Below are 56,590 nucleotides of genomic sequence, written 5' to 3'. Positions count from 1 at the left end.
GAACCGCGCCTGTGGCTGCACCGGTGTTCCCATCATGCCTCAGTACCCACGCCTGCGATCGACCAGCCCCGGCAGCTCCTCGCCGCGGCGGTGACGGGCGATGACGTCGAGCACGAAATCGACGGCCGTGTCGGGCGTGGTCATGCTGGCATTGTGCGGCGTCAGCAGGATGCGCGGATGGCTCCAGAACGGGTGACCTGCCGGCAGCGGCTCGGGATCGGTGACGTCGAGCACCGCACCTGACAGCGCGCCGCTGTCGAGGGCCGCGAGGAAATCGGCCTCGACGAGATGCGGGCCGCGCCCGACATTGACGAGCCCTGCCCCGCGCGGCAGGCGCGCGAACAGCTCGGCATCGAGAATGCCGCGCGTCTGATCCGTCAGCGGCAGCAGGCAGACGAGAATGTCGGCCTGCGCCAGAAATTCCGGCAGTGCGTTCGCACCGGCGTAGCAGGTGACGCCTTCGATCGCGCGCGGCGAACGATTCCACCCAAGAAGCGGAAAGCCGAACGCCTTGAGCCGTTCCAGCACGGCCTGGCCGAGCTGGCCGAGCCCCATCACGCCGACACGCCGGCGCCTCGCCGCCGTGATCCGGATCTCGCGCCAAACCTGCTGCTTCTGCTGGCTGATGAAATCGAGGAGATCGCGATGCAGGGCAAGCACGGCCATGGTGACGTATTCGACCATGGTCTCGGCGATGCCGGGCTCCAGCATGCGGACCAGCGGGATGTGCGTCGGAACTTTCGAGGTATCGAACTGATCGACGCCCGCGCCGACGGAGAAGACCAGCTCGAGATTGGGAAAGGTCGTCGCGATATCGTCCGGCGGGACCCAGGCCACGAGATGGCGAATGTCGGCGGGATCGCCGATGTCGGGCCAGAGCCGGAACGGGATGTCGGGTGCACGCTCCGCGAAGAAGCGTGCCCACTCGGCACCGCGCACCATGTTGGCCTTGTAGAGAACCGTCATGCCCGCCTCAGAACGGGCTGACCGGCGCAAGCCGGCGGCCGTCGATCATGCGCTTGTGGCTGTAGGCGGCGGGATCGACCAGCGGCGTCGCGCCGGTCACGAGGTCGGCGGCGAGCTTGCCGGCGGCGGGACCGATGCCGAAGCCGTGGCCGGAGAAGCCGGTCGCGAGGAAGAAACCCGGCAGCGCATCGACCGGCGAGATGACTGGAATCGTATCGGGCGTGCAGTCGATGGTGCCGCCCCAGGCTTCGGCGATCTCGATATCCTTCAATTCCGGATTCGACTTGATCAGCGCCGCCAGCGCCGAATTGACCAGCGACATGTCGGGCGCGGGATCGCGCACGCGCTCGGCCTCGAACGGCGACGGCTTGTCGAAACCCCAGCTGGTGCCGCGCATGAGCTGATCGAAGAACGACTTGCCGAACGACAGCTTCAATCCGTTTTTGCGATGCTGATAGGTCGGCCAGAATGTGCGCGCGTAACGGAACAGGTCCGGCGACAGCTCGACCGTGCCGCGGTTGCGCAGCGCCAGCGTGAAGCCGCCGTCGAGGCGGCGGCGGATGCAGTAGAAGTCGGTGCCGAGCGCGCCGGAGGTGATCTCCGGTCCCGGCGTGGTCCGGCACGCGGTGGCGTTGACGAGGCCGATCGGCAGCTCGATGCCGTGGCGGCGGCAGAACAGCGACGACCACGCGCCGCCCGCCAGCAGCACGGATTGCGTGCGGATGGTGCCCTTCTCGGTGACGACCGCGCTGACGCGCCCGCCCGTCGCCTCCAGCCCGCGCGCGGCGCAGCCCTGATGGATGGTGACGCCGTGCTTGCGCGCGGCGGTGGCGAGCGCAGGGACAGCCATCGACGGCTCGGCGCGGCCATCGCTCGGCGTGTGCAGGCCGCCGACCCAGGTGTCGGCGTTACCGGGCATGCGCTCGGCGACCTCGGCCGGCGTCAGGACGGTGGAGTGGACCTGCATCTCGCGCGCAACCGCGGCCCAGCGCTCCCAGCTTGCGAGCTCGTCCTTGCTCCTGGTCAGGAACAACACGCCGGTGCGGCGGAAGCCGGCATCGACGCCGGCATCGTTCTGCATGTCCTCCCATAGAAGCAGCGCCTCGCGCGCGAGCGGGATCTCCTCGCGGGCGCGGCCCTGCTGGCGGCACCAGCCCCAATTGCGGCTCGACTGCTCGCCGCCGACATGGCCCTTCTCGATCAGCGCGACGGAGTGCCCCTTCTTCGCCAGATGATAGGCCGCCGACACGCCGATGACGCCGCCGCCGATGACGACGACATCCACCTGCGCCGGCAGGCGTTCATCGCTATTTATTCGGTTCAGCGGCGGGGACATGGGGCACTCCTGGAGGTCAGTTCGCGTCTTTTCGTCACGGGATGTTCATGCGCGGATCGAGCGCATCGCGCAGGCCGTCACCGAGGAAATTGAAGCTGGTCACCGCCAGGGTGATGACAATTCCGGGCGCAATCGCCAGCCACGGCGCGCTGGTGAGATAAATCTGTGCGTTGTTGAGCATATTGCCCAAGCTCGCGGCGGGTGGCTGGACCCCGTAGCCGAGATAGCTGAGATAGGATTCGAGCAGGATCGCCTTGGCGACGTTCAGGGTCGCCGCCACGACGATTGGCGCGATCGCATTGGGCACGAGCTCGCGGAACATGATCCGCAGGTTCGACGAGCCGAAGGCAAGTGCAGCAACTGCAAACTCGCGTTCCCGCAGCGAGCGCACCTGGGCCTCGACGACGCGGGCGACCCACATCCAGGCGGTCGCCGCGATCAGCACGGTAGTGGTGACGAAACCGGGCTCGGTGAGCGCGGCCAGTGCCAGCAGCAGGAAGATGGTCGGAAAGCACAGCACGGCATCGACGAGCCGCATCAGCACCGCGCCGACGACGCCGCCATAGAAGCCGGCAAAGGCGCCGACGACGATGCCGACCACCGTCGCGATCACCATCGCGACGAAGCCGATGGACAGCGAGACGCGCGCGCCCATCATCAATCGCGCCAGCACGTCGCGGCCGAGTTCGTCGGTGCCAAGGATGTGCGCGCCCGAGAGCGGCGGCGCGAACCGCTTCAGGATGTCGATATAGGTGTCGTCGAACGGCAGCAGGTAGGGGCCGAACGCCGCGCCGAGGACGAGGACCATAATGACTAGCGCGCCGGCAAGCGCCAGCCGATGCCGGCAGAAGCGTCGCCAGGCGCCTTGGCTGGGCGTGGGTTGGGCGGCGGAGAAGACTGCGGTCGCCATCGCTTCAGCCCACCCGGATGCGTGGATCGACGACGGCATAGAGCATGTCGGCGATCAGCGAGCCGATCAGCACCATGATCGCCGAGAACATCAGGATGCCCATCACCACAGGATAGTCGCGATAGCCGATCGAATCCAGGAACAGCCGGCCCATGCCGGGCCAGGTGAACACGGTTTCGGTCACCAGCGCACCGCCGAGCAATGTCGGAAATTGCAGGCCCGCGACCGTGATCATCGGCAGCAGCGCGTTGCGCAGTGCGTGCACGGTGAGGATGCGCCATTCCGGCATGCCCTTGGCGCGCGCGGTGCGGATGTAATCCTGGTTGATCACCTCGAGCATGGAGGAGCGCATGAAGCGGCCCCACATCGCCGTCTCGACCAGCGCCAGCACCATCGCCGGCGCGATCAGATGATGCAGCAGGTCGAGGAAGGAGCCGTCGCCAATGGTGTGCCGGTTGCCCGCCGGGAGCCAGCCGAGCTTGACGGAGAAGACGTAGATGGTGACGAGGCCGAACCAGAAGGTCGGGATCGACAGCGCGATCATGGCGCCGACGGTTGCGAGCGAGTCGAACAGCGAATAGCGCCGGAGCGCACCCAATATGCCGATCCAGCAGCCCAGCAGCACGGCGGTGATGGTCGCCGTCGCCATCAACTCCAGCGTGGCGCCGAGATGCGAGGAGATCACCGACAGCACCGCCTCGCCGTCGCGGTAGGACTTGCCCCAATCGCCCTTGAGCATACGGCCGAACCAATCGAGATACTGGACCGGCAACGGACGATCGAGCCCGAGCTGCCGAGTGACGCGGTCAAGATCCTCCTGCGTCATCTGCCCAGACGCCGCGAATTGCGACAGCGGACCACCGGGCGCCAGATGCAGAAGGGCGAAGCCGATCGCCGAGACGATCACGAGCAGCATGATCGCCTGCGCCAGGCGATTGACGACGTAGCGGGCCATCTCAGGCGATCCAGCGTATTGGACGCATCACGCCCAATACCATTCGCGCATGTTCCAACTGTTGATCGACATATTGATGTTGGGACGGAAGCCTTGCAGCCCTTCCTTGATGCCCTCGGCGATGAAGCCCTGGAACAGCGGCAGGATGGCGAGGTCGTTGCGGATCAGCTTTTGCAGCTCGCCATAGGTGACCTTGCGCTGCGCCAGGTCGAATTGCTTGGCGCCTTCAGACAACAGACGGTCGGCCTCCGCGCTCTGATATTGATACGTGTTGTAGCCGCGGCCGCCCTTGGCGGGAGTGGCGCCGGAGCCGAAGCGCGGCGTCACATCGGGGTCGCTCCCCAGCATGAAGTTCACACCGACGATCACCGAGTTGAACTTCGACTGCTGCCAGAAATCGCCCCAGATCACCGCAGCTGGCATGTTGTTGACGCGCATGCTCGCGCCGATCGCCCGCCAGTCCTGGATCAGGAGCTGCTGGGTCTGCTCGCGCACGGCATTGCCCGATGTGGTCGAATTGGTGAATTCGAGCTTCACGCCCCCCTTCTCGCGCACGCCACCCGAGCCGCGCACCCACCCCGCGGCATCGAGCAGCGCATTGGCTTTGGCCGGATCGTATTTGTGCTGCGGCAGGCCCTGCTGGAACGACCAGGCCTGCTGCGGCACGAAGCTCTCGGTCTGCGTCGGCAGGCCGTAATTCAGCGCATCGATGATCGCCTGCTTGTTGATGCCAAGATAGAGCGCCTCGCGCACCGCGCGGTCGGCGAAGGGGCCGAACTCCAGATTGGGCGCGATGTGCTCCACCGACGACGTCGACGAGACGAAGATCTTGCGGCCCTTCAGCGTCTTCGCCTCCTGCACGAAGTTCGGCAAAATGCCTTGCAGGCCGGTATAATCGACTTGCCCGGTGCGGAACTGGGTGTAGAGGACGGTCAGGCTGGGAATGTACTTGAAGACCACGCGTTCGAGGTAAGGTCCTTTGCCATGATAGCCGGCATAGGCGTTCAACTGAATGTGGTCGCCGGGCACGCGCTCGCCCCAGCTGAACGGCCCGGTGCCGACAGGCGCATTGTGGAACGGCGACGAATTCGGATCGGACACCTTCTCCAGGATGTGCTTCGGCACGATGAAGGTGAGCGACGCCAGGATCGACATGTAGGGCGAATAGGGCGCTTCCATCCGCCAATGGATCTCGTCGGGCGCCACGATCTTGATGTCCTTGACGAGGCTGTGGCCGACGCGGCTGCGCGCGCGGAAATCGGGATTGTTGATCAGCTCGATCGAGAACTTGACATCCTCCGCCGTGAACGGCGTGCCGTCGTGCCACTTCACGTCGCTGCGGAGCTTGATCTTCCAGGTCAGGCCGTCGGCCGACAGGCCGCCATTCTCGATGGTCGGGACTTCGCGGGCAAGGTCGGGGACGAACTTGCCGTCGGGCTCGATGAACCAGAGCGGCGAGAACACCTGCCACCAGATGCCCTGATCGACCTCGATGCCCGGCATCAAGGGATGAAAGACGGTCGGCTCCTGCGACAGCGCCGCGATCACCTGGCCGCGCGGCTTGTCGGGGGGATTGGTGGGACGTTCGGTTTGCGCGAAGGCATTCCCTGAAAGGGTCCATCCCGCCGCCGCGCCTGCGCCGAGCTGGAAGAATTGACGGCGATTCGGAATGCCGAGATGCCCTGCCCCAACGCCGAACTTGCCGGTGTCGTCCGCCATGACCCACTCTCCGTTTCCGCACGCGGCACCGTCTCCCGCGCCCCCGAGACCCCGGCAAAAGGGACAGGAGTGGGCTTTAGTGCTTCTAAATTATTGTGCCAAATTTTCATCATGGTTAAATACAGCTGTCAATCGCATTGCTAGTATGCGCAATCTTTTCACTCTGACTGAAGCTCGGACCCACGCGGTCGCGGGCAGATGATGCATTGGGAGAAGCGACATGGACGGTCGCGGCAGCACGAACGGCCCCAAGGATCTCGCGACGGCCGAGCCCGACGACGCGGTCGACCAGCGCCTGGGCGAAACCGTGCGGCTGCTGCGGCAGCGCGCCGGCCTCTCGATCCAGGACGTCGCCAACAAGACCGGCCTGTCCACCGGCATGATCAGCCAGCTCGAGCGGGCGCGCGCGATGCCGTCGATCCGCACGCTGCGCCTGCTCGGCATCGCGCTCGACGTCCCCATCTCGTATTTCTTCGAGAGCAGCGATCCCACGGATGCGCCGCGCTACATCGTGCGCAAGTCCAACCGGCGGCTATTGCGGCTCACCGCCAGCGGCGTCGTCAAGGAAGCGCTGACGCCGGAAGGCAAGGGCCAGCTCGAGCTCTACGAGCTCACGCTCAACCCCGGCGCCTCCTCCGGCACCGACTTCCTGCAGCACACCGGCGAAAAGGCCGGTTACATCCTCTCGGGCAGCCTGCGACTGTGGCTCGACAACCAGGCCCATGTGCTGGAAGCCGGCGACAGCTTTCGTTTTCCGAGCATCGTGCCGCACATGTTCGACAACCCGACCCAGCAAGTGGCGCGCGTGATCTGGGTAACGACGCTGCGCCAGACCGATACGCCGGCGGGTTGAGACGGCCCGTCCCGCACCACCGGCAATTGCCCCTCGACGCCGGAGCGCCGAGTCTGTAGCTCACATGATGCCCGAAGCTCGAGGGGCGGCCGGCGTCTTTGGTGTGAGACCATGAAACTCAGGAGGCTTCTGACCCTCGCGTTGGCCGCACAGGCCATCGTGACTGCTGCAGCCTTCCTCGCCGCCTCCCTGGCGACTGGCAGCGCGGAATTCGGCACGGCCCAGCTCCTCGCCCTCCTGGTCAGCGCCGCCGCTGCGGTGCTGCTCGCCGCTCTCTGCGCCCGCGCGATCGAGGCGTCGCGGCAAACAACCACCGCCGAGCTGCTGGCCGGCCAGGCGCAGGCCAACGCGCAGATGATGCAGGCCGTCATCAAGACCGCGCTCGATGCCTTCATCCAGATCGACGAGAACGGCACCGTACTGGAGTGGAGCTTTCAGGCGGAGGCGCTGACCGGATGGACGCGGCAGGAGGCGCTCGGTGCCGATGCGGTCGATCTTCTCGTCGCCGAGCCGCTGCGCGCCGGCTTCAGGCAACGCATGGCGCGGCTCGTTCCGGAATTGTCCGCCGCGCCGGCCGGCATGCGCTTCGAGGTCACCCTGGTTCACAGGAACGGCGACAGCATCCTGGTCGAGGCCTCCAGCGCGGTATTGCGGATCGGAGGGCGCACCATCATCAACACCTTCGTCAGGGACATCACCCAGAAGCGTGCCGCCGAGGAGCAGCTGATCCAGTCCCAGAAGATGGAGGCGGTCGGGCACCTCACCGGCGGCATCGCGCATGAATTCAACAACATGCTCACGGTGATAACGGGCACGATCGAGATCCTCGCGGACGCCGTCAAGGACAACCCGCCACTTTCGACCATCACCAAGCTGATCAGCGAGGCCGCCGATCGCGGCGCCGCACTGACGTCGAGCCTGCTCTCCTTTGCCCGCAAGCAGGCGCTGCAGCCGGCCGAGATCGACGTCAACGCGCTCATCGAGGAGCTCGCCAAGCTGCTGCTCGCAACCTTCGACAAGAAGATCGAGATCGTGACGAAGCTGGGCGGCAATGTCTGGCTGGCCTACGCCGATCGCGGGCAATTGAGCTCCGCGCTGCTCAACCTCGCCATCAATGCCCGCGATGCCATGCTGGACGGCGGCAGGCTGACGCTGACGACGCGCAACGTCGTGTTCGGCGTGCGCGAGGCCCTGGCAGTCGGTGCCGGCTATGCCGGCGACTATGTCGAGATCGAGATTGCCGACACCGGTACCGGCATTCCGCAGGCCATTCTCGATCGCATCTTCGATCCGTTCTTCTCGACCAAAGAGGTCGGCAAAGGCACGGGACTCGGGCTCAGCATGGTGTTCGGCTTCGTCAAGCAGTCCGGCGGCGGGATCAAGGTCGCCTCCGAGGAAGGGCGCGGCACCGTCTTCACGATCTACCTGCCGAAGGCGGAGGCGAGCACGCTGCGCCCGACCGGCTACGACGATCGCAAGATCGTCGGCGGGACCGAAACCATCCTCTGTGTCGAGGACGACCGCGACGTCCGCCACTACGTCACGGTCCAGCTCGAAGGGCTCGGCTACAAGGTCATCCCCGCCGCCGATGCGACCGAGGCCCTCGCCATCGCGGCCGAAGGCACCCCGTTCGACCTGCTCTTCACCGACATCGTGATGGCCGGCAGCATGAACGGACGCGAGCTCGCCGAGCAGATGGTGGCCGCGCGGCCGTCCTTGAGGGTCCTCTTCACCTCCGGCTACGCCTACGATTCGCTGCATACGCAGGGACGCGCCACGATGGGCGCGCCGCTGCTGCGCAAGCCCTATCGCAAGGCCGAGCTGGCACGCCTGCTGCGGCGCAGCCTCGACACCGCAGTCGATTCCGCCGGCGATGCGATCCCGACGCCCTACTCCGTGCAGGCCGACGTCGAGGCGTTCCTGCGCCGGCAGGCCGCGGAGGACAATGGCACGACGCGATCGCGGAAGTAGGCGGCCGCGCTAGCTCATCCTTCGCCGCAGCGTGGCCGATGGCGTCTCGCCGAATTTTTCGCGATAGGCGCCGGCCATGCGGCCGAGATGGGTGAAGCCGAGATCGAAGGCAATCTCGGTGATGGAGGCATCGGGTGCGGCCTGCGCGAGGCGCGCATTGAGGCCGGCGAGGCGCATGTCGAGCAGCATCTGCGAGATCGACACGCCGAAGTGACGGCGGAAGCCGAGCTGCAGCGCGCGGATGCCGATGCCGGATGCGCAGGCGAGCTGTGCGAGGTCGAGCGGCTCGCCGGCATTGTCGGCAAGGTGATCGCGCGCGGCGCGGAGGGCGCGCGGCAAACGCTCGGCCTGCCCCGAGAACGTTTCAATCGCATCCGACAGGCCATGCCGCTGCCCGTTGAGGAGATGATCGAGCAGCGCTTCGCGCCAATCGGCCATCGCGACCGGCGACAGCCGGCCTAATGGTCCGAGACGCTCGGCGAGCGTCATCAGTTCGGTGAGCCTCGTCTGCAGGGCGCGCCCGGACGGCGCATCCAGCGCGATCACCGGATCGAACTCGACCCTGCCTGCCGCCCTGCCCGACAAGGAAGCGGCGCGCTGCTCGACCATGCGGCGGTCGAGCAGCAGGATCGCCTGCGCGCAATCGCGCCACATCATCCGGGTCGGAATCGTCGGCGACAGCAGCGACGCCGTCCGTCCCGGGACCGCATCGAGCTCGCGATGACCGGCACGAATGCGGGCGCTCCCAGCGAGCGGCACCTGCACCAGGAAGAAGCGCTCGAGGCAGCCCGGATCGATGCCGACCGATCCGCCATAGGCGACGTAGTTGATGGAAAAGCCGTCGAAATCAGCGCAATTGTGCCGGGCCGAGAAGCCAGCCGCCCGCGCCTGCGTCGGCTTGAGATCATGCGGGCAGAAGATCCGCCCGATCTCTTCGGCCGCCTCGTCGACGTCATCCGTGGTGACGCGGGCGAAGGCCGCGAGCCGTTCGGCTGCAGAGGCTGTTGCGCTCATTTCCAGCTCGGCTGCGGACATCGTCGACCATGCTTCGCGCCCGGAATTCCTTTAAGCCTATAATAGTTCCGCGGGGGCGAAAAGGGCCGTAGCTCGCAAATTCGTCGTGCTGCATGGCAATAGGTTCATCCGGATTCGTTTAGCGGATAGACAGGCGGCCCATCCCCGGCCGATGCTCCGTCCCTGCCGGAATCCATGAGGAGCAAGCCATGACTGCACTCGAAAAAGGCATTACCGCGAACGGCACAGGCTATGGCGGCAAGAGCTGGAACATCCTTGGTCAGGTCTATTTCCCCAAGGCCGTCACCGATTCCACCTTCGCGTTCGAGACCAACAGCGATCCCGGCCAGTTCGTGCCGGTGCACGTCCATCCGACCCAGGACGAGTTCATCCTGGTGCAGGAGGGCACGCTCGATCTCAAGCTCGACGGTCAATGGGTCAAGGCCCACGCCGGCGACCTCGTTCGCATGCCGCGCGGCATTCCTCACGGATATTTCAACAAGTCCGACAAGCCGTGCCGGGCGCTGTTCTGGGTCTCGCCGATGCAGAAGTTGGAGGCGCTGTTCAACCAGCTGCACAATCTGACCGATCCGGCCGAGGTCGTGCGCATCTCGGCACTGCATGAGGTCGACTTCCTGCCGCCCGAGGCCAACGACTAGGCGGTCGCCTTTCTTCCACCTCCATTTGCTTGCAGGTCCGGACGGCCGCGCGTTGCGGCCGAACGCGGCCGCTTGCGCCAAACATCGAGCAATCCCATGGTCAGCCCAAAACATGTCTGCGTGATCGGCGCCGGCGTCTCCGGCCTTGCCGCCGCGAAAGCATTCTCCGCCCGAGGCCACCGCGTCACCATCGTCGAGCGCAGCTCGGATCTCGGCGGCGTCTGGGAGCCGGCGCGCTCCTACCCCGAGGTGCAGACCCAGAGCCCGAAAGAGCTCTACCGCTACACCGACCGCGCCATGCCGCAAGGCTATCCGGAATGGCCGACCGGGCCGCAGGTCCATGCCTATCTCGCCGACTACGCCAGGAGCTTCGGCCTCGACCGCATGCTGCGGCTCAACACCGAGGTCGCCGGCATGGCGCGCCGTGCCGACGGCAGGCCGGGATGGACGCTCGCCTTGAAGGACAAGAACGGCACGACCACGGACGAGGATTTCGATTTCGTCGCGGTCTGCACCGGGCAGTTCAACGAGCCGCGCGAGCTGCATTGCCCCGGCGAGGACGGCTTTCTGGCGCAGGGCGGCCAGATCCTGCACTCGTCGAAATACGGCGATCCGACATTGGCGAAGGGACGCCGCGTCGTCGTGCTCGGCGGCTCGAAGTCCGCAACCGACATCGCCGTGAACGCGGTGAAGTCGGGTGCACGCGAGGTCACGATCGTGATGCGCGAGCCGGTCTGGCGCATTCCCTATTTCATCGGCGGTCTCGTGAACTTCAAGCGCATCCTCTACATCCGTGCGCAGGAGGAGATGTTTCCGGGCTGGGGCATCGGTGCGATGGGACGGCTCGCGCACCGCATGGCCGCGCCGCTGGTCTGGGCCAACTGGCGCGGGCTGGAGAGCCTCTTGAAGGCACAGCTCAAGCTCGGCCGCTGCAACATGGTGCCGAAGGAGCGGATCGAGGACGGCGTCAACTGCTCGGTGCCGATCGCTACGCCGGGCTTCTATCCGATGGTCGCCGACGGCCGCATCAAGGCGGTGTTCGGCACGTTCGACCATTATGAGGGCGACAGCATCGTGATGAGCGGCGGCGAGCGCGTGGGCGCCGACGTCGCGGTGCTCGCGATCGGCTACAAGCTCGGCGTGCCGTTCCTGCCCGAGGCTTACAGGCAGAAGCTGGTTGATGCCGACGGGCAGTACCGGCTCTATCGCCTGATCGCCAACCCTGATCTGCCGGAGCTCGGCTTCGTCGGCTTCAACTCCTCGTTCTGCACCGTGCTCTGCGCCGACCTCGCCGCCAACTGGCTGGTGCGTTATGCCGACGGCCAGCTCGCCAAACAGCCGACGGCGCAGGCGATGCGCGACAACATCGAGATGATGCTGCACTTCAAGCGCGTCGAGCGGCCGGCCGCGGGCGTCTATGGCGGACTGTGCGTCGCGCCCTATCACTACCGCCATTTCGACGAGCTGATGGCCGACATCGGCGCGAAGCAGCAGAAACGCGGCGGACTCGCGGGCCGCTTCCAGCCGCCGGATGCGGATGCCTACGCCAAGTTCCTGGCGACAGCGCCGGACTACCGGGCGGCGTGAGAGGAGAATTGCGGCGGCTCGCCCCTGACGTTTACGATCTTGCTGGCCATCGAATCGACGGGAACCAGCCATAGGATCGGTCATGGGATCGGTGTTGGGATCGAGACGACTTGCCGCCGCGGCCCTCGCGGCTGTCGCCTTCTTCGTCGCGGCGCCCACGCTAGCGCAGAAGGCGGCGCCGACGCCACAGCAATCCGAGGCGCTCGCGGCTTACGAGCGCGCGCTCGGCGATTTCAAATCCATCCTTGCCGAGCGGCGGCGCCAGATCGAGGCGAAGGAGCCGCTACCGAACCTGCCGGGACAGGCGCTTTATCTCGCGCGGGTCGGTGTCATCAGCAGCTACAAGGACCTCACCGACGTCATGCCGTCGCGGATCGGCCGGCCGAACAAGTTCGAGATTCCTCCAGCCTATTTCGACGCCGAGATCGAGCCGCTGATCGACGAATATGGCAGCCTGTTCGACCTCATGGAGGCGCCGCCGGCCGGCGCGCAGAGCTCGCCGACGCCGTTCAAGGACGTCGTCGATCTTGCCGTCGCGATTGCGCGCGCCAAGGGGCTCGCCGGCGAACATGCCGAAGCTGCCGGGCGGATCAGCCTCGGGCTGTTCTTTGCAGAGACCAACGGCAAGCAGAATGTCCGCAATGCACGTTCGAACACCTATATGGGCAGCTTCCAGACCGGCCCCTCCGAAGACCGCAACGGCCGCAAGAAATGGGAGGCCATCAAGAGCGACATCGCCGCGATCGATCCGCACCTCGGCGCGCGCGACGACAAGGAGGAGGCCCGCGCCCGCGGCACCGACCACCGCTTCAACCACTGGACCAATGTGCGCAACGGCCTGATGAACGCGCACGCCGATCTGTTTCGTGAGATCCCGAAAATCGTGAAGACGCTGCCCGACCCGATCGACCAGATGAAGCTGTTCGAGCTGATCCAGATCGTTCCCACCCCGACGCGGTCGGCGCTCAAATCCGGCGATCTCCTGAACTATGGGGTTTCCAGCCCCACGATCATGAAGCACCTGCGCAACAACAGCATCTTTGCCTTCGGACGGGCCGACCGGGCGAAAACCTCGGCAAGCTACCGCGAGATCCTCGCTGCGATGTGGCTGTTCAACCGCAAGTTCGAGAAGGCGATGGCGAAATACGCGGAGATCAGGGGCCGCTGAGGAGGCGGTCGAACGCCGCGCCAAGGCTTTGCGGGCAAGCGACCCAGAGTGCCCCCGCGGACAGACTCTGGATTGCTTCGCTTCGCTCGCAATGACGGAGCGCGCGGCGCGCCCTTGCACCCCTCCGCCGTCATTGCGAGGAGCCCTTGCGACGAGGCAATCCAGGCTTCCACCGCGGAACGATTCCGGATTGCTTCGCTCCGCACCCGCCGGGACCATTACTCCGTCCGGATCGGCGAATCGTTCCGACAGATAAAAGCGATTTGTCGTAAATAAATCTGCCAAAGGGCACGCCGCCGTTTGCAGTGCAAGACCTGTGACCGCCATGGCTATGGTGTTTCGCGGCCGCGCATTTGTTGGTAGCCTGCCGCACCGACCGACAGCAATCGGGGACCACCGAATGACGCGCGCGAATCCCACCTCTCCCGCACGACGCAAAGAAGCGTGGACGCGTATCGGGCAGGTCCTTTCCGCCGCGACCGCCGTGATCATGCTCGCCGGCTGCGAGGACAAGAACACGTTCGTGGCGCCGCCGCCGCCCAAGGTGGACGTCGCGACGCCGGTGCAGCGCCCGGTGACGCGCTACGTCGAGGCCACCGGCAACACGGCGCCGATCAAGAGCGTCGATCTCGTCGCGCGCGTGCAGGGCTTTCTGCAAACGATCGACTATCAGGACGGCACGTTCGTCAAGCAGGGCACCCAGCTGTTCACGATCGAGCCTGAGACCTACAAGCTCAAGGTCGAGCAGGCGAAGGCCGCGGAGGTCGGCGCGCAAGCCACGGTCAAGCAGACCGAAGCCGATTACAAGCGGCAGGTCGAGCTCGTGCAGCGCCAGGCGGTCTCGCAGTCCACCCTCGACACCTCGACATCGACCCGTGACAACGCTCAGGCCAACCTCCAGCAGGCCCAGGTCAATACGAGGCTGGCGGAGGTCAATTACGGCTACACCAGGGTGACCGCGCCGTTCGACGGCGTCGTCAGCGCGCACATGGTCTCGGTCGGCGAACTGGTCGGCGTCTCCTCGCCGACCCAGCTCGCCACCATCGTCGCGATGGACCCGATCTATGTGAACTTCACCGTCAACGAGCAGGACGTGCTGCGCATCCGCGCCGAGGCGGCCCGCCGCGGACTGACGCCCACGGATATGAAGCAATTCCCGATTCAAGTGGGGCTGCAGACCGAGACCGGCTATCCGCATGAGGGCAAGCTCGACTACGTCTCGCCGACCCTCAATCAATCGACCGGCACGCTGGCGGTGCGCGGCCTCGTCCCCAACGACAAGCGGGTGCTGCTGCCCGGCTATTTCGTCCGCGTCCGCGTGCCCTTCGACCAGGAGAAGAGCGCGCTCCTCGTTCCCGACACCGCGCTCGGGAGCGACCAGGGCGGCCGTTATCTGCTGGTGGTCAACAGCGACAACGTCGTCGAGCAGCGCAAGGTGCAGATCGGCCCGGTCGACAACGGGCTGCGCGTGATCGAAAGCGGCCTGAAGCCGGAGGACCGCGTCGTGACCGCGGGGCTGTTGCGCGTCATCCCGGGCCAGAAGATCGATCCGCAGATGACGAAGATCGAGCAGTCGCAGGCCTCGAGCAAGTAGGGGCGGCCAGCCATGATCTCAAAGTTCTTCATCGAGCGGCCGGTCCTCTCCAACGTCATCGCGCTCCTGATGATCCTGATCGGCGGCGTCGCGCTGTTCAATCTCGCCATCGCGCAATACCCTGACGTGGTGCCGCCGACCGTGCAGGTCACCACGCGCTATCCGGGCGCCAGCGCCAAGACCGTGATCGACACCGTGGCGCTGCCGATCGAGCAGCAGGTCAACGGCGTCGAGGACATGCTGTACATGCAGTCCTACAGCGGCTCCGACGGCACCTACACGTTGACGGTCACCTTCAAGATCGGCACCGACCTCAACTTCGCGCAGGTGCTGGTGCAGAACCGCGTCTCCAGCGCATTGTCGCAATTGCCGCAAGCCGTGCAGAACCAGGGCGTCACCGTGCAGAAGCGGTCGACCTCGATCCTGTTGTTCGTGACGCTGACCTCGCCTGATGCGCGGTACGACAGCCTCTATTTGAGCAACTACGCCACCATCAACATCCGCGACGAGCTCTCGCGCCTGCCGGGCGTCGGCAACGTCACTGTGTTCGGCGCCGGCCAGTATTCGATGCGGATCTGGCTCGATCCCAACAAGCTGCAGGTACGCGGCCTGGTGCCGCAGGACGTCATCAACGCGATCCAGCAGCAGAGCCAGCAGGTCTCCGCCGGCCAGGTCGGCGCACCGCCGACGCCGCCGGGACAGGCGTTCCAGTACACGCTCAACGTCAACGGACGGCTCGACGATGCCGGCCAGTTCGAGAACATAATCGTCAAGACGGGATCGAGCGGCGACGTCACGCGGGTGCGCGACGTCGGCTGGGTCGAGCTCGGCGCGCAGACCTACAGCCAGATCTTCTCGCTCAACAAGCAGCCTGCCACCGGCATCGGCGTGTTCCAGTCGCCCGGCGCCAATGCGCTCCAGGTCGAGCAGGCCGTCGAGAAGAAGATGGCCGAGCTCGCCAAGCGCTTCCCCGAAGGCATCAAGTACGACACGCCGTTCGACACCACCAAGTTCGTCGAAGCCTCGGTGCACGAGGTCTACATGACTCTGATCGAGGCCGGCCTCCTGGTGCTGGTCGTGATCCTCGTCTTCCTGCAGGACTGGCGCGCGATGCTGGTGCCGGCGACGACCGTGCCCGTCACCATCATCGGCGCGTTCGCGGCGATGGCGGCACTCGGCTTCACCATCAACATGTCGACGCTGTTCGCAATCGTGCTCGCGATCGGCATCGTGGTCGACGACGCCATCGTCGTGGTCGAAGGCGCCGCCCACAACATCGAGCAGGGCATGAACGGCCACGACGCCGCGATCCGCGCGATGGACCAGCTGTTCGCGCCGATCGTCGGCATCACGCTGGTGCTGATCTCGGTGTTCCTGCCGGCTTCGTTCCTCGCCGGACTGACGGGGCGCATCTACTCGCAATTCGCGCTGGTGATCGCCGCGACCGCGCTGCTCTCCGCCATCAACGCGGCGACCTTGAAGCCCACGCAATGCGCGCTGTGGCTGCGGCCGGCGGTGCCGCCGGAGCAACGCAATTTCTTCTATCGCGGTTTCAACGCGGTCTACAACCGCGTCGAGCGCGGCTACACGCGGCTGATCACGTTTCTGGTGAAGCACGCCACCATCTCGGTCGCGTTCGCGCTATTGGTCATCGGTGCCAGCGGCTACGGCCTGTCGCGCGTGCCGACCGGCTTCCTGCCGATCGAGGACCAGGGCTATCTGATCGCCGCCGTGCAGCTGCCCGACGGCGCCGCGCTGGAGCGGACGCAGGCCGTGCTCGACAGAGCGAGCGGGCTGATCAAGGACACGCCCGGCGTGGCGCAGGTCATCACCATCGCCGGCATCTCCGCGCTCGACAACAGCGCCAGCCTCGCCAATGCCGGCGTCGCCTACATCATCCTGAAGGACTGGGACGCGCGCAAAGGGCCCGGCGAGGATCTGCGCTCGCTGGTCTATGGCCTCAACGACAAGCTCGCCGATATCATGGAGGCCCGCACCATCGTGCTGCCGCCGCCGCCGATCCAGGGCATCGGCAACGCCGCCGGCTTCTCGATGCAGGTCGAGCTGCGCGACGGCAACAGCGATTTCGCCAAGCTGCAGGCCATCACCGGCGCGATGGTCAGTAACGCCCAGAGCCAGAGCGCGCTGCAGCGCGTGCAATCCTCGTTCCGCTCCTCGGTGCCGCAATTCAACGTCGAGATCGACCGGATCAAGACCCAGACGCTGCACGTCACCACCGACCAGGTGTTCTCGGCGCTGTCGACCTATCTCGGCTCGTCCTATGTCAACCAGTTCAACAAGTTCGGCCGCGTGTTCCAGGTCTACACCCAGGCCGATCCCGCCTTCCGCGTCACCGAGCGCGACATCGCCAACATGCAGGTGCGCAACTCGAATGGCGACATGATCCCGATCGGCACCGTCGCCAAGATCACGCCGGCGACGGGGCCGTCGCTGATCAGCCTCTACAACCTCTATCCGTCCTCGACCGTGATCGGCCTGCCGGCGCAGGGCTATTCCTCCGGGCAGTCCTTGAAGCTGATGGAGGAGATCGCGGACAAGACGCTGCCGCCGGGCACCGGCTATGAATGGACCGCGATGTCCTACCAGGAGAAGGCGGTCTCGAACCAGATCTACTGGGTGTTCGGGCTCGCCATGCTGCTGGTCTATCTCGTGCTGGCCGGCCAGTACGAGAGCTGGTACGCGCCGATCTCGGTGATCCTCGCGGTGCCGCTGTCGCTGCTCGGACCGATGCTGATCCTCTCCGCGCTCAAGATCGACAACAACCTCTATTGCCAGATCGGCCTGATCCTCCTGATCGCGCTGTCGGCCAAGAACGCGATCCTGATCGTCGAGGTCGGGCTCGAGCTGCACGGCCGCGACGGCAAGCCGATCCTGGAGTCCGCGATCGAGGCGGCGCGCGCCCGCTTCCGCCCGATCCTGATGACCTCGTTCGCCTTCATCCTCGGCGTGGTGCCGCTGGTGCTCGCCACCGGCGCCGGCGCCAGCGCCCGCAAGTCGATCGGCATCACGGTGTTCTCAGGGATGCTGGCCTCGACCTGCCTCGCGGTGCTGTTCGTGCCCGCGTTCTTCGTCGTGGTGCAGCGCTTCGAGAACTGGCGGGCGAGCAAGAAGACGGTGAAGGCGGCGGAGGTGAAGCCTTAGCCTCGTTTCCTCCGCTCGAAACAAAAACGCGAAAACAACCCCATGCACAGTAGGATGGGGTTGAAAAAGCTGGAGAAAATTTCGGTCTTGCCGAAGCGACTTGCTCCGTCGGGCAAAACAGGGGCAGAATGGCATGATGGGCGGCAAGAGCGACGTGCTCTCCCCCCGTCATTGCGAGCGCAGCGAAGCAATCCAGACCGTCTCCGCGGAGGGACTCTGGATTGCTTCGTCGCAAGGGCTCCTCGCAATGACGGTGGAGAGAGTTCGGCTCACGCCGCCTGCGGCGTGCGGATCTCGCGGGGCAGGATCAGCGCGGCGGCGATGGCGAGCAGGCAGAGGGCGGCAAAGGCGTGCAGCATGGTGACGAAGCCGCCCTGCTCGTAGAGCCAGGCGACCAGGCCGACGGAGGCGCCGGCGGCGGTGAAGCCGACGAAATAGCGCACGGCATAGGCGCGCGAGCGCCATTCTTCCGTGGTGTATTTGCCGACCATGGCATCGTTGACAGTGACCTGCCCGAACGCGCCCATGACGATGCCGATCGAGACCAGAATCAGCGGCAGATTGTCCAGGCTGGCGGCGAGGTACAGGAACGGCGCCAGCATGAAGGACAGCGGCAGCGCCACCGTCTTCAGCGAATAGCGGTCGAGCAGCCGGCCGATCGTGTACTGCGTCATCGCGCCGAACACGTAGACGCCGGCCGCGATGACGCCGAGCAGCGCCGGGCTTTTGGTGAGATCGGCAAGGCGCTCGGCGAACAGTTTTGGCAGCGCGACGGTGACGGCGTTGAAGGTCGTTGAGATCGCGATCACCACGATCAGCAGCGCCAGGATCACGCGCCACATGTCCTGCTTGGCCACCCGCGCCTGCGCCGCCGCCTGCCTCGAGCCCTTGCGGTCCTCGTGCACGACCAGCATCGCAAAAGCGATGCCGATCAGCACCGTGACCACGCCGGGAACGATGAAGGCGAAACGCCAGCCGAGATATTGGCCGATCACGCCGGTGACCAGGGCCGACGAGGCCACGCCCAGATTGCCCCAGACGCCGTTGATGCCCATCTCGCGGCCGAGCCGGTCGGCATAGGACACGATCATGGCGGTGCCGACGGGGTGATAGATCGAGGCGAAGATGCCGATCGCGAGCAACGCGGCGCCGAGTTGCATCGGCGTCTGCGCGAAGCCGACCGCGATCATGGAGAGGCCGATGCCGACGAAGAAGATCAGCATCATGTGGCGGCGGCTCCAGCGGTCGCCCAGCCAGCCGGTGAGCAGCGAGCCGGCGCCGAAGGCAACGAAGCCCGGCGTCGCGTAAGGCAACAGTTCCGCATAGGCCATGCCGAGCGCCGGGCCCATGATGATGACAGCGGCGGCGAAGATCAGCATCGCATAATGGTCGATGAAATGGCCGGCGTTGACGAAACCGATGACCCGGCTGGGGCTGTTCATTTCCCGAATCCTCTCCTGCTCCGAAATGAGTTATATGTCGTCCCCATGACGGGATGCCGCCAATGACTGTCTTGAAAAGGCCAATCTTGGAAACGCCAAGCTTGGAAAAGCCGATCCTGCGGGAGGTCCGGAGCAACCACCGCGCGCCCGCGGGCGTGCATCTGGTCGCTCGCGATTATCCCAAGGGGATGCGGATCGATCTGCACATGCACCGCGAGGCCCAGCTGATCTACGCGGCGAAAGGCACGATGCAGGTGACGACGCCAGGGGGACGCTGGCTGGTGCCGCCGGACCGCGCGGTGTGGGTGCCCGCCGGCCTCGAGCACGCCATCGACCTGCTCGCCGACATCGAGATGCGGACTCTGTATTTCGACCTGGCCTGGCTCAAGCGCGAGAAGCGCTATGAGGGATTGACCCGGGAGTTCGTGGTGCGGGTGTCGCCGCTGCTCAATCAGGCCATCCTCGCGCTGTTCGATGGGCGCAGCACCGAGGAGCGCACCGAGCTGCTGGTCCGCCTGGTGATGCTGGAATTGCACCAGGCCGAGGATTCCGCGACCTTCGTGCCGCTGCCGCGGGAAGCGCGCTGCCGCCGCGCTGCGCTGATCGTGCTGGACGACCCCACCGGCCTCTACGACATCGACACGCTGGCGCGCGAGGTCGGAACCTCGGGGCGGACGCTGTCGCGGCTGTTCTCGAGCGAGACGCAGCTGAGCTTCAAGAGCTGGTGCCAGCGCGCGAGGATTGCGGCGGCGATCGAGCGGATCTCGACGGATCCGAGCGTGTCGGTGAAGCAGCTCGCGACCCAGCTCGGCTATGCCAGCGGGCCGGCGTTCTCGGCCGCGTTCCGCCAGGTGACGGGGCGGACGCCAACGGAGTTTGCGGGCAAGGGGTAGCGCCAACTCTCGTCATTGCGAGGAGCCCTTGCGACGAAGCAATCCAGAATCCCTCCTCAGAGGCAGTCTGGATTGCTTCGCTGCGCTCGCAATGACGGTGTGTGAGGCAGGCGCCGCGTTCTCCAAATGCCACTGCCGCTGCCCCCTCCGCCCGACATGCCGCCATTCTCCAAACGCACGGCCCAACGAAAGATGCCGCATTCCCCTAATTGATTGTGATCGGCTTGCGCCCAAATCCCGTGTAAGCTTGCCGCATCGCACAGACCTGATCCGAAAGCCCAGATGGCCAACGCCTTCTTCTCCGACCTGCTTGCCACCATCTCCGAGCGCGGCCGCACGTTGCTTCGCCGGGGGGACGCCGCCGATACCAAACGTGATGCCGATGGATTGCTCGAGCTCTGCGATGCGCTGCTATCGGGCCGGGGCGAAGCCTCGGGCACGGCGATGGCGCGGGAGGTGCTCGACGTCTACCGCGAGCTCGATGCGGCCGGACGCCGCGCCTTCTTCGACGGATTGGTGCGCGATTTCGGCCCCGACCGGGAGCGGCTGTCCAAGGCGATCGAGACATGGCGCGCCGCGCCCAGCGACGAGGACGCAAGCGCGCTGCACTTCGCCTCCGAGCCGCGGCGGCAGGAGCTGATCCGCCGCCTGAACCGCGCGCCCGGCGGCACCGGCGATCTCGTCAACATGCGCGCCGATCTGCTCGGCATGATGAACGGGCACGCCGATCTCGCCGCGCTCGACCGCGACGTCTCGCATCTTCTCTCTTCGTGGTTCAACAGGGGGTTTCTCGTGCTGCGCAGGATCGACTGGTCGACCCCGGCCAACATCCTCGAAAAGATCATCCGGTACGAAGCCGTGCACGAGATCTCCGACTGGGACGATTTGCGCCGCCGCATCGATCCGGTCGACCGCCGCTGCTACGCCTTCTTCCATCCGGCGATGGTGGACGAGCCGCTGATCTTCGTCGAGGTGGCGCTGACCGAGACGATCCCCGGCGCGATCGCGCCGCTGCTGGCCGTCGATCGCCAGCACCTTCCCATCGAGAAGGCACGCACCGCCGTGTTCTATTCGATCTCCAACACCCAGCGCGGCCTGGGCGGCATCTCCTTCGGCAGCTTCCTGATCAAGCAGGTGGTGGAAGAGCTGCGCCGCGAGCTGCCCAAGCTCGACAGCTTCGTGACGCTGTCGCCGGTGCCCGGCTTCATGGCCTGGGTGAAGCAGGACAAGGACCTGCCGCTCTCGGACGAGGATCGCGAAACGCTCAAGCGCCTCGACGATCCCAGATGGTTCGAGAGCCCCGAGACGGCGGCGCTGCTGCGCGCCGTGCTGGAGCCGCTCGCGGCGCATTATTTCCTCAAGGCGCGCACGCCGAAGGGCCGGCTGATCGATTCCGTCGCCCGCTTCCATCTCGGCAACGGCGCGCGGCTGGAGCGCATCAACTGGCTCGGCGACCTCTCGCCCAAGGGACTACGCGAGTCCGCCGGCATCATGGTCAACTACCTCTACCGCCTCGACGACATCGAGAAGAACCACGAAGCCTATGCCAATGACGGCGAGGTCGTGGCGTCGAGCGCCGTGAAGAAGCTGCTGAAGGGCGAAGGGCGGCGGCTGCTGGATATGCGGCTGTCGTAAGGAGCCCACCGTCATTGCGAGGAGCCCTTGCGACGAAGCAATCCAGACTGTCTCCGCGGAGGGATTCTGGATTGCTTCGCTGCGCTCGCAATGACGGAGTGTGGGGCGACGATCGGGCTACTCCGCCAGCGCCTTCATCTCCTTGTAGAGGTCGGACTTGCCTTCGAAGCCGATGCCGGGGAGATCGGGCATGGTGATGTGGCCGCTCTCGACGCGGACGCCGTCGGGGAAGCCGCCATAGGGCTGGAACAGGTCGGGGTAGCTCTCGTTGCCACCTAACCCAAGACCGGCGGCGATGTTCAGCGACATCTGGTGGCCGCCGTGGGGGATGCAGCGGCTCGGCGACCAGCCGTGGGTCTTCAGCACCTGAAGCGTGCGCTGGTATTCGCACAGGCCATAGGACAGCGCGCAGTCGAATTGCAGCCAGTCGCGATCGGGGCGCATGCCGCCGTAACGGATCAAATTGCGGGCGTCCTGGTGGCTGAACAGGTTCTCGCCGGTCGCCATCGGACCCGGATAGAACTCGGCGAGCGCGGCTTGCAGCGCGTAGTCGAGGGGATCGCCGGCTTCCTCATACCAGAACAAGGGATAATCGCGCAGCATCTTGGCGTAGGCGATGGCGGTCTCCAGGTCGAAGCGGCCGTTGGCGTCGACGGCGAGCTGCGCGTCCTTGCCGATCTCCTTCAGCACCGCCTCGATGCGGGTGCGGTCCTCGGCGATATCCGCGCCACCGATCTTCATCTTGACGACGTTGTAGCCGCGATCGAGATAGCCGCGCATCTCGGCGCGCAGCATCGAGAGATCCTTGCCGGGGTAATAGTAACCGCCGGCGGCGTAGACGAAGACGCGCGGATTGGCGGTGAGGCCGTGGCGTTCGGCGAGCAAGCGGAACAGCGGTAGACCTGCGATCTTCGCCACCGCGTCCCACACCGCCATGTCGATGGTGCCGACCGCGACCGAGCGCTCGCCATGGCCGCCCGGCTTCTCGTTGGTCATCATCGCGGCCCAGACCTTGTCGGGATCGAGATTGTCGCCGGATGCGTTCAGCAGCGACTTCGGATCGGCCTCCGTGATGCGCGCGGCGAAGCGCTCGCGGATCAGGCCGCCCTGCCCGTAGCGGCCGTTGGAGTTGAAGCCGTAGCCGACGACGCGCTTGCCGTCGCGCACCACGTCGGTGACGACGGCAACGAGGCTGGTCGTCATCTTCGTGAAGTCGATATAGGCGTTGCGGATCGGCGAGGAGATCGGTTTTGTAATCTCGCGGACGTCGACGATGCGGACGGACATGTGGGTGGCTTTCGGTGGTTGTCGTCGTCATTGCGAGGAGCGAAGCGACCAAGCAATCCAGACTGCCGCAGCGGAAAGATTCTGGATTGCTTCGTCGCAAGGGCTCCTCGCAAAGACGAGGAGAGAGTGTGCGCTCCTCGCAATGACGAGGAGCGACGCGCGCTCAGCTATTTCTTGTCCCTGAAATACGGCTCGACCGGACCGTGCACCTTGATGGTCAGCGGGTTGCCGTAGCGGTCCTTGGCGTTGCCTGCGGCGACGCGGACCCAGCCTTCGCTGATGCAGTACTCCTCGACATTGGTCTTCTCGATGCCCTTGAAGCGGATGCCGACGTCGCGCGACAGGATGTCCGCGTTGTAATAGGGGCTGTTCGGGTCGACCGACAGGCGGTCCGGGAATTCGTCGCTCATGATTGTCTCGCTCACAACAATGTTTCGATCTGGTTGCGCAATCCTTCGGGCCGGGCGGTCGGCGCGTAACGCGCGACCACCTTGCCGGCACGGTCCACCAGGAATTTGGTGAAATTCCATTTGATGGAAGCCCCTAGCAGGCCGGATTGCTGGTGTTTGAGGTACTCGTACAGAGGATGCGCCTTCGGCCCGTTGACGTCGATCTTCGCGAACAGGGGAAAGGTGACGTCGTAATGGGTCGAACAAAACTCCTGGATCTCGCTCGCCTGTCCCGGTTCCTGCGCGCCGAACTGGTTGCAGGGAAAGCCGAGCACCGAGAAGCCGCGTGACGAGAGGTCGCGATAGAGATCCTCGAGGCCGCGATATTGCGGCGTGAAGCCGCATTTGCTCGCAGTGTTGACGATCAAGAGCACCTGCCCCTCGAAACGCCGCAGGGCGACCTCCTCGCCGGCCAGCGAGTTGGCCTTGAAGTCGTAGATGGCGGTCATCGCTAGCCCACGGGATCGATCGGCGACGGCGGCACGCCGCCGGCCTCGATCGCCTCGCCCGCGAGCAGGCAGAGATCCTCGCGATAGCGGCCGGAGACGATGTGTACGCCGACCGGCGCCTTGCCGACGAGACCGGTGGAGACGACGAGACCCGGCAGGCCCATGAAGGGAATCGCGATCTGCGGCAGCTGCGCTTCCCAGACGCGCTTGAAGGAGTCCTCGTCCTTGCAGTCGAGATGATCGGGGAACGGCAGTTCGCCGGAGACCGGCGTCAGCAGCACGGCGTATTTTTCGAAGAACGACATCCAGTCGCGGGTCAGCGTGGCGCGTCGGGTCAGCGCCTTGGCGTAGTTGGCCTGGTCCATCGGCGTAACCCTGGCGCGGTTGCCGCGCAGGCAGGCCAGCGCGCCGGGATCGCCCTCGCGCTCGGCCATCTCCAGCTGCGCCTCATAGCCGTCGCCGAGCCAGAGCTTGATTTGCCATTCCACCGCCTCGCGCATCGGCGGCGTGTCCTCGATCACATCGACGGTCCAGCCGGCGCGCTCCAGCCGCTTGCCGGCATCGCTCACCGCCGCCTTCACCTCCGGCGCGGTGGCAAGCCCGCCCGGATTGAGGCAGAGCGCGGCGCGCTTGTCCCGTGTCGGGCCTTGCAGCGGCACCGGCACGAACCAGGGATCGCGGATGTCGCGGGCCGACATCGCTTCGAGCGAAATCCTGAGATCGTTGACGGTGCGCGCCAGCGGGCCCGACACCGCCATGATCTGCGGCCCGATCGGCCGCTCCGGCAGCGCCGGGTTGAAGGCGGGAATGCGGCCGAGCGTCGGGCGCAGGCCGTGCACGCCGCAGGCATAGGCGGGATAGCGGATCGAGCCGGCGATGTCGGTGCCGTGGGCGATGTGGCCGATACCGGCCGCGACCGCCGAGCCGGCGCCGCCGGAGGAGCCGCCCGGCGTCAGCGAGGGGTCGCGGGGGTTCTTGGTGTCGCCATGGACCAGATTGGTGGTGAACCAGCGATAGGAGAAGGCCGGGCAATTGGTGCGGCCGAGCAGGATGGCGCCCGATTTGCGGAAATTGGCGACGACCGGATTGTCCTCGCGCGCGATCAGGTCGCGCTGCAGCTTGAGGCCGTTGGTGGTGGCAAAGCCTTCCTGGTCGACATTGGCCTTGATGGTGACGGGCACGCCGGCGAGGACGCCGGGATTCTCGCCCCGGCTAATTGCGGCATCGACGGCATCGGCCTGCTTGAGCACGTCCTCGGGCCGGTGGTCGATCACCGCGTTGAGCTGGGGATTGACGGCATCGAGCCGCGCGAGGCCGGCCTTGGCGGCCTCCCTGGCGGACACCTTTTTGGACCTGACGAGGGTGGCGAGGTCGGCGGCCGACAGGCGCCAGAGATCTTGCATGGCTTGCTCCGTATGACCGGCGTCTTTTAGCGCCGGGAACGGGGCAAAGCCATGCGGATTTCGCGGGGGTGAAGGGCGGGTTTGGCGCCGGTGGTTCTCCGTCTTTGCGAGGAGCCCTTGCGACGAAGCAATCCAGACTGCCTCCGGGGAGGGATTCTGGATTGCTTCGCGGAGCCTGTCATCGGGCCGCGCTTCGCGCGGACCCGTTGGCTCGCAATGACGTGGAGAGAGTTGGGGAGGCCCCCTAATGCCTCGTCGCGGACTGGTCCGGCATGTCGAGCAGCGCCTCGGTGAAGGGAAACTCCAGCACGATCTCGCCGTCGGAATCGGTGACCTCGATGACCGCCTCCAGCAGCGCCGGCTGGGTTCCTTCCGACTTCACGACCTCGAGGATCATCTGGCGCGCGACCTCCCAGGCGCGATCGGGATTGCGCAGGTCCTCGCCGTCAGGATCCACGATCAGTTCGTCGCCAATGCGGGTGTTGAAGAAATATCTGGGCATGCCTGATCCAATGGGGTCGTCTGTCGCCGATGAGAAGCCGGTCCATACTCACAACTGGTTTATCCCGACAGGGATCACGACCTATCGGCAATTTTGCGTATCTGATCCGCTCATCTTTGCGGCCGCAATACGCCATCTTTGCAGTGCAACAATTCCCGCAGCCTACTACCTAGGTCGGGAAAATTTCACTGGCGAAGTTCTCCGCCCGCACTAATTTATCTGCGGGCGGATACGTCCGAATTTTCGAAGAATGGAGAGCCAAATGGCCTGGAAAGCCCCGAAGATCGTCGAAGTGCCCTGCGGCATGGAAATCAACATGTATGTGAGCGCCACCCGCAAGTAAGCGGCTGGCGGAAACGCGTTCTGCGCAGGTGGTTCTTGGTCACGATACGTTTCGGGCAGACAGAAGCCTTGTCTGAAACTTGTCTCGGCCTGAGATCCACCTCGCCAATTCGCCTCCAGGAGACGGATCATGCTTCGCGTCGTCGTCCTGGGCGCCGGGGCCGGCGGCGGAGTTCCGCAGTGGAATTGCGGCTGCGAAGGCTGCCGCGCGGCTCGTGCGAATGGACATGAGCTCTTTCGAACTCAGGCCTCGGTCGCCTTCAGCGGCGACGGCGAGCACTGGTTCCTGATCAACGCCTCCCCCGATCTTCGCCAGCAATTGAATGCTACGCCGCAGCTGCACCCCAAGGCGGGCGCGCTGCGCCACACGCCGGTTGCGGGCGTGATCCTGACCAACAGCGAAGTCGATGCCGTCGCGGGCCTGCTGTCGATGCGCGAAGGCTCGCCGTTTACGGTCTATGCGCACGAGAAGGTGCTGGCGATCCTCAGCACCAACAGCATCTTCGATGTTCTGAACGAGAAGAACGTGCGGCGCCAGCCGATCGCGATCCGCGAGCCGTTCGAGCCGCGGCTGCCCGACGGCACCCGCTCCGGCCTGGAGGTGCTGCCCTTTGCCGTGCCGGGCAAGTCGGCCTGGTATCTCGAAGGCAAGGTGCATCCCGGCGGCGAGAGCGGCGACGGCGACACGCTGGGCCTGAAGATCACCGACAAGGCCACGGGCAAGTTCTTCTATTTCATCGCGGCCTGCGCCGAGGTGACCGATACGCTGAAGGCCGAGATCGACGGCGCGTCGCTGGTGTTCTTCGACGGCACGGTCTGGCGCGACGACGAGATGATCAGGGCCGGGCTCGGCCACAAGACCGGCAAGAGCATGGGCCATGTCGCGATGTCCGGCGAGGACGGCGCCATCGCGCGGCTGGCCGACCTCAATATCGACAGGAAGCTGTTTCTGCATATCAATAATTCGAATCCGGCGCTTCTGCCCGGCTCGCCCGAGCGCAAGATCACTGAGGAGGCGGGCTGGCAGATCCCCGCGGACGGAACGGAGATCGTGCTGTGACGACCGCATCACTGACTGGAATGACCGCACTCTCGATCGGCAAGGATTTGAGGCTCAACTCGGCCGAGGAGCTGGAGGCGACGCTGCGCCACATCGGCGCCACGCGCTATCACAGCCTGCATCCGTTCCATAAGCTGCTGCATGGCGGCAAGCTGAACAAGGGCCAGGTGCAGGCCTGGGCGCTGAACCGCTACTATTACCAGAGCACGATCCCGATCAAGGATGCGGTGGTGATCTCGCGCTTCCGCGACCGCGCCACGCGCCTGGAATGGCGCCATCGCATCGAAGACCATGATGGCGACGTCGGCAGCGAGGGCGGCATCGAGCGCTGGATCAAGCTGACCGAAGGCCTCGGCCTCGACACCGCTTACGTCGAATCCACCGAAGGCATTTTGCCGGCGACGCGCTTCGCGGTGGAAGCCTACGTCCATTACTGCCGTGAGAAGAGCCCGCTGGAGGCGATCGCCTCCTCGCTCACCGAGCTGTTCGCGCCGAGCATCCATGAAGAGCGCATCGCCGGCATGTTGCAGCATTACGACTTCGTCAACCCCGACACCATGAGCTACTTCAAGCGCCGCCTGACCCAGGCGCCGCGCGATGCGAATTTCGCGCTGGACTATGTCAAGAGGCACGCCACGACGCCGGAGCAGCGCGCGCAGGTCTGCAATGCGCTGATCTTCAAGACCAACGTGTTATGGGTGCAGCTGGATGCGCTCCAGCACGCCTATGTCGAGGGTCACATTCCGCCGGGCGCGTTCGTGCCCAAAGCGAGTTAAGAGGAAGATCGATGGCCGGGCCGCGGAATATCAGCGTCAGCGAGGCAAGCCGCCCCGTGCTGCCGCGGCATGCCAAGCTCAGATATGACGAAACGCGAAAAGTCTGGGTGATCCTGGCGCCGGAGCGCGTGCTGGCGCCGGACGAGATCGCGGTCGAGGTCTTGCAGCTCTGCAACGGCGAGCGCAATGTCGGCGACGTCGCCGATCAGCTTGCCGCAAAGTACGCCGCGCCGCGCGAGGCGATCCTGGCCGACGTCATCGCCATGCTGCAGGATCTCGCCGACAAGGGCTTTCTCACCGAGATCAGGGAGAAGACGTCATGAGCGACGTGACCATCCCGCCCAGCGACAGCCTCGCGGTGCTGGAGAAGCAGCGCTCGACGGCGGAGACGTTCGGCATCCCGCTCGCGGTGCTGCTCGAGATCACCCATCGCTGCCCGCTGCAATGCCCCTATTGCTCCAATCCGGTCGAGCTCGACCGTTCGGCTAAGGAACTGACCACGGACGAGTGGAAGAAGGTGCTGAGCGAGCTCGCCGAGATCGGCGTGCTCCAGGTGCATTTCTCCGGCGGCGAGCCGACCGCGCGCAAGGACCTCGTCGAGCTGGTCAAGCATGCGAGCGACACCGGGCTCTATACCAACCTGATCACCTCGGCCGTGCTGCTGACGCGCGAGAAGCTCAGCGATCTCGCGGATGCCGGGCTCTGCCATGTGCAGATCTCGTTCCAGGGCATCGAGGAAGGGCTCGCCGATCGCGTTGCCGGCTACAAGGGCGGCCACCGCAAGAAGCTCGAAGTGGCGAAATGGACGCGCGAGCTCGACCTGCCGCTCACCGTGAACGCAGTGATGCACCGGCAGAACCTGCACCAGCTGCCCGACATCATCCAGATGGCGCTCGATCTCGATGCCGACCGGCTCGAGGTCGCCAATGTCCAGTATTACGGCTGGGCCCTGAAGAACCGCGCGGCGCTGATGCCGACCGTGGCGCAGCTCGACGAATGCACCCGCCTTGTCGAGGAGGCGCGCGAGCGGCTGAAGGGCCGGCTGACGATCGACTATGTCGTGCCTGATTATTACGCGCTGCGGCCGAAGAAATGCATGGGCGGCTGGGGCCGGCAGTTCTTCAACATCTCGCCCGCCGGCAGGGTGCTGCCCTGCCATGCGGCCGAGAGCATCACCGGGCTCGACTTCTTGTCGGTGCGCTCCAACCATTCGATCGCCTGGATCTGGCAGAATTCGGAGGCCTTCAACCGCTATCGCGGCACCGGCTGGATGAAGGAGCCGTGCAAGTCTTGCGAATTCCGCGAGATCGATTTCGGCGGCTGCCGCTGCCAGGCCTTCGCGCTGACCGGGGACGCCGCCAACACCGACCCGGCCTGCGCGCTGTCGCCGCTGCACGAGACCATCTTCAAGCAGGCGGAAGCCGAGGCCGAGGGCGAGACCAGCCGCTTCCTCTATCGCAATTTTGCCGGCGGCACCCTGGAACCCGAGAATGACGCCTGACGCCGACGCGGGCACAGCGGCCAAACGCACCGATCCCTTTGCGCCGCTGACCTCCGGCATGCTCGCCGTCGGCGACGGCCATGAGCTGTATGTCGAGAGCGTCGGCCGCAGCGACGGCATCCCCGCGGTCTATCTGCACGGCGGGCCCGGCAGCGGCTGCCAACCCGACCATCGCCGCTTGTTCGATCCCGACCGTTTCTGCGCCGTGCTGTTCGACCAGCGCGGCTGCGGCCGCAGCCGGCCCAAGGGATCGCGCGCGCACAACACCACCGCGCATCTGACCGCGGACATGGAGGCGATCCGCGAAAAGTTCGGCTTCGAGCGCTGGATGGTGGTCGGCGGCTCCTGGGGCGCGACGCTGGCGCTGGCTTACGCCGAGGCGCATCCCGAGCGCGTCTCGGGCATTGCGCTGCGTGCGACGTTTCTCGGCACGCGAGCGGAGGTCGAGACTGCCTTCATCTCGCGCCTGTCGCAATTCCATCCGGCGCTGTACGAGGATTTCCTCAGCGTGCTGCCCCTAGAAGAGCGCGAGCGACCGGTGGATGCCTATTGGCGCCGCATCCTCGATGCCGACCCTGCCGTGCATGGCCCGGCGGTGAAGGCCTGGCACGACACCGAGCGCACCTTGTCCGAGCACAAGCCGGCACGGACGCGGCTCGACCTGGCCGCACTGAACGTCTGGCGCACATTGCCGGCGACGCCTTTCATGGAAGCGCATTATTTCGTCAACGACAGCTTCATGACAGAGAACCAGCTGATGCAGAATGCGGGCAGACTCGCCGGCGTTCCCGGCATTATCGTGCAAGGTCGCTATGATTTGCTGTGTCCTCCCGCGACATCCCAGGCCCTTGCGAAAGTCTGGACCGGTTCCGAGCTTCGCATCGTGGAAGAAGCCGGGCATTCGCTCTATGATGGCGGCGTGAGGGATGCGGTCATGAAGTCGATCGCGGACCTCGCGTCGAGGATCGGGCGATGAGAGGACAAGAACAATGCCGCTCGCCGGAAAGGGCATGCTGCTGACGTCGATGAACATCGACGCTTCGGACGAGGCCGATTTCAACCGCTGGTACGATCGCGAGCATCTGGAAGAGCGCGTCGCGATCGATGGATTCCTCGAAGCGCGGCGCTATGTCGCGCATGCCGCCAATCCCAAATATCTCTCGCTGTACTCGACCGCGACGTTAGAGGTGCTCGACAGTCCCGCCTACAAGGCGCGGCTCGCGAACCCGACCGACTGGTCGCGGCAGACCATGGCGCGCTTCAAGGACATGCTGCGCGTCGTCGCACGCATCACCATCAGCAATGGCACCGGGCGCGGCACTGTGCTCGGCATGGTGCGGCTGCGGCCGACGCCCGACAATGCGGCGGCCTGGCGTGATGCACTGCAAGACAGGCTGAGGCCCGAAACGCACGACGGCATCATCTCGATGCACCTGCTCGAAAGCGAGCCCGAATTGTCGGGCGCAACGGCGGGCATTCCAGCGATGCGCAACGAAGGTGCGCGCGACTGGTTCGTGCTGATCGACGGCACGCATGTCGGCGCAGTCTCGGCCGTGATCGCCGAGCGCTTCACCGGCCCGGCTGCGGCGCCCTTCCCTCTCCCTGTTTCCGTCGGCACTTACTGCCTGATGTGGGACCTCGCGAAGTGCGATATCGCGCAGGGGTGACCAGGGAAATTGCTGCGCTGCCGCTAACACCGTCATTGCGAGCGCAGCGAAGCAATCCAGAATCTTCCCGCGGAGGCAGTCTGGATTGCTTCGTCGCAAGTGCTCCTCGCAATGACGGGATAGAGCAGATGTTGCGCCGCACGCAGCATTAATGCTGTCTGCGCTTGGCTCCCATGAAACAGGTGAAGCGCGCAAATTTGCCGTTGTACTTCGGAACGGTTCTAATAAGCTAACCCAATGACGTCATTCAGAAACCAGATCGAAGCGCGTTAAGCGCTCGCCAAGCTCGACAAACAAGCTCTAACAAAAAAGGCCGCGGGGTCTTTGGGCCTGCGCGGACAGGGTAGGAATGAAACCGACCGACATCGCGGCCCCCGACTACTTTCACAAGGTGGTCGATTGCCAATGGGCCTGTCCTGCGCACACCCCGGTTCCCGAATACATCCGACTGATCGCCCAAGGCCGCTACGGCGACGCCTACATGATCAATTGGAAATCGAACGTGTTTCCCGGAATCCTGGGACGCACTTGCGATCGTCCATGCGAGCCGGCGTGCCGGCGCGGACGTGTCGAGGAAAATCCGGTCGCGATCTGCCGCCTCAAGCGCGTTGCGGCGGATTTCAAGGACGACATCAGGCAGCGGCTGCCGAAGCCCGGTCCGAAGAACGGCAAGCGCGTTGCGCTGGTCGGCGGCGGTCCCGCTTCGCTGACGGTGGCGCGCGATCTCGCGCCGCTCGGCTATCACTGCACCGTGTTCGATGCCGACCCGGAAGCGGGCGGCATGATGCGCACGCAGATCCCGAAATTCCGCCTGCCCAATTCGGTGATCGACGAGGAGACCGGCTACATCCTCAACCTCGGCGTCGAGTTCAAAGGCGGTCACCGCATCGACAGCATGAAGGCGCTGCTCGCCGAGAAATACGACGCCATCTTCGTCGGCTCCGGCGCGCCGCGCGGCCGCGAGCTCGAGCTTCCCGGCCGGACAGAGGCCGCCGCCAACATCCATATCGGCATCGAATGGCTGGCCAACGTGTCGTTCGGCCATGTCGACAAGATCGGCAAGCGCGTGATCGTGCTCGGCGGCGGCAACACCGCGATGGATTGCTGCCGCACCGCGCGCCGGCTCGGCGGCGAGAAAGTCACTGTGGTCGTGCGTTCCGGTTTCGACGAGATGAAGGCCTCGCCCTGGGAGAAGGAAGACGCGATCCACGAGGATATCCCGATCCTCAACTACATGGTCCCGGTGGCCTTCAAGCACGTCGCCGGCAAGCTGATCGGCGTCACCTTCCAGCACGTCAAGGCCGAATACGACGCCAAGGGCCGCCGTAACCTCGTGCCTTCGGGCGACCCCGACCAGACCATTCCCTGCGACGACGTGCTGGTCGCGGTCGGCCAGGAGAACGCCTTCCCCTGGATCGAGCAGGATTGCGGCATCGAGTTCGACAAATGGCACATGCCGAAGGTCGATCCCAAGACCTTCGTCTCGACCAACCCGAAAGTGTTTTTCGGCGGTGACGCCGCGTTCGGGCCGAAGAACATCATCTGGGCGGTCGCGCACGGCCATGACGCCGCGCTGTCGATCCACAAGATGCTCTCCGGCGAGGACATCGACGAGCGCCCGCTGCCGGAGGTGCAGGTCTCATCGCAGAAGATGGGCATCCACGAATGGAGCTACGACAACGACATCTCGCCCGACAAGCGCTACAAGGTGCCGCATCGCGACAAGGTCGTTGCGCTCAAGGACATCCGCGCCGAGGTCGAGCTCGGCTATGACGTCAAGCTCGCGCTCGGTGAAGCGCATCGCTGCCTGAACTGCGACGTGCAGACCGTGTTCTCGACCTCGCTCTGCATCGAGTGCGACGCCTGCGTCGACATCTGCCCGATGGATTGCATCACCTTCACCGCCAACGGCGAGGAAACCGATCTGCGCCAGCGCCTGAAGGCGCCTTCGCTGCATCCGGACCAGGACCTCTACGTCTCCTCGGATCTGAAGACCGGGCGGGTGATGGTCAAGGACGAGGACGTCTGCCTGCATTGCGGGCTGTGCGCCGAGCGCTGTCCCACCGGCGCCTGGGACATGCAGAAATATTACATCGAGATGACCCACGCAGGTTCGACATGTCCGACAAAAAGCCGATCAGCAGCGTAAACGACTTCGTCGTCCGCTTCGCCAACGTCAACGGCTCGGGCTCGGCCAGCGCCAACGAGATGTTCGCCCGCGCGATCCTGCGCCATGGCGTCCCGGTGTCCCCGCGCAACATCTTCCCCTCCAACATCCAGGGCCTGCCGACCTGGTACGAGGTGCGCGTGACGGAAGAAGGCCATCTCGGCGCCCGCGGCGGCGTCGACATGATGGTGGCCATGAACCCGCAGACCTGGGACAAGGACGTCGCCGGCATCGAGCCCGGCGGCTATCTGTTCTACGATTCCACCAAGCCGATGCCGTCGACCAAATTCCGCGACGACATCACCGTGATCGGCGTGCCGCTGACCGCGATCACCAACTCGACCTATACCGATCCGCGCCAGCGGCAGTTGTTCAAGAATATCATTTATCTGGGCGCGCTCTCGGCGCTGCTCGACATGGACCCCAAGCTGATCGAGCAGCTGATCGGCGAGCAGTACAAGGGCAAGGAGAAGCTGCTCTCCTCCAACGTCCATGCGCTGCATCTCGGCCGCGACTGGGCCTTGCAGAACCTGAAATGTCCGATCGGGCTACGCGTGAAGAAGTCCGACAAGGTCGGCGACCGCATTTTCATCGAGGGCAACAGTGCCGCCGCGCTCGGCGCCGTCTATGGCGGCGCCACCGTCTGCGCCTGGTATCCGATCACGCCGTCCTCCTCGGTGGCGGAGGCCTTCACCGCCCATTGCAAGAAGTACCGGCACGATCCCGAAACCGGCAAGGCGAAATACGCCATCGTGCAGGGCGAGGACGAGCTCGCTTCGATCGGCATCGTGATCGGCGCGTCCTGGAACGGCGCCCGCGCCTTCACCGCGACCTCCGGCCCCGGCATCTCGCTGATGACCGAGTTCATCGGCCTCTCGTACTTTGCCGAGATCCCGGCCGTGATCATGAACATCCAGCGCGCCGGCCCCTCCACGGGCATGCCGACCCGCACCCAGCAATGCGACATCATCGCCTGCGCTTATGCTTCGCACGGCGACACCAAGCATGTGCTGCTGTTCCCCGAGGACCCGGCCGAGGCGTTCGAGTTCGCGGCCGCCGCCTTCGATCTCGCCGAGCGGCTGCAGACCACGATCTTCCTGATGCTCGATCTCGACATCGGCATGAACCACCGGCTCTGCCGCCCGCTGAAGTGGGACGACGCCAGGCAATATGACCGCGGCAAGGTGATGACGGCGGAGATGCTGGAAGAAGGCCGCGACTTCGGCCGCTACCTCGACGTCGACGGCGACGGCATTCCCTACCGCACCTATCCCGGCACGCATCCGACCAAGGGCTCCTACTTCACCCGCGGCACCTCGCGCGACCGCTATGCGCGCTATTCGGAGGAAGGCACGGTCTACGCCGACAACATGCAGCGCCTGGTGCGCAAGTTCGAGACCGCGCAGGACCTGGTGCCGCGGCCGCTGCAGGCCAATGCGGAACGGCCGACCAAATACGGCGTGATCTATTTCGGCTCGACCTCGCCGGCGATGGACGAGGCGATCGGGCTTCTGGAGGCACGCGGGCATCAGCTCGACCGCCTGCGCATCCGCGCCTTCCCGTTCCACTCCAGCGTTGCTAGCTTCCTCGCCGAGCACGACTTCGTCTATGTCGTCGAGCAGAACCGCGACAGCCAGCTGCGCCAGCTCATCGTCAACGAGAACGGCATCGATCCTGTCCGGCTCGTGCCGATCGTGCATTACGACGGCACGCCGATCACCGCCCGTTTCATCGCCAAGGCCATTGGCGACCACCAGGACCACCTCAAGGTGACCCCGCTCCGCAAGGCCGTGTCATGATGGCAAACTGCATCCACACCGTCATTGCGAGCGCAGCGAAGCAATCCAGAATCCCTCCGCAGCGGCAGTCTGGATTGCTTCGCTGCGCTCGCAATGACGGAGTACCGGTCGGGCAGCTCTGCCACGTGCGGGAAGAAGTCGGATTGCGGAGAGGAAGCAGATAGGGACGTTCATGACCTACATCGCAAAGCCGAAATTCCATCATCCGGGGCTGAAGAAGAACGCGCTCGGCTACACGCATCGTGATTACGAGGGCAAGATCTCGACGCTGTGCGCGGGATGCGGCCACGATTCGATCACGGCCTCGATCATCGAGGCCTGCTACGAGCTCTCGATCGAGCCGCATCGCGTGGCGAAGATTTCCGGCATCGGCTGCTCGTCGAAGACGCCGGACTATTTCCTCGGCAACTCGCACGGCTTCAACTCCGTGCACGGACGCATGCCATCCGTGCTGACTGGCGCCAATCTCGCCAACCGCGACCTGATCTATCTCGGCGTCTCCGGCGACGGCGATTCCGCCTCGATCGGCTTCGGCCAGTTCGCGCATTCGATCCGGCGCGGCGTCAACATGACCTATATCGTCGAGAACAACGGCGTCTACGGCCTGACCAAGGGCCAGTTCTCGGCGACCGCCGACCGCGGCTCGAAGAGCAAGAAGGGCGTCACCAACACCGACAACGCCATCGACCTCGTCGCGATCGCGCTGCAGCTGGGCGCCACCTTCGTGGCGCGCTCGTTCTCCGGCGACAAGAGCCAGCTGGTGCCGCTGATCGCCGCCGCGATCGGCCACAAGGGCGCCTCCTTCATCGACGTCATCAGCCCCTGCATCGCCTTCAACAACCACGCCGGCTCGACCAAGAGCTTCGACTATGTCCGCGAGCACAACGATGCCGTGAACCGGCTCGACGTGCTGGTCGGCCGCGATCCCATTGCGGTGGACTATGCGCCCGGCACGGTGCAGGTGGTCGAGCAGCACGACGGCAGCAAGATCGCATTGCGCAAGATCGATGCGGATTACGATCCGCATGACCGTCTCGGCGCCCAGACCTTCCTGGCAAGGCACGCCGCCAAGGGCCAGATCGTCACCGGTCTTCTGTACGTCGATCCCGATGCCGACGACCTGCACGAGCATCTCAATACGGTCGAGACCCCGCTCAATGCGCTGGAGGCCGATACGCTGTGCCCGGGCTCGGCGGTGCTGGACAAGATCAACGCCAGCCTGCGGTGAGAGTGCCGAACGCTTGAACGCGGTGCGCTGGCGGCGCGACTAACGGCAGACCGGCCCGCGCGTGGCGGGCCATTGCCGCCAGGCGTCCGGTGCAACCATGAAGCTTGCCCTCATCCTTCCCTTTGCCCTTGCCGCATTCATCGGCGCCGCCCAGGCCGAGGAAGGCGACGACATTCGCCAGGCCAGCAAGGCCGAGGCCGAAACCTTCAATACGCGGATGTATGCGAGACCTCCCGGCGACAAGGCCTATGCCTGCTTCGTCCGCCGCTACGATGCCGACCATCTGGCGCGGCATCCGAAGCAGAAGGTCGCTTCGATGAAGCTGCTGGTTTCCGCGGAGTTCGACAAGGAGGACAAGGAGCTGCACCATTCCTTCCGCCTCGGCTTCAGGTACCGCCATCGCAGCGGCGATTTCGACTCCAGCGGCTCATGCAACCACGCCGTATTCACCAGGAGCGGCGACGAGGTGCGCCTCGGCTGCGGCGTTGACTGCGATGGCGGCGGCATCGGCGTTGCGCTCTCCAGGGACGACAAGTCGGCCATCGTGCGGCTCGCACGTGTCAGGGTCTGGCAGAACAACAAGCCGGACGATGACGCCGAGCATTCGCTGACATCAGGCGCCGACGACAAGATCTTCCGCCTGGACCGCGCCGACAACCGCGAGTGTGCCTCGCTGGTGACCGACCGCAAGGAACTCGCGGCGCTGCGCCACAAGTGATATGCCTTTCGGCAATGTCAGGCAATCCAGAGAGAATGCCATGAACCGCCGCAGCATCTTGTGGAGCGCCGTCTCGGCTCTTGGCGCAGCACTCGGCGCCTCCGGCGCCAAAGCCGCGACGGAAGCGAGCGCGAGCAAGAAGCTGAAGGTCGCCTACCACCTCAGCGACGCCGAGAAGGTCCATTTCGTGCTCGGCAACATCCAGAACCACATCGACGGGGTCGGCGGCCCCGAGCATGTCACGATCGCGCTGGTGATCCACGGCCCGGCGCTGAAGGCGTTCCACGCCGCACAGGCCAACCCCGACGTCAGCAAGCGCGTCGGTGACTTCTCCAAAGGAGGCGTGGAGCTCGCCGCCTGCGGCAACACGATGAAGGCGCAGAACGTCACGCTGAGCGAGCTGCTGCCGGGTTTCGTCAATGCGGAGAACGGCGGCGTGGTCCGGCTGGCCGAGCTGCAGTCGCAAGGGTATCTGTATTTGCGGCCGTAGCGTTTCGCGAGGCGCCTCCACATTCTCCGTCATTGCGAGGAGCCCTTGCGACGAAGCAATCCAGACTGTCTCCGAGGAGGGATTCTGGATTGCTTCGCTACGCTCGCAATGACGGCGGAGGACGTCGCGCGAGCGAAAGCCATTTCCCTCCAATCCCACTTGACTTACCCATAACTCCACGGTTATGAGTTAACCCATAACTTCCTGGTTATGGATTCCGCATGCCCTCCACCCCCGACCTGCTGTTCAGGACGCTCGCCGACCCCACGCGGCGGGCGATCTTCGAGCGGCTGTGCCGCGAGGGGGAGCAGACGGTCGGGGCACTGACGGCGCGGTCCGGCGTGTCGCAGCCGGCGGTGTCGAAACATCTCGGGGCGCTGAAGCAGGCGGGCCTGGTGCGCGACCGGCACGAAGGACGGCAGACCCATTACAGCGCGCAGCCCGGTGCGCTCGATCCGCTGATCGACTGGACCGGCCGGATGGCCGCCTTCTGGCAGCAAAGGCTAGATGCCCTCGACGATCTCCTGAAGAGGATGGACCAATGAACGAACCCGCCGCGACGCGCTCCGTCGTCATCGAGCGCGAATTTGCCTATCCCACCGAGCGGCTCTGGCGTGCGCTGACGCAGCCGCATCTGATCGAAGAATGGCTGATGAAGAACGACTTCAAGCCGGTCGTCGGCCATCGCTTCAACCTGCGCGGCGAATGGGGCGGCGTGCTGGATTGCGAGGTGCTCACCATCGAGCCGCAGAAGACGCTGGCCTATACCTGGAATTTCTCGCATGAGGACGCCGCCTTCGACCTGAAGAGCATCGTCACCTTCACGCTGACGCCGACGAGCGCGGGCACGCACTTACGCGTCGAGCAGGCGGGCTTCCGCCCGACGCAGAAGCAGGCGTTCGGCGGCGCGCATGCCGGCTGGAAGCAGTTTTTGGCCAAGCTGGACGAGTTGCTGGCGCGGGCCGAGTAGCGCCGCGGGCATCCAATCCGATCAATCCAACAGGAGGTCCCAATGAGCACGCAGATGTGGATTCGGCAGATTCATCGCTGGCTGTCGATGGCATTCACGCTCGCCGTCATCGCCAACATCGTGGCGATGACGATGCAGGTCCAGGCCGTGTGGATCGGCTTCCTGGCGCTGGTGCCGCTGATTCCGCTGCTCGCGACCGGGCTCTATCTGTTCGCGCTGCCTTATCGCGGCCGCAGCAACGCGTGAACGAGGCGATGATGAAGAAGCAAGTGACGGCGAAGACGAGCAGCGCGAAGGAAACAGGCACCGCCTCGCCATCGAAGCTGATCGACGGCCGGATCAGGGAGCTCGGCGACTGGCGCGGCGAGATGCTCGCGCGAGTCCGCGGCCTGATCAGGGAAGCCGATCCCGGCGTCGTCGAGGAATGGAAATGGCGCGGCGTTCCCGTGTGGGAGCACGACGGCATCATCTGCACCGGCGAAACCTACAAGGACGTCGTGAAGCTGACGTTTGCGAAAGGCGCAGCGCTGGCCGATCCCGCTGGTCTGTTCAATTCCAGCCTCGACGGCAACGTGCGCCGCGCGATCGATATTCGCGAGGGCGAAAAGGTCAACGAGAAGGCGCTGAAGGCACTGATCCGCGCGGCGGCGGCGCTGAATGCGAGCAAGAAGAAGCCGGGGAAGCGATCGGCGTAGAGTGGAATGGCTTTAGGTTGACTCGATTGCCACGGGCTCCGTGCAACCTCTCCCGCTTGCGAGAGCTTTGCACAAGAGGAGGATTTGCGATTCTCTAGGGCCTGTGGTGGAGGCGGATTCGGATGGCATATCGAGAGGTTGGGCAACTGAGCTTCGCGGATGCGCTGGTATCGCGGCGGGGGAAGGGTAGCCCGGTGCTGAAGCGGATTGGCGAACTGGTCGACTGGGCGGCAGTGGAGAGAGTGCTGAATGGTCTTCCGGAGCCGGAGCGCGGCCCTCCGCCCTATCCGCGACTGGTGCTGTTCAAGGCGCTGCTGCTGCAGCAATGGTATGGGCTTTCCGATCCGGCGCTGGAGGAAGCGCTCGACGACCGGGCCTCGTTCCGCGCCTTCTGCGGCTTTGTGCTGAGCGACGAGACGCCTGATCACACGACGATCTGGCGATTCCGCGAGGCTTTGCAGCGAGCCGGTCTGGACGAGAAGCTGTTCGCCGAGATCCTGCATCAGATCGACGCCCGCGGGCTGGTGCTGCGCCGGGGCACATTGATCGATGCGAGCCTGATCTCGGCAGCAGTAAAGCCGCCGAAGCCGCCAGAGGACCCGCAGCCGCCCGGCCCGGACGGTCGTGAACCGAGCAAGCTGGTCAACAGCAAGCGCGATCCAGATGCGCGCTGGACCAAGAAGGGCGGCAAGCGGTACTTCGGCTACAAAGCCCATATCGGCATGGATCAGGGTTCGGCCATCGTCCGCCGCAGCAAGCTGACCGACGCTGCGGTCAACGACACGGTGCCCGCCGACGAACTGGTCTGTGGTGATGAGAAGGCGCTCTATGCCGACCAAGCCTATGACAAGCACGAGCGCCGCAGCGGGCTCGCCGCGCGGGGAATCAAGCCGAGGCTGATGTTCCGGCCCAACAAGCATCATCCGCTCACCGAGCGGCAGAAGCGCTTCAACGATGCCGTGGGAAAGCGCCGCGCACCGGTCGAGCAGGTCTTCGCGCGCCTCAAGGGCAGCTATCGCTGGGCGCGCGCTCGCTATCTGGGTTTGGCGCGCAATCAGACACATCTGCGCCTGATCTGCCTCGCCATGAACCTCAAACGATGGGCGGTGCTGTGCCCGATAGGAGCCGCAGCGTGACCACCACCCGCCGCTACCCCGCGGCCACGAAAAACAGACGCCCCACCCCTCTGGGGCTACGCGAGGCCGTTCAAAAAAAGCCCCATATCGAACTTCACTCCAGCACAACTCATTACGCAAAGCTCTCGCTTGCGGGAGAGGTTGGCGCGTCAGGGCGATGCGAAGCATCGTCCCGCGCGCCGGGAGCGGGCTCTCTCCTCTGGGGGAATCCCACTGCGGAGACACCCTCTCCCCAGCCGTCCCCCGCAGGCGGGGGAGGGACCGCACCGTCTCCGGCGCGCGAGCTTCACTTCGAAAGAGATAGCCTCACGCCACCGCGGCCGGGATCGGGCGCGGGCTGACGACGTATTCGCGCAACACCTTGTCGTTGGCGTCGACCTCGATCAGGGCGACGTCGTAGGTCCAGAGATCGGCCAGGTGCTGCAGCACGCGCTTGGCGTCGGTCTCGTTGAGCTGCGAACCCTTGATGACGTGGTGGTGCAGGATCAGCCGGCGGTCGCCGGAGAGATCGACGTCGACCACCTCGATATTGGCGTCGATGTAGCCAACATCGTGCTGCCGCGCCAGCTCGCGGCGGACGCGGCGGAAGCCGCGCTCGTCGTGGATGGCATCGACCCGGATGCCGGCGCGCTCTTCGGGATCATCGTGCAGGTGGAACATGCGGAAGTGCCGCATCAGCTTCGGGCTCAGGAACTGGCCGATGAAGCTCTCGTCGCGGTAATTGGCCCAGACGTCGCGCAGCACGCCCATGACGTCGTTCTTGCCGGCGATGTCGGGGAACCATTCGCGGTCCTCGTCTTCCGGATTGGTGACGATGCGCTCGATGTCCTGCATCACCGCGAAGCCGAGCGCATAGGGGTTGAAGCCGGAGAAGCGCGGATCGTCGAATTCGGGCTGGAACACCACGTTGGTGTGCGACCCCAGGAATTCGAGGAAGTTGCCGTCGCTGATGCGGCCCTGCTCGTGCAGCTTGGTCATGATGCGATAATGGACGTAGGTCGCCGTTCCCTCGTTCATGACCTTGGTCTGGCTCTGCGGATAGAAATATTGCGCGATGTGGCGGACGATGCGGAGCAGCTCGCGCTGCCAGGGCGCCAGTCGCGGCGCGCTCTTCTCCAGGAAATAGAGCAAATTCTCCTGCGGCAGGCCGAGCAGCTTGCGTCGCCGCTCGATGCTGAGCGTCGAACGGCTCTTGCTCTTGCCGGCAGGCACCGTGCGCCAGAGATCGTTGAAGACCTCCTCCTCGTGCTGGCGGCGGCGCCCTGCCCGCTTCTCCTCGGCGCGCAGATCGAGCTTCTTCTTGCCGGGATAGCGGTCGATGCCGTGCGACATCAGCGCGTGCGCGGCGTCGAGCGTGCGCTCGACCTCGATGCGGCCGTAGCGCTCCTCGCACTGCATGACGTAGTTCTTGGCGAAGTCGAGATAGTCCAGGATGCCGTCGGCATCGGTCCACTGCTTGAACAGATAATTGTTCTTGAAGAAATGGTTGTGGCCGAAGGCGGCGTGCGCGATCACCAGCGTCTGCATCGTCGCCGTGTTCTCCTCCATCAGATAGGAGATGCAGGGCGAGGAGTTGATGACGATCTCGTAGGCGAGCCCCATCAGGCCCTTGCGGTACGACGCCTCATGGAACGCGAAATGCTTGCCGAACGACCAGTGCTTGTAGAACAGGGGCATGCCGACCGACGAATAGGCGTCCAGCATCTGCTCGGCGGTGATGACCTCGATCTGGTTCGGATAGACGTCGAGGCCGAGATCCTTCAGCGCCACCTCCTCGCAGGCATCGGTGATGCGCTGCAAGGTGCGGAAATCCCAGTCGGCGCCTTCGAACAAACGTTCCGTCATGGAGCGGCCTTCTCCTGGGCAGTGTCGCGGCGCTGGAACAGATCGTGGAACACGGGAAAGATCTCGCTGCGCTCCGAGACCTTGCGCATCGAGAGCGGCGCGCCGCTGTTGCGCAGGCGCTCGTAGAGGCTCCAGAGCGAGGAGTCGGAGAGATCGAAGGCGCTGCCGCCGGCCTCGCCGACCTCGAGATAGGCGAAGAACTGGCAGACCGGCAGGATCTTCTCGGTCAAGAGGAGCCCGGTGAGCTCGCCGTCGGAATAGGAATTGTCGCCGTCGGAGGCTTGCGCGGCGTAGATGTTCCAGTCCGACGGGTTGAAGCGCTCACGCACGATCTCGTGCATCGCCTGCAGCGCGCTGGAGACCAGCGTGCCGCCCGAGGCCGGACCGTAGAAGAAGGTCTGCTCGTCGACCTCCTCGGCGCGGTCGGTGTGGCGGATGAAGACGATCTCGACGTGCTTGTAGCGCCGCTTCAGGAAGACGTAGAGCAGCATGTAGAAGCGCTTCGCCAGATCCTTCATGTGCTCGGACATCGAGCCGGAGACGTCCATCAGGCAGAACATCACGGCCTGCGCCACCGGTCGCGGCACCTTCTCGTAGCGCCGATAGCGGATATCGAGCGGATCGATGAAGGGAATGCGCTTGGTTTTCGCCTTCAGCTTTTCGAGCCGGGCGATGAGCTCGACGCGCTCGTCCTCGTCAGTGCAGGCGGCGATCTCGGCTTCCAGCTCCTCGATCTCGTCCTTGCTCGGACGCTTGAGTGCGATGCGGCGGGCGAGCGCCAGCTTCACGGTGCGGCTGACCGAGATGTTGGCGGGCGAGCCCGAGGTGGTGTAGCCGGCGCGCTGGATGCCTTCGCTCTCGGTCTGCGCGATCTTGCGCTTGGCAAGATCCGGCAGCTCGAGATCGTCGAGGAAGAGATCGACGAACTCGTCGCGGGAGAGCACGAAGCGGAAGGCGTCCTCGCTGTCGCCTTCGCCGGGACCGGAATCCTTGGCGCTGCCCTGGCCGGAGCGTTGCAGATAGTCGCCTTCGATGAACTTCTTGTTGCCGGGCAGCACCATGTCGCGCGTCCCGCCTTCACGGCGGAAACGCGGCTCGTGCATGCCGTCGAGCGGGATCGTGACCTCACCCCCCTCCAGGACGTCCTTGATGTCGCGTTCCTGCGAGGTCTTCTTGACGGCGCCCTGCACCAGGGATTTGGCCCGACGCAAGAACCGCTGGCGGTTCTCAAGACTCTTCCCGCCTGGATTCAGGCGCCTGTCAATAATGTGAATGGGCACTTGACCATTCGCCTCCCATCCGCCTCAACCGGCCTGCTTCACGCGCATGTACCATTCGACCAGCCGGCGAACCTGACGTTCGGTGTAGCCGCGCTCCACCATGCGTGCGACGAACTCGCCGTGCTTCTTCTCCGTCTCGCCGTCCTTCTTCGACCCGAAGGAGATGACCGGAAGCAGATCCTCGACCTGGGAGAATATCCGCTTTTCGATCACATCGCGAATCTTCTCGTAGGAGGTCCAGGTCGGATTTTTACCGCCGTTCTGGGCCCGGGAGCGTAACGAGAATTTGACGACCTCGTTGCGGAAGTCCTTGGGGTTGGCGATGCCCGCCGGTTTCTCGATTTTCGTCAGCTCCTGGTTCAAAAGCTCGCGATCGAGCAGCTGGCCCGTATCAGGATCCTTGAAGTCCTGGTCCTCGATCCAGGCGTCGGCGTAGTCGACGTAGCGGTCGAACAGGTTCTGGCCGTAATCGGAGTAGGATTCGAGATAGGCCTTCTGTATCTCGTTGCCGATGAACTCGGCATAACGCGGCGCCAGGTCCGCCTTGATGAATTCGAGATAACGCTTCTCGGTCTCCTCGGGCAGCTGCTCGCGGCGGATCGCCTGCTCCAGCGCGTACATCAGATGCACGGCGTCGGCGGCCACCTCCTGCGGATCGTGGTTGAAGGTGGCGGCCAGGATCTTGAAGGCGAAGCGGGTCGAGACGCCGTCCATGCCCTCGTCGACGCCGGCGGCGTCGCGATATTCCTGGACGCTGCGCGCCTTCGGATCGGATTCCTTCAGGCTCTCGCCGTCGTAGACCCGCATCTTGCCGAACAGGGTGGAGTTCTCGTGCTTGCGCAGGCGCGACATCACCGAGAACCGCGCCAGTGTCTCCAGCGTCGACGGCGCGCAAGGCGCCGAGGCGAGCTCGGAGCCCTGGATCAGCTTCTCGTAGATCTTCTGCTCCTCGGTGACCCTGAGGCAGTAGGGCACCTTGATGACGCAGATGCGGTCGATGAAGGCCTCGTTGTTCTTGTTGGCCTTGAAGCTCGCCCACTCGGCTTCGTTCGAGTGCGCCAGGATGATGCCGGTGAACGGGATCGCGCCGATGTTCTCGGTGCCGATATAGTTGCCTTCCTGGGTTGCGGTCAGCAACGGGTGCAGCATCTTGATCGGCGCCTTGAACATTTCGACGAACTCGAGCACGCCCTGGTTGGCGCGGTTGAGGCCGCCGGAATAGCTGTAGGCGTCGGGATCGTTCTGGGCGTAGGTCTCGAGCTTGCGGATGTCGACCTTGCCGACCAGCGAGGAGATGTCCTGGTTGTTCTCGTCACCGGGCTCGGTCTTGGCGATCGCGATCTGTCGCAGCCGCGACGGCTGGATCTTGGCGACCCGGAACTGGGAGATGTCGCCGCCGAACGCTTCGAGCCGCTTGTAGCACCACGGGCTCATCAGGCCGGTGAGGCGGCGGCGCGGAATGCCGTACTTCTCCTCCAGCATCGGACCGAGCTGATCGGGATCGAACAGGCTGAGCGGGCTCTCGAACACCGGCGAGAGCTCGTCGCCGGCCTTGAGCACGTAGATCGGCTGCACTTCCATCAGCGACTTGAGCCGCTCGGCGAGCGAGGACTTGCCGCCGCCGACCGGGCCGAGCAGATAGAGGATCTGCTTGCGCTCTTCGAGGCCTTGCGCCGCGTGGCGGAAGAAACCGACGATGCGCTCGATGGTTTCTTCCATGCCATAGAAGCCGGCGAAGGCCGGATAGGTGCGGATGGTGCGGTTCAAAAAAATACGGCCAAGGCGTGGGTCCTTGGCCGTGTCAATCGTCTGGGGCTCACCGATCGCTGCAAGTAGTCGTTCGGCCGCGTTCGCGTATTTCATGGGATCGCTTCGACACGATTCCAGATATTCCGCCATCGACATGTCGTGCTGGCTTCTCGCCTCGAACGACCGAGCGAAAGCGTTGAATAGAGAATCGTTGTACATGATCCCTCTCCGCGTGAGTTCCGCTACAAGCTGAAACGAAAGCAGTTACCGGACCGTTCCTCAGGCCGTTTCGAATCAGCGTGAGCACATGACGATCATTGGACACCCGGGTGCCGACTCGACGCAACGCACAACGTAGGCACTCCATGAGTTACGAACAGGCACCTGCCTGTAATTTGTGCGAATCTCTGTCTATTCTGGCTCATTTCCAGAAAATGTCACTCGGTCGCCACATCCGGGCGTTCCCGGATATGGCCTCATCCGGCGATGCAGCATAGCTGTCCGGGAGCGGCGATCTTATGACGCTTGTACGGCGAAGCCTTGCGGCCGCCGTTCATCTTCCTGCTGCAATGCGGTGCGCGCGCCGGTGCCGGCGTGGAAGTCGCGACAAGCCCGCAGCAACGTATCAAAATTGGTCGCCAGCCCCTCCGAGCGGATGACGATGCGGCCATCCTGCGCGCGACGGGCCAGGGTGGGGATGGTGGACAGCTGGCGCTGCAAATCCGGTGAGGGCGTGAGCACGATCGCCTTGTGGCCGCGGCTTTCGTCAGCCGAAATCTCCGCGATCGATTCCCAGGGGAGAAATTCATTGCCGATACGGAGATCGCGGATGCCGTAGGGGGTCACGACCACCACCGCTCCCCGTTCGGCGGGAAGCATCCAGATCAGCCAGGCGGTGGCCAGGCCAAATACGACGACGCCGGCATAACCGACCGTCGTATCGTAGCCGCCGGGCCCGTCCCACCAGTCGAAGGCAAGGCTCGCACTGAGGAGGGTCGCGGCAAAACCCGCCGCGACCAGCAGCCGCAGCTGGGTCACGCAGCGGTTGATCTCGAGATCGCGCGATGCGTCGATGCTGACTAACGCATCCGCTGGCTGGCTGTCGGCGACGACCAGACCCTTCTTACCCGCGTGCATAGTCTTCCCCCAGCATGGCCATTCGCGGCCGAGCCACGATGCGACGGCGAATCGAATTTCGCCGGTGGCACTCTACGCAATCACTGGCCGACGAGGTGCGACGGCTGACATTACGCAAGGAGACTTCGGCCACGCGCTCGGGCCAACGACTTTTACGCAACATAGCCAGCGCCCGCCTGGATCGCCATGATCGCGACGGAGTTACACTGGAAGGTATGACTCCCACACCCTTGATTGGTTCCCTCCCGGGTGCATGTAAGCTAGAGGATAGCGCGTCAGGACCGGCGCGAAAACCCCTCGCCCGCAGGCTTGGAGATAAATAGGCATCATGAATCCCGTCAAAGAACTGGAAAAGCACGGACAAGCGGTCTGGCTCGACTTCCTGGCCCGCGGCTTCATCGCCAAGGGCGACCTGAAGCGGCTGATCGACACCGACGGCGTCAAGGGCGTCACCTCCAATCCCTCGATCTTCGAGAAGGCGATCGGCAGCTCGGACGAATACGACGCCCCGATCGGCAAGGCGCTGAAGCGCGGCGACCGCAATGTGGCCGACCTGTTCGAGGCCGTCGCAATCGAGGACATCCAGAACGCCGCCGACGTGCTGCGCCCGGTCTATGACCGCCTCAAGGGCGGCGACGGCTATGTCAGCCTGGAGGTCTCGCCCTATCTCGCCATGGACACATCAGGCACGATCGTGGAGGCGCGGCGGCTCTGGAAGGACGTCGGTCGCAAGAACCTGATGGTGAAGGTGCCGGCGACACCCGAGGGCCTGCCGGCGATCGAGCAGCTGATCAGCGAGGGCATCAGCATCAACATCACGCTGCTGTTCTCCAAGGCGGTCTATCTCGAGGTGGCCGAGGCCTACATCGCCGGTCTCGAGACCTACGTCGCCGGCGGCGGCGACCCCTCGCACGTCGCCAGCGTCGCCAGCTTCTTCGTCAGCCGGATCGATTCGGTGGTCGACAAGCAGCTGGACGAGAAGATCGCCCGCGCCAACGATCCGTCCGAGAAGGAGCGGCTCGCCGCGCTCAAGGGCAAGGTCGCGATCGCCAACGCCAAGCTGGCCTACCAGGATTACAAGCGCCTGTTCTCAGGTCCGCGCTGGGAGAAGCTCGCCGCCAAGGGCGCCAAGCCGCAGCGCATGCTGTGGGCGTCCACCGGCACCAAGAACAAGGACTATAGCGACGTCCTTTACGTCGAGGAGCTGATCGGTCCCGACACCATCAACACCGTGCCGCCGGCAACGCTGGATGCGTTCCGCGATCACGGCAAGCCGCGCGACAGCCTGGAGGAGAACGTCGAGGACGCGACGCGCGTGCTGGACGAGCTCGAGCGCTCCGGCATCTCGCTTGATGCGATCGCCGAGGAGCTGGTCAAGGACGGCGTCAAGCTGTTTGCGGACGCCGCCGACAAGCTCTACGGCGCCGTCGCCCACAAGCGCGCGGTCGTGCTCGGGCCCGCACTCGACCGCCAGCAGCTTTCGCTGGGCGACGGGCTCGGCAAGGCGCTGGCCAAGACCACCGAGGAGTGGCGGGCCTCGGCCAGGATCCGCAGGCTGTGGCAGCGCGACAAGTCGGTCTGGACCGGTGCGGACGAGGACAAATGGCTCGGCTGGCTCGACAGCCCGCACCAGGCCGACATTGCCGATTACGAGGATTATGCGGGGCGGGTGAAGGGCCAGAAATTCTCCGACGCCGTCGTGCTCGGCATGGGCGGCTCCAGCCTCGGCCCCGAGGTGCTGGCCGAGACCTTTGGCAAGAAGCCCGGCTTCCCCAAGCTGCACGTGCTCGACTCCACCGACCCGGCGCAGGTGCGGGCGATGGAGGCGAAGATCGACATCGCGAGCACCGTCTTCATCGTCTCCAGCAAGTCCGGCGGCACCACCGAGCCGAACGCGATGAAGGACTATTTCCACGAGCAGGTCGCCAAGGCCGTGGGTGCAAAGGTGAAGACCGGCCATCGCTTCATCGCGGTGACCGATCCCGGCTCGTCGCTGGAGAAGGCGGCGAAGCAGTTGAACTACGCCCGCATCTTCCATGGCGAGCCCTCGATCGGCGGACGCTATTCGGTGCTCTCGCCGTTCGGGCTGGTGCCGGCGGCGACCGCAGGCATCGACGTCAAGAGCTTCGTCAAGCATGCGTTGGCGATGGTCCGCTCCTGTGGCCCGGATGTGCCGCCGTCCGAGAACCCGGGCGTGCAGCTCGGGCTTGCCATGGGTCTTGCCGGGCTCGAAGGCCGCGACAAGGTGACGATCCTGGCGTCGAAGAAGATCGCCGATTTCGGCGCCTGGGCCGAGCAGCTGATCGCGGAATCGACCGGCAAGGAAGGCAAGGGCCTGATCCCGATCGAGGGCGAGCCGCTGGGCGACCCTTCCGTCTACGGCAACGATCGCTTCTTCATCGACATCCGCGTCGAAGGCGAAGCCGACGCCGCGCACGATTCCCAGCTTGCCGCAATCGAAGCGGCCGGCCATCCCGTGGTACGCATCGTCATGAAGTCGATCGAGCATCTCGGCCAGGAGTTCTTCCGCTTCGAGATGGCGACCGCCGTGGCCGGCAGCATTCTCGGCATCAACCCGTTCGACCAGCCGGACGTGGAAGCCGCCAAGATCAAGACCCGCGAGCTCACCGCCACGTTCGAGAAGACCGGCAAGTTGCCGCCCGAAGAGCCCGTGGTCAGCACCAAGGACGCCGATCTCTACACCGACGAGGCCAACGCCACGGCGCTGCGCGCCGCCGGCGCCAATGGCGATCTCAGCTCCTGGCTGAAGGCGCATCTGTCGCGGTCCAGCGACGGAGACTACGTCGCCCTGCTCGGCTATATCGCCCGCGACAAGGCCACGATCGACGCGCTCCAGGCCATGCGGCTCGAAGTGCGCGAGAAGCGGCATGTTGCGACCTGCGCCGAGTTCGGCCCGCGCTTCCTGCACTCGACGGGACAGGCCTACAAGGGCGGCCCCGACAGCGGCGTCTTCCTCCAGATCACCGCCGATGACGCCAAGGACCTGCCGGTGCCGGGCCAGAAGGCGAGTTTCGGCGTGATCAAGGCGGCGCAGGCGCGCGGCGATTTCGACGTGCTGACGGAACGCGGCCGGCGCGCGCTGCGCGTGCACCTGAAGGGCGGGCTCAAGAAAGGCCTCGCCGCGCTCAATGCAGCGCTGAGCGATGCGCTGAACTAAAGGGATAATGCAGATGCAACTCGGCATGATCGGCCTCGGCCGAATGGGCGGCAACATCGTTCGCCGCCTGATGCGGCACGGGCATTCGACGGTGGTCTACGACAAGGACGCCAAGGCCGTGGCTAACCTTGCCGCAGACGGCGCGGTCGGCTCGGCGACGCTGGAAGAGTTCGTCCTAAAGCTGGAGCGGCCGCGCACGGCCTGGGTGATGCTGCCGGCAGGACGCATCACCGAGACCACGATCGAGACGATCGCCGGCGTGATGCAGGAGGGCGACGTCATCATCGACGGCGGCAACACCTTCTGGCAGGACGATGTGCGCCGCGGCAAGGCCCTGAAGGCGCGCGGCATCCACTATGTCGATGTCGGCACCTCGGGCGGCGTCTGGGGGCTCGACCGCGGTTACTGCATGATGATCGGCGGCGAGAAGCAGGTGGTCGACCGGCTCGATCCGATCTTCGCGGCGCTGGCGCCGGGCGCCGGCGACATTCCGCGCACGCCGGGGCGCGAGGGGCGCGATCCCCGCATCGAGCAAGGCTACATCCATGCCGGACCGGTGGGCGCCGGGCACTTCGTCAAGATGATCCACAACGGCATCGAATACGGCCTGATGCAGGCCTATGCCGAAGGTTTCGACATCCTCAGGAATGCCAATATCGAGGCCCTGCCGGCGGATCACCGCTACGATTTCGATCTCGCCGACATCGCCGAAGTCTGGCGGCGCGGCAGCGTGATTCCGTCCTGGCTGCTCGATCTCACCGCGACCGCCCTCGCCGACAGCCCGCAGCTGTCGGAATATTCCGGCTTCGTGGAGGATTCCGGCGAAGGCCGCTGGACCGTGAATGCCGCGATCGACGAGGCCGTGCCGGCCGAAGTCCTGACCGCGGCGCTCTTCACCCGTTTCCGCTCCCGCAAGGACCACACCTTCGCCGAGAAAATCCTCTCCGCGATGCGTGCAGGGTTCGGCGGTCACAAGGAGCCGGGCGCGACGAAGCCGAAGTAACGAGTACCTAAGCGAAGGCCGACAATTCGTGACAAAAGACCCGCAGCCAAAGCGCAAGCCGGAAAATTGCGCCTTCGTCATCTTTGGCGTCACCGGCGATCTCACCCATCGCCTGGTGATGCCTTCGCTCTACAATCTGGCGGCCGAGCATTTGTTGCCGGAAAAATTCTGCGTCGTCGGGGTCGCCCGCAGGGGCCAGTCGGATGAGGAGCTGCGCGACAGCCTGCTGAAGGGCTTGCGGCAATTCGCGACGCGTCCGGTGGACGACGACATCGCGACGCGGCTTTTGGAATGCGTGACCTTCGTCGAGGCCGATCCGAAGGATCCGCCTTCCTTCGACCGCCTGCGCGAGCATCTGGATTCGCTGGAATGCGCGCAGGACACCGGCGGCAACCGGCTGTTCTATCTGGCAACCCCGCCCGCAGCGTTCGCGCCGACCGCGCGCGAGCTCGGCCGCACCGGCATGATGAAGGAGAACGGCGCCTGGCGGCGGCTCGTGATCGAAAAGCCGTTCGGCACCGACCTCGCCTCGGCCCGCGCGCTGAATGCCGAGCTCTTGAAGATCATGGACGAGCACCAAATCTACCGGATCGATCATTATCTCGGCAAGGAAACGGTGCAGAACATCCTGGTGCTGCGCTTTGCCAACGGCATGTTCGAGCCGATCTGGAATCGCAACCACATCGACCACATCCAGATCACCGTGGAGGAGAAGCTCGGCGTCGGCCACCGCGGCGGCTTCTACGATGCCACCGGCGCGCTGCGCGACATGGTGCCGAACCATTTGTTCCAGCTGATGTCGCTGGTGGCGATGGAGCCGCCGGCGCGCTTCGATGCGCATTCCGTGCGTTCCGAGAAGGCGGACGTGCTGACGTCGATCCAGCTGCCCAGCCGGGAGGACGCGCTGAGGAATTCGGTGCGCGCGCAATATCTCGCGGGGCGCATCGGCGACGACGAGATCACGGATTATCGCAAGACCGCGGACGTCAAGCCTGACAGCACCACCGAGACCTTCGTCGCGCTGAAGCTGATGATCGACAATTGGCGCTGGGCCGGCGTGCCCTTTTATTTGCGCACCGGCAAGGCGCTCGGTCACAAGCGCACCGAAGTCGCGATCAAGTTCAAGCAGGCGCCGCTGTCGATGTTCTCAGGGACGGACGTCGACCGGCTGTCGCAGAACTTCCTGACCATCGGCATCGCGCCGACCGAAACGATCGAGCTGCAGTTCAACGCCAAGATCCCGGGGCCGAGCATCACCATCGACGGCGTCGAGATGAAGTTCCGCTATGGCGACTATTTCCGGTCCGATCCATCGACCGGCTACGAGACGCTGATCTACGACTGCATGATCGGCGACAACATCCTGTTCCAGCGCGCCGACGGCATCGAAGCCGGGTGGAAGGCCGTGCAGCCCTTCCTGGACGCCTGGAAGATCGCGGGCAGCAACGGCATCGAAACCTATGAAGCCGGCAGCGACGGCCCTGCCTGCGCCGACGAACTGCTCCGGCGCGACGGACGAAGCTGGCGGAAGTACTCCTGATGGCTCAGGCCGGGCAGCCGAAGCTGATCGTCGCGGCGGACGCCGAAGCGCTCGCCCGCGCCGCGGCCGAACGCATGCTGGCGCGGATCGCGGCCAATCCCGGCCGCATCGCGATCTGCCTCACCGGCGGCTCCAGCCCGAAGAAGCTGTATCAGCTGCTCGGCAGCGAGGCCTGGCGCGCCAGGATTCCGTGGGATCGCGTGCACTGGTTCATCGGCGACGAGCGCTTCGTGCCCGAAAGCGATCCTCTCAACAACATGGCGGTCGCGCGCGCGACGTTTCTCGACCGCGATGCGCCCGCCGGCCATATCCACCCGATTTCGACGGCGGCCAACAATCCCGATGCCGCTGCAGGCGCCTATGCGCGCGAGCTGCAGGCCTTTTATGGCGGAGACCAGCTCGATCCGGCGCGCCCGCTGTTCGATCTCGTCCTGATGGGCGCGGGGCCGGACGGCCACACCGCCTCGCTGTTTCCCGGTTACCCCGAGATCGAGGAGGTCAGGCGCTGGGTCGTCGGCGTCCCCAAGGCGAATGTTGCGCCGTTCGTGCCGCGGATCTCGCTCACTTTGCCCGCCTTGGCCTCCTGCCGCGAAATGCTGTTCGAGATTGCCGGGCACGACAAGCGGCCGATCTTGACGCGCCTCCTCAATGGCGAGACTCTGCCGGCCTTACGCGCGCGCTCGAACGGCGAGACCGTCTGGCTGGTCGACAAGGCTGCGCTTCCGGAGGGCGTTCGTGGACCGCGCTGAAGCACCCTGTGCCTTGATCGTGATGGGCGTGTCGGGCTCGGGCAAGAGCACGGTCGCGAAGGCGCTCGGCGAGCGCCTCGGCTGGCGTTTCGAGGACGGCGACAGTTTTCATCCCGCCAGCAATGTCGATAAGATGCGGGCCGGCCATCCCCTCACCGACGAAGACCGCTGGCCGTGGCTGAATGCCATCGCCGACGAGATCGCGCGTGTGTGCGGACGCGGCGAGCATGTCATCATCGCCTGCTCGGCGCTGAAGCACGCCTATCGCGACGTGCTGCTGCGCGGACGCGACGACGTCCGTTTCGTGTTCCTGAAGGGCACCAAGGAGCTGATCGCCGAACGGCTGGCGCAGCGCAAGGGACACTTCATGCCGCCCGGACTGCTGACCAGCCAGTTCGAGACGCTGGAGCCGCCGGAGGCGGGCGAGCACGTCGTCACCGTCTCGATCGACGAGACCGTCGAGGCAATCGTGGACGGCATCGTGCGGCAGCTGAAACTGGGCGGCGCAACACCGAAGGTCCTGCCATGACGCAAATCGCACTCGTGGTCTCCGACGTCGACGGCACGCTACTGACCAAGGACAAGACGCTGACCGAGCGGGCGAGAGGCGCGGTGCAGCGGCTGCACCAGGCCGGCATCGGCTTCACCATCACCTCCAGCCGCCCGGCGATCGGCATGCGCTTTTTGATCGAGCCGCTGGCGCTGTGGCTGCCGGTCGGGCCGTTCAACGGCTCCTCGATCGTTGATCCCGAGATGCGGCCTGTCGAGCAGCACCTGATCCCTGCGGGCACGGCCGAGCGCAGCTTGCAGATCCTGCGCGATTACGGCGCCGACATCTGGCTGTTCACCACCGACAAATGGCTGATCGACAATCCCAGCGGCAGCTACGTCCCGCACGAGCAGCACACAATCCGCGCCGACCCGACCATCGTGACGGACTTCTCGCCGTATCTTGCGAGCGCCTGCAAGATCGTCGGCGCCAGCGCCGATGCGGCAAGGCTCGCCGCCTGCGAGGAGGCGATGCAGGACGCGCTCGGCAGCGAGGCCACCGCGGTGCGCTCGCAGACCTATTATCTCGACATCACCCCGCCCGGCTTCAACAAGGGCACGTTCGTGCAGGCCATGGCCAAGCGCCTCGGCATCTCGACCGACGCGGTCGCCACCATCGGCGACATGCAGAACGACCTCGCGATGTTCCGCGTCAGCGGCACCTCGATCGCGATGGGCAACGCCGCCGACAACGTCAAGGACGAGGCGACGCATGTCACTGCGAGCAACGAGCAGGATGGTTTTGCCGAGGCGATGGAGATGATCTTGACGCGGAACGGGGTGGGCTAGCTGGGCCGCCGGATGCCCACCTCTCCCCAGCGGGGAGAGGTCGGATTGCGCAGCAATCCGGGTGAGGGGCCGCAGCAACAAGCGAGAGTGTAGCCCCTCACCCGGATCGCATCCTTGATGCGATCCGACCTCTCCCTCCGGGAGAGGTGAAGAACCTGCCGCGCTGATCTACTGCGACCGCTGCATCGCCGGCTTCTCGCTCTTTTGCCTTGCCGTCGAGAGGTTCTGTGCGGTGTTGATCAGCGCGATGTGGGTCAGCGCCTGCGGGAAATTGCCGGTCTGGCGCTGTGCGACCGAATCGTACTCCTCGGCGAGCAGCCCGACGTCGTTGGCGATGCCAACCACGCGGTCGAGCAGAACTTGCGCCTTGGCGAGATCGCCCGACAGCACATAGGCGTCGGCGAGCCACAGGCTACACGCCAGGAAGGCGCCTTCGAGCGGCGGCTGGCCCGGGGGCAGCTCGCGCGGGTCGTGGCGCAGCACGAAGCCGCCCTGCATCAGGCGTGCCTCGACAGCGGCGATGGTGCCGCGGATGCGCGGGTCGTCCGGCGGCAGGAAGCCGACCGCCGGCAGCAGCAGCACGCTGGCGTCGAGCATCTTCGAACCGTAGGACTCGACGAACGCATTTTCCTCCGCGTCAAATCCCCTGTTGCAGACATCGCGATGAATCGCATCGCGCAAGATGCGCCAATGCACGAGCGGCGCCTTGAAGCCGAACGTCTCGGCGCTCTTGATGCCGCGGTCGAACGCGACCCAGGTCATCACCTTCGAGAACACATAGTGCTTGGGCTGGCCGCGGCGCTCCCAGATGCCGTGGTCGGGCCGGTCCCAGACCTCCGCGAGATGCTGGAGCACGGCGCATTCCAGCGACCAGGTCGTCTCGTCATCGAGCTTGAGCCTGGCCATGCGCGACTGGTGAAAGGCGTCGATCAATTCGCCGTAGACGTCGAGCTGGAGCTGCGCATGGGCGGCATTGCCGACGCGCACCGGCCGCGCACCCTCGTAGCCGCCGAGCCAGCCCGCCTCCCATTCCAGGAGGCGCCGCTGGCCCCAGATGCCGTACATGATCTGCATGTTCGAAGGCGAGCCGGCGGCGGCGCGCAGCAGCCAATTGTGCCAAGCCAGGGCTTCCTCGGTGTAGCCCGAGTTCATCAGCGCCAGCAGCGTGAAGGTGGCATCGCGCAGCCAGCAGAAGCGATAGTCCCAGTTCCGGCTGCCTCCGAGCTTTTCCGGCAAGGAAGTGGTGGGGGCCGCGACGATGCCGCCGGTCGGCGCGAAGGTCAACGCCTTCAGCGTGATCAGCGAACGCAGCACGAGCTCCTGATAGTCGCCGTCACGGGTGCAATGGCCGCACCAGTCCTCCCAGAATTTTTCGGTCTCCTGAAGCGCCAGCTCCGCATCGATCGGCGCAGGCGGGTCGAGATGCGAGGGACCGTAAGTCAGCACGAACGGCACGGTCTCGCCTTCCTTGACCTCGAAGTCGGAGACGGTGGTCAGATCCTCGCCCCGGGTCTCGACCGGCGTGCGCAGCACCGTCATGTCCTGGCCGGCGATGGCCATCAAGGAATGGTCGATCCGCCGCACCCAGGGAATATCGGCGCCGAAGCCGAAGCGGATGACGAGCTCCATCCGCATCTTCACGGTGCCACGAATGCCGCGCACCAGCCGCACGATGTCGGACGCCTTGCCGCGCGGCGGCATGAAATCGATCAGCGCGACCGTGCCGCTCTCCGTCTCGAAGCGCGTTTCGAGGATGAGGGTGTTGCCGAGATAGCGCCGTGAAATGCGGGTCGCGTCCTCGCATGGCGCAATCAGCCAGCGCCCGTTCTCGTGGGTGCCGAGGATGGCGGCAAAGCAGGCGTCGGAATCGAAGGCGGGCCAGCACAGCCAGTCGATTGAGCCGTTGCGCCCGACCAGCGCCGCGGTCTCGCAATCGCCGATCAGCGCGTAGTCCTCGATCCTCTGAGACAATGTCGTGCGAACCTGGCAGTGCCCTTCTGTTCAATTCCCGCCGGGCAATGAACGTTCCCGTGTCGCAGCCTTCAAGGCTGCGAGATCGATCCTGGACGCGATCTTATCGAGCGCGACCGGAAGGCGCTGCCGCCAGTTCGGATGCTCGTCGATCGTGCCGGGGATGTTGGGCTGGTCGATCACGCCGAGCAGATCCTCCAGCGACACGGCGAGCAGCCGCGAGGGCGTGCGCGAGAGGAACGCGAGCACGGAGTAGAGATCGTTGGCGTTGATGCCGTTCTGGCGCAGGATCTCGTC

At 65.1% G+C, this 56,590-nt stretch carries 50 protein-coding genes (1 of these 50 only partly in view); 32 read left to right on the top strand and 18 right to left on the bottom strand.

Translation table 11 applies throughout. From position 1 onward, the window contains the following. Positions 1-39: 39 nt before the first annotated feature. The 5 genes from BDOA9_RS13330 to BDOA9_RS13310 are packed head-to-tail and all read right to left on the bottom strand — an operon-like array spanning position 40 to position 5,886. Positions 40-966 carry a 2-hydroxyacid dehydrogenase gene (locus tag BDOA9_RS13330; RefSeq protein ID WP_025034437.1) on the bottom strand — a complete coding sequence of 309 codons (927 nt, stop codon included), beginning with the start codon at positions 964-966 and terminating at the stop codon, positions 40-42. A gap of 7 nt (positions 967-973) precedes the next feature. Next, complete coding sequence (locus BDOA9_RS13325) at positions 974-2,302, bottom strand: NAD(P)/FAD-dependent oxidoreductase (protein ID WP_025034436.1); 1,329 nt, start codon at positions 2,300-2,302, stop codon at positions 974-976. A gap of 34 nt (positions 2,303-2,336) precedes the next feature. Next, the gene (locus BDOA9_RS13320) at positions 2,337-3,212 is read right to left on the bottom strand and encodes an ABC transporter permease (RefSeq protein WP_025034435.1); all 876 of its coding nucleotides are present in this window, start codon (positions 3,210-3,212) and stop codon (positions 2,337-2,339) included. A 4-nt stretch (positions 3,213-3,216) separates the two neighbouring features. After that, the gene (locus tag BDOA9_RS13315; protein WP_025034434.1) at positions 3,217-4,167 is read right to left on the bottom strand and encodes an ABC transporter permease; all 951 of its coding nucleotides are present in this window, start codon (positions 4,165-4,167) and stop codon (positions 3,217-3,219) included. Between the two features lie 27 nt (positions 4,168-4,194). Then, positions 4,195-5,886: a peptide ABC transporter substrate-binding protein gene (locus BDOA9_RS13310; RefSeq protein ID WP_025034433.1), complete on the bottom strand. Its 1,692-nt coding sequence runs from the start codon at positions 5,884-5,886 to the stop codon at positions 4,195-4,197. Between the two features lie 220 nt (positions 5,887-6,106). Between BDOA9_RS13310 and BDOA9_RS13305 the strand changes: the two genes are divergently transcribed. Continuing rightward, a complete protein-coding gene (locus BDOA9_RS13305) occupies positions 6,107-6,739 on the top strand; it encodes a cupin domain-containing protein (protein WP_025034432.1) in 633 nt (210 codons plus the stop codon). A 111-nt stretch (positions 6,740-6,850) separates the two neighbouring features. Then, a complete protein-coding gene (locus tag BDOA9_RS13300; RefSeq protein ID WP_025034431.1) occupies positions 6,851-8,710 on the top strand; it encodes an ATP-binding protein in 1,860 nt (619 codons plus the stop codon). A gap of 9 nt (positions 8,711-8,719) precedes the next feature. Here BDOA9_RS13300 and BDOA9_RS13295 read toward each other — a convergent pair whose 3' ends face one another. Next, positions 8,720-9,745 carry an AraC family transcriptional regulator gene (locus tag BDOA9_RS13295; RefSeq protein ID WP_025034430.1) on the bottom strand — a complete coding sequence of 342 codons (1,026 nt, stop codon included), beginning with the start codon at positions 9,743-9,745 and terminating at the stop codon, positions 8,720-8,722. 188 nt (positions 9,746-9,933) lie between these two features. Between BDOA9_RS13295 and BDOA9_RS13290 the strand changes: the two genes are divergently transcribed. The 5 genes from BDOA9_RS13290 to BDOA9_RS13270 all read left to right on the top strand — a co-directional run bounded on the left by BDOA9_RS13290 (position 9,934) and on the right by BDOA9_RS13270 (position 17,894). Next, a complete protein-coding gene (locus BDOA9_RS13290; protein ID WP_025034429.1) occupies positions 9,934-10,383 on the top strand; it encodes a cupin domain-containing protein in 450 nt (149 codons plus the stop codon). A 96-nt stretch (positions 10,384-10,479) separates the two neighbouring features. Then, positions 10,480-11,970 (top strand): flavin-containing monooxygenase, encoded by a 1,491-nt coding sequence (locus BDOA9_RS13285; RefSeq protein ID WP_025034428.1) that lies wholly within the window; start codon positions 10,480-10,482, stop codon positions 11,968-11,970. Between the two features lie 94 nt (positions 11,971-12,064). Beyond that, the gene (locus tag BDOA9_RS13280) at positions 12,065-13,138 is read left to right on the top strand and encodes a hypothetical protein (RefSeq protein WP_025034427.1); all 1,074 of its coding nucleotides are present in this window, start codon (positions 12,065-12,067) and stop codon (positions 13,136-13,138) included. A 400-nt stretch (positions 13,139-13,538) separates the two neighbouring features. Beyond that, positions 13,539-14,732 (top strand): efflux RND transporter periplasmic adaptor subunit, encoded by a 1,194-nt coding sequence (locus BDOA9_RS13275; protein ID WP_025034426.1) that lies wholly within the window; start codon positions 13,539-13,541, stop codon positions 14,730-14,732. A 12-nt stretch (positions 14,733-14,744) separates the two neighbouring features. After that, positions 14,745-17,894, top strand: coding sequence for an efflux RND transporter permease subunit (locus BDOA9_RS13270; protein WP_025034425.1), 3,150 nt, complete (start codon positions 14,745-14,747; stop codon positions 17,892-17,894). A gap of 269 nt (positions 17,895-18,163) precedes the next feature. On the opposite strand, the gene BDOA9_RS13265 is transcribed toward BDOA9_RS13270, so the two are convergent. Next, positions 18,164-19,336, bottom strand: coding sequence for an MFS transporter (locus BDOA9_RS13265; RefSeq protein ID WP_025034424.1), 1,173 nt, complete (start codon positions 19,334-19,336; stop codon positions 18,164-18,166). Between the two features lie 53 nt (positions 19,337-19,389). On the opposite strand from BDOA9_RS13265, the gene BDOA9_RS13260 reads away from it, so the two are divergent. Both BDOA9_RS13260 and BDOA9_RS13255 read left to right on the top strand, forming a co-directional pair. After that, a complete protein-coding gene (locus tag BDOA9_RS13260) occupies positions 19,390-20,229 on the top strand; it encodes an AraC family transcriptional regulator (RefSeq protein ID WP_025034423.1) in 840 nt (279 codons plus the stop codon). A 282-nt stretch (positions 20,230-20,511) separates the two neighbouring features. Further along, positions 20,512-21,864 (top strand): malonyl-CoA decarboxylase, encoded by a 1,353-nt coding sequence (locus BDOA9_RS13255; protein ID WP_025034422.1) that lies wholly within the window; start codon positions 20,512-20,514, stop codon positions 21,862-21,864. Between the two features lie 117 nt (positions 21,865-21,981). On the opposite strand, the gene tarD is transcribed toward BDOA9_RS13255, so the two are convergent. The 5 genes from tarD to BDOA9_RS13230 all read right to left on the bottom strand — a co-directional run bounded on the left by tarD (position 21,982) and on the right by BDOA9_RS13230 (position 25,954). Further along, positions 21,982-23,151 carry a D(-)-tartrate dehydratase gene (tarD, locus tag BDOA9_RS13250; RefSeq protein WP_025034421.1) on the bottom strand — a complete coding sequence of 390 codons (1,170 nt, stop codon included), beginning with the start codon at positions 23,149-23,151 and terminating at the stop codon, positions 21,982-21,984. Between the two features lie 167 nt (positions 23,152-23,318). Next, a complete protein-coding gene (locus tag BDOA9_RS13245; protein ID WP_035688291.1) occupies positions 23,319-23,561 on the bottom strand; it encodes a DUF3297 family protein in 243 nt (80 codons plus the stop codon). An 11-nt stretch (positions 23,562-23,572) separates the two neighbouring features. Continuing rightward, entirely contained in the window at positions 23,573-24,049 is a 477-nt protein-coding gene (locus tag BDOA9_RS13240) for a glutathione peroxidase (protein ID WP_025034419.1), read from the bottom strand. A gap of 2 nt (positions 24,050-24,051) precedes the next feature. Beyond that, on the bottom strand, positions 24,052-25,452 hold the full coding sequence (locus tag BDOA9_RS13235) for an amidase family protein (RefSeq protein WP_025034418.1): 1,401 nt from the start codon (positions 25,450-25,452) through the stop codon (positions 24,052-24,054). 244 nt (positions 25,453-25,696) lie between these two features. Continuing rightward, positions 25,697-25,954 carry a DUF6894 family protein gene (locus BDOA9_RS13230; protein WP_025034417.1) on the bottom strand — a complete coding sequence of 86 codons (258 nt, stop codon included), beginning with the start codon at positions 25,952-25,954 and terminating at the stop codon, positions 25,697-25,699. 262 nt (positions 25,955-26,216) lie between these two features. Here BDOA9_RS13230 and pqqA point away from each other — a divergent pair, with 262 nt between their 5' ends. The 17 genes from pqqA (at position 26,217) to BDOA9_RS13145 (ending at position 40,503) form a co-directional block, all read left to right on the top strand. Next, positions 26,217-26,297 carry a pyrroloquinoline quinone precursor peptide PqqA gene (pqqA, locus tag BDOA9_RS13225; protein WP_007595659.1) on the top strand — a complete coding sequence of 27 codons (81 nt, stop codon included), beginning with the start codon at positions 26,217-26,219 and terminating at the stop codon, positions 26,295-26,297. A 129-nt stretch (positions 26,298-26,426) separates the two neighbouring features. Further along, a complete protein-coding gene (gene pqqB, locus BDOA9_RS13220) occupies positions 26,427-27,356 on the top strand; it encodes a pyrroloquinoline quinone biosynthesis protein PqqB (RefSeq protein ID WP_025034416.1) in 930 nt (309 codons plus the stop codon). Between the two features lie 20 nt (positions 27,357-27,376). Beyond that, entirely contained in the window at positions 27,377-28,132 is a 756-nt protein-coding gene (pqqC, locus tag BDOA9_RS13215; RefSeq protein WP_042336029.1) for a pyrroloquinoline-quinone synthase PqqC, read from the top strand. Positions 28,133-28,143: 11 nt separating this feature from the next. After that, positions 28,144-28,455 carry a pyrroloquinoline quinone biosynthesis peptide chaperone PqqD gene (pqqD, locus tag BDOA9_RS13210; protein WP_025034414.1) on the top strand — a complete coding sequence of 104 codons (312 nt, stop codon included), beginning with the start codon at positions 28,144-28,146 and terminating at the stop codon, positions 28,453-28,455. Then, positions 28,452-29,633: a pyrroloquinoline quinone biosynthesis protein PqqE gene (gene pqqE / locus BDOA9_RS13205; RefSeq protein WP_025034413.1), complete on the top strand. Its 1,182-nt coding sequence runs from the start codon at positions 28,452-28,454 to the stop codon at positions 29,631-29,633. The genes pqqD and pqqE overlap by 4 nt, the downstream gene beginning before the upstream one ends. After that, positions 29,623-30,609 (top strand): prolyl aminopeptidase, encoded by a 987-nt coding sequence (pip, locus tag BDOA9_RS13200; protein WP_025034412.1) that lies wholly within the window; start codon positions 29,623-29,625, stop codon positions 30,607-30,609. Before pqqE ends, pip begins: the two co-directional genes overlap by 11 nt. A gap of 13 nt (positions 30,610-30,622) precedes the next feature. Beyond that, complete coding sequence (locus tag BDOA9_RS13195) at positions 30,623-31,300, top strand: DUF4286 family protein (protein ID WP_025034411.1); 678 nt, start codon at positions 30,623-30,625, stop codon at positions 31,298-31,300. A 349-nt stretch (positions 31,301-31,649) separates the two neighbouring features. Next, on the top strand, positions 31,650-33,449 hold the full coding sequence (locus BDOA9_RS13190; protein WP_025034410.1) for an FAD-dependent oxidoreductase: 1,800 nt from the start codon (positions 31,650-31,652) through the stop codon (positions 33,447-33,449). After that, a complete protein-coding gene (locus tag BDOA9_RS13185; protein WP_025034409.1) occupies positions 33,419-35,266 on the top strand; it encodes a 2-oxoacid:acceptor oxidoreductase subunit alpha in 1,848 nt (615 codons plus the stop codon). The genes BDOA9_RS13190 and BDOA9_RS13185 overlap by 31 nt, the downstream gene beginning before the upstream one ends. A 172-nt stretch (positions 35,267-35,438) precedes the next feature. Then, on the top strand, positions 35,439-36,494 hold the full coding sequence (locus BDOA9_RS13180; RefSeq protein ID WP_025034408.1) for a 2-oxoacid:ferredoxin oxidoreductase subunit beta: 1,056 nt from the start codon (positions 35,439-35,441) through the stop codon (positions 36,492-36,494). 97 nt (positions 36,495-36,591) lie between these two features. Continuing rightward, positions 36,592-37,212: a hypothetical protein gene (locus tag BDOA9_RS13175; RefSeq protein WP_025034407.1), complete on the top strand. Its 621-nt coding sequence runs from the start codon at positions 36,592-36,594 to the stop codon at positions 37,210-37,212. 40 nt (positions 37,213-37,252) lie between these two features. Continuing rightward, entirely contained in the window at positions 37,253-37,702 is a 450-nt protein-coding gene (locus tag BDOA9_RS13170; protein WP_025034406.1) for a DsrE family protein, read from the top strand. A gap of 221 nt (positions 37,703-37,923) precedes the next feature. Beyond that, positions 37,924-38,247 (top strand): ArsR/SmtB family transcription factor, encoded by a 324-nt coding sequence (locus BDOA9_RS13165; protein ID WP_025034405.1) that lies wholly within the window; start codon positions 37,924-37,926, stop codon positions 38,245-38,247. Continuing rightward, positions 38,244-38,672 (top strand): SRPBCC family protein, encoded by a 429-nt coding sequence (locus tag BDOA9_RS13160; RefSeq protein ID WP_025034404.1) that lies wholly within the window; start codon positions 38,244-38,246, stop codon positions 38,670-38,672. The genes BDOA9_RS13165 and BDOA9_RS13160 overlap by 4 nt, the downstream gene beginning before the upstream one ends. 42 nt (positions 38,673-38,714) lie before the next feature. Next, positions 38,715-38,918: a hypothetical protein gene (locus BDOA9_RS13155; protein WP_025034403.1), complete on the top strand. Its 204-nt coding sequence runs from the start codon at positions 38,715-38,717 to the stop codon at positions 38,916-38,918. A gap of 11 nt (positions 38,919-38,929) precedes the next feature. Next, positions 38,930-39,367 (top strand): DUF1801 domain-containing protein, encoded by a 438-nt coding sequence (locus BDOA9_RS13150; RefSeq protein WP_025034402.1) that lies wholly within the window; start codon positions 38,930-38,932, stop codon positions 39,365-39,367. A 122-nt stretch (positions 39,368-39,489) separates the two neighbouring features. After that, positions 39,490-40,503, top strand: coding sequence for an IS5 family transposase (locus BDOA9_RS13145; RefSeq protein WP_025034401.1), 1,014 nt, complete (start codon positions 39,490-39,492; stop codon positions 40,501-40,503). 306 nt (positions 40,504-40,809) lie between these two features. Here BDOA9_RS13145 and BDOA9_RS13140 read toward each other — a convergent pair whose 3' ends face one another. The 4 genes from BDOA9_RS13140 to BDOA9_RS13125 all read right to left on the bottom strand — a co-directional run bounded on the left by BDOA9_RS13140 (position 40,810) and on the right by BDOA9_RS13125 (position 46,514). Next, a complete protein-coding gene (locus BDOA9_RS13140) occupies positions 40,810-42,348 on the bottom strand; it encodes a SpoVR family protein (RefSeq protein ID WP_025034400.1) in 1,539 nt (512 codons plus the stop codon). Next, entirely contained in the window at positions 42,345-43,622 is a 1,278-nt protein-coding gene (locus BDOA9_RS13135; RefSeq protein WP_025034399.1) for a YeaH/YhbH family protein, read from the bottom strand. Before BDOA9_RS13135 ends, BDOA9_RS13140 begins: the two co-directional genes overlap by 4 nt. A gap of 30 nt (positions 43,623-43,652) precedes the next feature. Further along, a complete protein-coding gene (locus BDOA9_RS13130; protein ID WP_025034398.1) occupies positions 43,653-45,596 on the bottom strand; it encodes a PrkA family serine protein kinase in 1,944 nt (647 codons plus the stop codon). Positions 45,597-45,893: 297 nt separating this feature from the next. Beyond that, the gene (locus tag BDOA9_RS13125; protein WP_025034397.1) at positions 45,894-46,514 is read right to left on the bottom strand and encodes an STM3941 family protein; all 621 of its coding nucleotides are present in this window, start codon (positions 46,512-46,514) and stop codon (positions 45,894-45,896) included. Positions 46,515-46,842: 328 nt separating this feature from the next. Between BDOA9_RS13125 and BDOA9_RS13120 the strand changes: the two genes are divergently transcribed. The 6 genes from BDOA9_RS13120 to BDOA9_RS13095 are packed head-to-tail and all read left to right on the top strand — an operon-like array spanning position 46,843 to position 54,322. Beyond that, a complete protein-coding gene (locus BDOA9_RS13120) occupies positions 46,843-49,692 on the top strand; it encodes a bifunctional transaldolase/phosoglucose isomerase (RefSeq protein ID WP_025034396.1) in 2,850 nt (949 codons plus the stop codon). A 13-nt stretch (positions 49,693-49,705) separates the two neighbouring features. Beyond that, complete coding sequence (gene gnd, locus BDOA9_RS13115) at positions 49,706-50,695, top strand: phosphogluconate dehydrogenase (NAD(+)-dependent, decarboxylating) (protein WP_025034395.1); 990 nt, start codon at positions 49,706-49,708, stop codon at positions 50,693-50,695. Positions 50,696-50,723: 28 nt separating this feature from the next. Next, the gene (gene zwf / locus BDOA9_RS13110) at positions 50,724-52,235 is read left to right on the top strand and encodes a glucose-6-phosphate dehydrogenase (RefSeq protein ID WP_025034394.1); all 1,512 of its coding nucleotides are present in this window, start codon (positions 50,724-50,726) and stop codon (positions 52,233-52,235) included. Beyond that, positions 52,235-52,984, top strand: coding sequence for a 6-phosphogluconolactonase (gene pgl, locus BDOA9_RS13105; protein WP_025034393.1), 750 nt, complete (start codon positions 52,235-52,237; stop codon positions 52,982-52,984). Before zwf ends, pgl begins: the two co-directional genes overlap by 1 nt. Before the next feature lie 22 nt (positions 52,985-53,006). After that, positions 53,007-53,513, top strand: a complete 507-nt coding sequence (locus BDOA9_RS13100) for a gluconokinase (protein ID WP_042336508.1) — start codon at positions 53,007-53,009, stop codon at positions 53,511-53,513. Continuing rightward, the gene (locus tag BDOA9_RS13095) at positions 53,510-54,322 is read left to right on the top strand and encodes a Cof-type HAD-IIB family hydrolase (RefSeq protein WP_025034391.1); all 813 of its coding nucleotides are present in this window, start codon (positions 53,510-53,512) and stop codon (positions 54,320-54,322) included. The genes BDOA9_RS13100 and BDOA9_RS13095 overlap by 4 nt, the downstream gene beginning before the upstream one ends. A 168-nt stretch (positions 54,323-54,490) precedes the next feature. On the opposite strand, the gene BDOA9_RS13090 is transcribed toward BDOA9_RS13095, so the two are convergent. After that, complete coding sequence (locus BDOA9_RS13090) at positions 54,491-56,293, bottom strand: glycoside hydrolase family 15 protein (RefSeq protein WP_025034390.1); 1,803 nt, start codon at positions 56,291-56,293, stop codon at positions 54,491-54,493. A 30-nt stretch (positions 56,294-56,323) separates the two neighbouring features. Beyond that, positions 56,324-56,590: the final stretch of a 4-alpha-glucanotransferase gene (malQ, locus tag BDOA9_RS13085; protein ID WP_025034389.1), read on the bottom strand. The gene runs 1,695 nt beyond the window's last position; the window shows 267 of its 1,962 coding nt (coding positions 1,696-1,962); the start codon falls outside the window, past its right edge — the gene reads right to left on this strand; it ends in the stop codon at positions 56,324-56,326.

It is taken from the genome of Bradyrhizobium sp. DOA9 (assembly GCF_000617845.2).
Classification (GTDB): Bacteria; Pseudomonadota; Alphaproteobacteria; order Rhizobiales; family Xanthobacteraceae; genus Bradyrhizobium.
Note: the sequence above shows the minus strand (reverse complement) of the source record. Positions and strands in the feature narration are given on the sequence as shown.

What these genes read in the sequence shown, in the direction of transcription:
- BDOA9_RS13330 (WP_025034437.1), bottom strand. Translation starts at nt 966, where the DNA reads ATGACGGTTCTCTACAAGGCCAACATGGTGCGCGGTGCCGAGTGGGCA.
- BDOA9_RS13325 (WP_025034436.1), bottom strand. Translation starts at nt 2,302, where the DNA reads ATGTCCCCGCCGCTGAACCGAATAAATAGCGATGAACGCCTGCCGGCG.
- BDOA9_RS13320 (WP_025034435.1), bottom strand. Translation starts at nt 3,212, where the DNA reads ATGGCGACCGCAGTCTTCTCCGCCGCCCAACCCACGCCCAGCCAAGGC.
- BDOA9_RS13315 (WP_025034434.1), bottom strand. Translation starts at nt 4,167, where the DNA reads ATGGCCCGCTACGTCGTCAATCGCCTGGCGCAGGCGATCATGCTGCTC.
- BDOA9_RS13310 (WP_025034433.1), bottom strand. Translation starts at nt 5,886, where the DNA reads ATGGCGGACGACACCGGCAAGTTCGGCGTTGGGGCAGGGCATCTCGGC.
- BDOA9_RS13305 (WP_025034432.1), top strand. Translation starts at nt 6,107, where the DNA reads ATGGACGGTCGCGGCAGCACGAACGGCCCCAAGGATCTCGCGACGGCC.
- BDOA9_RS13300 (WP_025034431.1), top strand. Translation starts at nt 6,851, where the DNA reads ATGAAACTCAGGAGGCTTCTGACCCTCGCGTTGGCCGCACAGGCCATC.
- BDOA9_RS13295 (WP_025034430.1), bottom strand. Translation starts at nt 9,745, where the DNA reads ATGTCCGCAGCCGAGCTGGAAATGAGCGCAACAGCCTCTGCAGCCGAA.
- BDOA9_RS13290 (WP_025034429.1), top strand. Translation starts at nt 9,934, where the DNA reads ATGACTGCACTCGAAAAAGGCATTACCGCGAACGGCACAGGCTATGGC.
- BDOA9_RS13285 (WP_025034428.1), top strand. Translation starts at nt 10,480, where the DNA reads ATGGTCAGCCCAAAACATGTCTGCGTGATCGGCGCCGGCGTCTCCGGC.
- BDOA9_RS13275 (WP_025034426.1), top strand. Translation starts at nt 13,539, where the DNA reads ATGACGCGCGCGAATCCCACCTCTCCCGCACGACGCAAAGAAGCGTGG.
- BDOA9_RS13270 (WP_025034425.1), top strand. Translation starts at nt 14,745, where the DNA reads ATGATCTCAAAGTTCTTCATCGAGCGGCCGGTCCTCTCCAACGTCATC.
- BDOA9_RS13265 (WP_025034424.1), bottom strand. Translation starts at nt 19,336, where the DNA reads ATGAACAGCCCCAGCCGGGTCATCGGTTTCGTCAACGCCGGCCATTTC.
- BDOA9_RS13260 (WP_025034423.1), top strand. Translation starts at nt 19,390, where the DNA reads ATGCCGCCAATGACTGTCTTGAAAAGGCCAATCTTGGAAACGCCAAGC.
- BDOA9_RS13255 (WP_025034422.1), top strand. Translation starts at nt 20,512, where the DNA reads ATGGCCAACGCCTTCTTCTCCGACCTGCTTGCCACCATCTCCGAGCGC.
- tarD (WP_025034421.1), bottom strand. Translation starts at nt 23,151, where the DNA reads ATGTCCGTCCGCATCGTCGACGTCCGCGAGATTACAAAACCGATCTCC.
- BDOA9_RS13245 (WP_035688291.1), bottom strand. Translation starts at nt 23,561, where the DNA reads ATGAGCGACGAATTCCCGGACCGCCTGTCGGTCGACCCGAACAGCCCC.
- BDOA9_RS13240 (WP_025034419.1), bottom strand. Translation starts at nt 24,049, where the DNA reads ATGACCGCCATCTACGACTTCAAGGCCAACTCGCTGGCCGGCGAGGAG.
- BDOA9_RS13235 (WP_025034418.1), bottom strand. Translation starts at nt 25,452, where the DNA reads ATGCAAGATCTCTGGCGCCTGTCGGCCGCCGACCTCGCCACCCTCGTC.
- BDOA9_RS13230 (WP_025034417.1), bottom strand. Translation starts at nt 25,954, where the DNA reads ATGCCCAGATATTTCTTCAACACCCGCATTGGCGACGAACTGATCGTG.
- pqqA (WP_007595659.1), top strand. Translation starts at nt 26,217, where the DNA reads ATGGCCTGGAAAGCCCCGAAGATCGTCGAAGTGCCCTGCGGCATGGAA.
- pqqB (WP_025034416.1), top strand. Translation starts at nt 26,427, where the DNA reads ATGCTTCGCGTCGTCGTCCTGGGCGCCGGGGCCGGCGGCGGAGTTCCG.
- pqqC (WP_042336029.1), top strand. Translation starts at nt 27,377, where the DNA reads ATGACCGCACTCTCGATCGGCAAGGATTTGAGGCTCAACTCGGCCGAG.
- pqqD (WP_025034414.1), top strand. Translation starts at nt 28,144, where the DNA reads ATGGCCGGGCCGCGGAATATCAGCGTCAGCGAGGCAAGCCGCCCCGTG.
- pqqE (WP_025034413.1), top strand. Translation starts at nt 28,452, where the DNA reads ATGAGCGACGTGACCATCCCGCCCAGCGACAGCCTCGCGGTGCTGGAG.
- pip (WP_025034412.1), top strand. Translation starts at nt 29,623, where the DNA reads ATGACGCCTGACGCCGACGCGGGCACAGCGGCCAAACGCACCGATCCC.
- BDOA9_RS13195 (WP_025034411.1), top strand. Translation starts at nt 30,623, where the DNA reads ATGCCGCTCGCCGGAAAGGGCATGCTGCTGACGTCGATGAACATCGAC.
- BDOA9_RS13190 (WP_025034410.1), top strand. Translation starts at nt 31,650, where the DNA reads ATGAAACCGACCGACATCGCGGCCCCCGACTACTTTCACAAGGTGGTC.
- BDOA9_RS13185 (WP_025034409.1), top strand. Translation starts at nt 33,419, where the DNA reads ATGTCCGACAAAAAGCCGATCAGCAGCGTAAACGACTTCGTCGTCCGC.
- BDOA9_RS13180 (WP_025034408.1), top strand. Translation starts at nt 35,439, where the DNA reads ATGACCTACATCGCAAAGCCGAAATTCCATCATCCGGGGCTGAAGAAG.
- BDOA9_RS13175 (WP_025034407.1), top strand. Translation starts at nt 36,592, where the DNA reads ATGAAGCTTGCCCTCATCCTTCCCTTTGCCCTTGCCGCATTCATCGGC.
- BDOA9_RS13170 (WP_025034406.1), top strand. Translation starts at nt 37,253, where the DNA reads ATGAACCGCCGCAGCATCTTGTGGAGCGCCGTCTCGGCTCTTGGCGCA.
- BDOA9_RS13165 (WP_025034405.1), top strand. Translation starts at nt 37,924, where the DNA reads ATGCCCTCCACCCCCGACCTGCTGTTCAGGACGCTCGCCGACCCCACG.
- BDOA9_RS13160 (WP_025034404.1), top strand. Translation starts at nt 38,244, where the DNA reads ATGAACGAACCCGCCGCGACGCGCTCCGTCGTCATCGAGCGCGAATTT.
- BDOA9_RS13155 (WP_025034403.1), top strand. Translation starts at nt 38,715, where the DNA reads ATGAGCACGCAGATGTGGATTCGGCAGATTCATCGCTGGCTGTCGATG.
- BDOA9_RS13150 (WP_025034402.1), top strand. Translation starts at nt 38,930, where the DNA reads ATGAAGAAGCAAGTGACGGCGAAGACGAGCAGCGCGAAGGAAACAGGC.
- BDOA9_RS13145 (WP_025034401.1), top strand. Translation starts at nt 39,490, where the DNA reads ATGGCATATCGAGAGGTTGGGCAACTGAGCTTCGCGGATGCGCTGGTA.
- BDOA9_RS13140 (WP_025034400.1), bottom strand. Translation starts at nt 42,348, where the DNA reads ATGACGGAACGTTTGTTCGAAGGCGCCGACTGGGATTTCCGCACCTTG.
- BDOA9_RS13130 (WP_025034398.1), bottom strand. Translation starts at nt 45,596, where the DNA reads ATGTACAACGATTCTCTATTCAACGCTTTCGCTCGGTCGTTCGAGGCG.
- BDOA9_RS13125 (WP_025034397.1), bottom strand. Translation starts at nt 46,514, where the DNA reads ATGCACGCGGGTAAGAAGGGTCTGGTCGTCGCCGACAGCCAGCCAGCG.
- BDOA9_RS13120 (WP_025034396.1), top strand. Translation starts at nt 46,843, where the DNA reads ATGAATCCCGTCAAAGAACTGGAAAAGCACGGACAAGCGGTCTGGCTC.
- gnd (WP_025034395.1), top strand. Translation starts at nt 49,706, where the DNA reads ATGCAACTCGGCATGATCGGCCTCGGCCGAATGGGCGGCAACATCGTT.
- pgl (WP_025034393.1), top strand. Translation starts at nt 52,235, where the DNA reads ATGGCTCAGGCCGGGCAGCCGAAGCTGATCGTCGCGGCGGACGCCGAA.
- BDOA9_RS13100 (WP_042336508.1), top strand. Translation starts at nt 53,007, where the DNA reads ATGGGCGTGTCGGGCTCGGGCAAGAGCACGGTCGCGAAGGCGCTCGGC.
- BDOA9_RS13095 (WP_025034391.1), top strand. Translation starts at nt 53,510, where the DNA reads ATGACGCAAATCGCACTCGTGGTCTCCGACGTCGACGGCACGCTACTG.